The following is a 55,000-nucleotide window of genomic DNA, read 5'->3' as shown; positions in this document are numbered from 1 at the left end:
TTTTGTTTTTGTTGCCAAAAACGAATTGACTGTGCGTTATTATTTTCACTTTTAAAAAAAGTGAAATCAAAACAGCTCAAGGCTGAATCTTTTAATAACATATGGTCACTCAGTTTCAATTGAGACTCTAATTTGTTTGCCTCGCTACCTAAGTAGCTTGGCTGTTAGAACTCAATCTGTACGAGTGCCCACACAGATGATTGCTTTATATTGTTAAAGAACGTTTTGATTCGCTTTAGCGTCTCAAGGGATGCGAATAATACACCCTTTATTTTTCGAGTCAACACTTAGTTTTAAACTTTCTTTCGACAATTTAAAACCGAAGTTTTATTTAACTCTCTGATTTGTTCGTGCCTCGCTATGCGTTGGCGTTTCCCGTCTCAGTGGGGTCGCATTATAGGGAGCGGCGGATTTTACGCAAGCGTTTTTTGTATAAAATAGTAATTAAAATTAAGCCCCAAGCAAGCACACATGATAAGCACAAGTTACCCACAAAAACCTGTTGATAACTCTTGTTTTTACATAGCTAAACCATACTAAAGCTTTTAATTAAAACCCTAAAAATACAAAAAGCACCCTATATAGGTGCTTCTCAAAAGTAATAGTTATTAGAATCTAGGGTCTGTTTATCTTTCAAGGTTAAATTTGCAGCAGCCTGTTTGGTATTCAGGCAAGGCATAGCCTATGTAGTGTGGTTACTCCCCATAAATAGGCGATAACGTAGCATTAATGCCAAACAGGCGCTGCCCAAAGGGTTCTTCCTAGAGGCTATTTACTCTTTGTTACTCGGTTTTTACTTATTCTTACATGGATGTAAGCCAGTAGGGTAACGCAGGAGCAGTTACCGAGCCCACTAGGTTACAAATCTCGCGCCGCGATTAAACACCCCCTAGTTTGAACAAATTTTAATCCGCAAAGAGCAACAGACCCTAGTATAAAATACTATATAACTTGCGACGATACTTTGCTGCGAGCGCATCACCATCGGGTAAAGAGGCAATAATGGCTAAAAAGCTTGGTTTCGCTTCATTGAAATTCAGATCTTTTTGAAGCACTGTAAATAGTATATCCAATGCTTCTTCTTTTCTGCCTGCTTCATTGAGTAAAATACTGAGCTCTTCTTTTAATTCTAGGTCATTAGGGTACTTTTCTACTTGTTGTTGCTTTTCTTTAATCTCTGGTGAGTCTTTTGCTTCAAGCGCAGCTTCGCATTTTGCTTTTATATTATTAAAGTAAGCATCTTGCTCTTGTGCGTCTATTGTATTTATAAGCGCTTGGGCTTCATCTACCTTGTGAATTTGAATACATATGTCTGCAAGCACTAATTTGATGCGTGCATTACCACTGTCTATTTCATAAGCTTGCTTTGCATAATTAAATGCAGCATTTAAATCTGACTTTAATAACGCTTGTTTTGCTTGCTCTAACAGTAAGTCTTGTTGCGCAGGTAAATGCTTTGCTAGGGCTTCGCGTATTTGTGCCTCACTTTGAACACCTGCAAGTAAATCTACTGGTGCAGAGTCTTTTAATAATACAAGCGTAGGCAGTGTTTGCAGACCAACTTGTTGCGCAAGTTGAGATGCGAGTGCTTGCTCTGCATCGCAATCTAGGTTTGCTACTACTATATAGCTTGCATATTCTGCCGCTACTTTATCTAAAATTGCAGCCTGTCCGATGCAGTCAGGACTTTGAGGAGAGAAAAAGTTAAGCAACACCAATTTTTGTTGTGATGTTTCACCGAGTACTTGTTGAAGGTTTTGCGCATTAATACTAACTATGTTGCTCATTGAATTGATTGCCATATTCATCTATTTAGGTTTTTATATGGTGGTGAACATAATAATTACAAGTCATATACCTAAATCATCCGGTATACATATTCAACAATGAGGGAAAACATGAAATTAACTTATCTAAGTGCAATACTTTTATTAGCAAGCCCATTAGTACAAGCAAATGGACTCGATTTGAATTTAAGCAAAACCATGCCAGCTATAGAAAAGTTTTACCTCGATTTACACCAATCGCCAGAGCTTTCTTATCACGAACAAAAAACGGGTAATAAAATAGCGGATAAATTAACTCAGCTGGGTTTTAAAGTAACAAGTAATGTAGGTGGCTTTGGTGTTGTCGGCATTTACAAAAACGGAAACGGTCCAACCGTGATGATCCGTACTGACACCGATGGCTTACCTATTATAGAGCAGACAGGAAAGTCCTATGCCTCAAAAGTTAAAGTAATAGACGAGCATGGTGCTAAAGTAGGTGTAATGCACGGTTGTGGCCACGATATTCACATGAGCTCTTTTATTGGTACTGCTGAGCAATTAATAGTACACAAAGATCAATGGAAAGGCACTTTGATGATGGTTGCACAGCCTGCCGAAGAAGTTGGTGGGGGTGCTAAAGCCATGTTAGGCGAAGGACTATTTAGTAAATATGAAAAACCTGATCATATAATTGCTTTGCATGTAAGTGCTAGCGTCCCCGCTGGTAAGGTATCAATGAAAAATGAATACACTATGGCAAGTGTAGATTCTGTCGATATTACAATAAAAGGTAAAGGTGGTCATGGTGCTTATCCGCATACAACTATAGACCCTGTGATTATAGCTGCACGCACAGTACTTGCTCTGCAAACAATCACAAGCCGAGAACTTTCACCGCTAGAGCCTTCGGTTATTACGGTTGGGTCTATTCATGGTGGCTCAAAACATAATGTGATTTCGGATGAAGTAAAACTACAACTCACTCTCAGAAGCTATAACCCAAATGTTAGAAGTGCTCAAATAGCAGCAATAAAACGAATCACGGCAGGTATTGCACAAAGTGCTGGCCTAAATGAATCAAACTACCCTGTAGTATATGTACATGAAGATGAATCTATTCCATCTACTTATAATAACCCTGCACAAACAGACATTGTTAGAAACTCTATTGCCAGCGCAATTGGTGATACCAATGTGCTTGAAACACAAGCTGTAATGGCGGGTGAAGACTTTGGCCTATACGGACGCACCGATGAAAACATCCCTATTACCTTATTTTGGCTAGGTGGCGTAAACCAAGCACAATATGCAGATTCGATAAAAACAGGTGAAGTACTCCCTTCCCTACACTCTAGTAAATTTGCACCAGATTATAAAGTTGCTATCCCTACCGGAATAAAAGCAATGAGTAATGCTGCTGTTGCTTTATTTAATAAGTAACCTGAATTCTGGATAATAAATCTATCTCAAGCAGAGTTCAGGTTAAGTGATATCGTTTAATAAAATGGCTCTGTAGCTAACTAGCAACAGAGCTTTTTTTATAACTCGACTTTTTAAAGGTCGCTTTTCCACCTCGTTTAGCAAAACGTTTTTTAGGTGAGCTTTTTGGTAACCTTGCAAATGCATTGCTATCGCAGTTTGCTGCTAATTGTACAAACCCATTTAAGTCGGCAAGTAACGGCTGTAAAAATTGCTGATAACTCATTACTTGCTGCGCAATATCACCTAAGCTCGATTCCCACTTTGCGGTTAAATCAGGACTCGCTAAACCTTGTGGTAATACGCTAATAAGGGCAAGTCCCGTTTCGGTCGCTCTAATTGACTTACCTTCACGTTTTAAAAAACGCCGCTTGAATAGCAACTCGATTATTCCCGCACGTGTTGCCTCCGTACCTAAACCATCAGTGTCTTTTAATACTTTTTTAATTTGTGGATCTTTAACGTAACGACTAATGCCGGTCATCGCAGCCAATAATGTAGCATCAGTAAAATAAGCTGGGGGTGATGTATGCTTTTCGACTACTTCGCCTTGCTCACAAAAAAGAGACATACCTTCTGTTAAAGGAGGTAACGTAGCTTCATCTTTTAATTCAGACTTACCCATTAATACCTTAAAGCCTAAGCTTACATCTTGTTTTGCATTTGCTTTAAATAATCCGCCAGCGATTGTTATCTCTGCTTTAGTTTCGTTATATATATAGTCGGGATAAAACTGAATTAGATAATGGCGGCTTATTAATTGATATACCTTCGCTTCGTCACCGCTCAAACTCGCTGACTTTAACTGCTTAGCCGTAGGGACAATGGCATGATGGGCAGCCACTTTTGAACCGTTAAAACATTTACTACGCTTTTTTACATCAGCCCCATTTACCAATTCGGTGCTTTGCCCACCATTAGCACTTATAGCTTTAAAAATAGCAGATGCATCTTGATGGTGATCTTTAGGTAAATAACGATTATCCGAGCGTGGGTAGGTAATTAATTTATGTCGCTCATAAAGTATTTGGCAAATATCCAACACTTTTTGAGCCGGCATTCCAAATGCTTTAGCCGCATCTATTTGCAGTGCAGATAAATTATAAGGTAATGGAGCACTTTGTTTTTTTTGTTTTTGCTCAAGCGCTGTAAGCTCAGCATTTTGTTTGGTAATACGCGAAGCAACATTTTCTGCGAGTGCTTTGTTAAGTATTCGCCCTTCTTCATCTTGATGTGGCTCACATGCTTTACTAGGAACCCACTTAGCTATGAATGGCTGGTTATCTGGAGTAAGTAAATGCGCCAGTACATCGTAAAAAGGCTTAGATACAAAGTGTGCTATTTCGTTATCTCTATTAACAACAAGCCCTAAAATAGGGGTTTGTACCCGTCCTACCGAAAGTACATTACCAAATCCTGCTTTTTGACCCGCTAATGTATATGCACGCGTTAAATTCATACCAAATAGCCAATCAGCACGAGAGCGTGCTAAAGCAGATACACTTAACGGAATAAAGTCTCGATTAGAGCGCATATTACTCAATGATTTTTTTACTGCCGATAAGTTTAAATCACTAATGAGTAAACGTTGTGTACTCTGCTTTTTAGCCTGACTTATTTTAGCTTCTTCAATTACTTGATCGACTAATAGCTGGCCTTCACGGTCTGGATCGCCAGCGTGAATAAGTTGCGAAGCTTGTTTAATTAATTTTTTTAAAACAGTGAGCTGTTTACGTGTTTTGGTTTTAGCTTTTAGCTTCCATTGCTCAGGTATTATAGGCAAGTGTTCAAACTGCCACTTTTTAAAACGCTCATCATAGTCATCAGGTTCTGCTTGTTCTAGCAAATGCCCAATACACCACGATACACAATCGCCATTAGCGACTTCTATATAACCATCGTGTTTTTTATGTGGTTTTGGTAACGCATCAGCAATAGCGCGTCCAAGTGAAGGTTTTTCTGCAATGTAGAGTTTCATAGCTTGCTCACCACTGTTCATATAAACAGTAGTTTAGCACAACTATTTTAAAGGAGGGGCTTTTTTATAACCATTACTGGTTACAACTTTATTATTTTTGATCACTAAATAAATCAGCGGAAGATAGCACACCACTACAGTGCCTATATTAATTAAAGGTAAAAGCGTTTTATAGATCAGCGTACTATAAGATAAATCCCAAAGGTGGCGATCAACAACACGAAAAAGTTGTAAAATTGGTGCCATAATAACAACTAACTGACCTACCACACATTGCCATAAATAAACTTTATCTTTTAAACCTAGATATGCAATAAGTGCCATCCAAGCAATGTCATTAAACGCCCAAACAAGATACCTATATATATAAATATCTTTATCAAACTCTTTTAAAGAATCGAATATAAGTGCACCAAATAAAAAAAATGCTCCTGTTATACATACAAACCGTAATGCCAAAAAATCTTTACGTAAATAGAAAATAAAAATAGCCGGGATTAAAAATAAAACCCAGCTAAGTTCAAGAAAAAAGATTACTTTATCAACCCATAAAGGCATGGTTATTCTTTAGTCTTATCATCGTCTCCACCAGTTCCGTTGCCCGGCATATAACAATATTTATTTATTATTTTCATAAGTACTCCATTACAATTGTTAAGGAGTTTTACTTTAAGCTAAAAAATAAGCTTTGCCAAGCAGTACTACCTTACGTCGATAGGAGCTGACTCTTTTGCTTTACCTTGTAATATAGATATTTCTACTCGGCGATTCCTGCGGCGATCTTCATCTGTGTCATTCGGTACAAGTGGTCGTGTTTCAGCTCGACCAACCACCATCATTCGGGTTTTATCAAATCCTTGGACTTTTTGCAGTTCACTTGCAACGGCTACAGCACGCTTTGATGATAGGTCCCAATTATTAATATATAACTCATTCGATACCTGAAAATCATCTGTATGGCCAGATACTGTTATTTCACCGGGTACATCTTTTAACAGCACACCGATATCTTGAATTATAGGTTTAAACTTAGGTTGTAAAAATGCACTACCTGAAGGAAATGAACCATTCTCTCTAATGCGAATAATTATTTGCTGCCCTAAAGACTCAAGCTCAATTGCGCCATCGATTATTTGCTTTTCAAGCTGCTGCGCTATCTTTTTAACAAGCTCGTTAGTTTGCTCCTGATCGGCTGCTGAAGTTGCTTGCTCAGAAGATTCTTCTTGTGAGGTACTACGAGATTCACCACCGCGTTTATCCCCGCGCTGTTCTTGCCTGCCGCCTGCTGAACTTTCATCGCCAGCCTGAAACTCTAACATTTGTTGAGTCATTTCGACTGTTTGCTGCTGAATGGTTTCTATTGGGGTTGGCTCTGGTTTGCCTGGGGTAAACTCCATGGCAATAACAGAGGTACCTTTAGGGATGTCTTTTACTTCAATTTTATTCTGCACACCAAAAGCAAACTTCATAGAGCCCGCAATTTGTTTAAACTTAAGTACATCCATTTCTGAAAACGCGAGCAAGAGTACAAAAAAGCACATTAACAGTGACATTAAATCGGCAAACGTTCCCATCCATGCAGGTAGACCTGGTGGTGGGCATTTACACTCTTGATCAGACATAGTTACTCCTCGGTATCTACTTTGCGTTTAGATTCAGCTAAGTAATTTTTCAAAATACCTTCGATTACTTTTGGATTCTGACCATCTTGTATACCTAAAATAGCATCCAAAATTAAACGCTGATTCATAGCTTCCTCGTCTTTACGCAGTTCGAGTTTTACCTGAATAGGAATTGCCACAACATTGGCTAAAAACGCGCCATATAAAGTTGTTAATAGTGCTACTGCCATTGCCGGACCAATTGCCTTTGGGTCATCCATGTTAGACAACATTGCAACCAAACCAATTAGAGTACCAATCATACCCATTGCAGGCCCTATATCAGCTAACGACTTAAATAAACCCGCGCCCAATTCATGGCGAGTCGTGGTTAGAGAAATATCTTTTTGAAGTGTAGCGCGAACTACATCTGCGTCGTGGCCATCAACGAGCATATCGACGCCTTTGCGCATAAAGGGGTTTGGAATTTCAGCTTCTTCGAGTGCTAAAAAACCGCCTTTACGAGCTGAATCCGCAAGTTCTACTGCTTTTTCGATAAGTATTTCTGGCGTTTCGATTTTAAACATAAACGCTTTGGCAACAACTTTACCTATCCCCAAAAATTGCGACATGGTGAAGTTTGATAAAACAATAAAGAGTGAACCACCAAATACAATAACCACAGACGGGGTATTGTAAAACATAGCCATTTCACCGCTACTACTCATAAACATAGACATGACAATTAAGCCAATTGCGCCTAGGATCCCGATTATGGTTGCTAAATCCACATTTCCTCCAGAAGTTTCATGCTTAATGGCCTTATCATAAACTTTTATTATTAACTGCTTATCGGCAACATATTGAATTGCTTAAGCCATTTTTATAAATAAACATAAAAAGCAGCCTTTAGCACTATCTTAGATCAAGTTATAAGGGCTACCTAATTATCAATTGATTTATTAAACCAACAGACCGCTATTAAGGCTTTATTAATGCACTTGAAATATAATTTAACGTTATAAAGGTAAAAAACCAATATCATCCTTTGACCTAGTTTAGCATTCCCCCTAAAATTGACCCCTAAATTTATTATGTAAGCTGAAATAAAGATGGCGACTAAAAAACCTGAAAACTTAAGTTTCGAACAAGCACTAGAAGAATTATCTACAATCGTTAGTGACATGGAACAAGGTGACTTATCGCTTGAGCAATCGTTAAAGCAATTTGAGCGTGGAATTGCATTAGCAAGTGCTTCATCAGGGAAATTACAGCAAGCAGAACAAAAAGTATCAATTTTGATGGGGAATGGCGAAAAGTCAGTACTTACAAATTTTGATAATGATATGGAATAGCTGTGAGCATAAAAAATCATATTGAACGTGCTCAAAAAGATGTAGTAGCGACCTTACAACAGCATTTTAACCAGCCTCTCGATACAGAAGAAACGGTAAAGAACGCCACCCAGTATGGATTATTTAATGGCGGTAAAAGATTACGTCCATTTTTAGTTTATGCCACAGGTAAAATGCTCGGCGCAAACCATCAAGACTTAAACGTACTTGCTGCTGCAATTGAGTGTATTCATAGCTATTCGTTAGTCCATGATGACTTACCAGCAATGGACGACGACGACTTACGCCGCGGACGCCCTACTTGTCATATAGAGTTTGGCGAGGCAAATGCAATTTTAGCCGGTGATGCTCTTCAAACTCTTGCTTTTGAGCTTATTGCGAATCACAAATTTGAATGCTCATCGCAAACACAAGTAAAAATGATTGCTACACTTGCCCACGCATCAGGCCTTCAGGGTATGGTTGGCGGACAAGGCCTTGATATAGCAGCAACTGATAAAGTGATTACCGTACAAGAGCTTGAGCGAATACATAAGCTAAAAACCGGGGCTCTAATTAATTGCGCAATTACACTTGGTGCACTGTGCAGTGAAAAGGCTGATCAACAAACCTTAGAAAATTTAAGTGTTTTTGGGTATGCTATAGGGCTAGCATTTCAAGTACACGACGACATTTTAGATGTTGAAGGCGATACAGTTATTTTAGGAAAGCCACAAGGCTCCGATATTGCCGCGAATAAAGCGACATATCCGGCGTTATTAGGTATGCTAGGCGCTAAAGAAAAGGCGCAAAATTTAATACAACAAGCCCATGAAGCGTTAGCAAATATAGATGCTGACACAACACTTCTTGCGTCGCTAGCAAATTACCTAATTGAGCGTGACCACTAATTTTTGCTCATACGTATTGCAATTAGCACTGACATTATTACTCAACATTAATTATTCGTAAAAGCTTTGAATTAATTAATGTTAGCGAAGGATATATATAAAACCATGACACTTGATAGTAGCAAGTATCCATTACTTAATTTGGTTGACGAGCCAGCCCAATTGCGTGACTTAGCGCAAGACAAACTCCCTGCATTTAGCAATGAGCTGCGCGATTATTTACTCAACTCAGTATCGCAAAGTAGCGGTCATCTAGCGTCTGGTTTAGGGACGGTTGAACTAACCGTTGCGCTGCATTATGTTTATAACACTCCAGACGATCGCCTAGTTTGGGATGTGGGTCATCAAGCTTATCCGCATAAAATTCTTACTGGTCGTCGCGAGCAAATGCACACTATTCGCCAAAAAGACGGTTTGCACCCTTTTCCTTTTCGCGATGAAAGCCAATACGATACGTTTAGCGTAGGCCATTCAAGCACCTCTATTTCGGCTGCTTTAGGTATGTCTATTGCTGCACAAAAAGAAGGTAAAGGTCGAAAGTCTGTAGCCATTATTGGTGACGGAGCTATAACCGCAGGCATGGCATTTGAAGCGATGAATCATTTAGGTGATGTAAAATCAGACATGCTTATTATTTTAAATGATAACGAAATGTCGATTTCTGAAAATGTTGGCGCATTAACAAATCACTTTGCTCGAATTTTATCAGGTAGCTTTTATACTAACATTCGTGAAGGTAGTAAAAAGTTACTCTCAGGGGTGCCTCCGGTAAAGCAACTTGCCAGTAAAATGGAAGAGCACATTAAAGGCATGATGATCCCAGGTACCTTCTTTGAAGAATTAGGCCTAAATTACATTGGTCCCATTGATGGTCACGATGTAAACATGCTTGTAGATACATTACGTAATATGCGTAATTTAAAAGGCCCACAGCTTTTACATATAAAAACCCAAAAAGGTAAGGGCTACAAACCGGCTGAAGCCGATCCTATTGGCTACCATGGTGTACCAAAATTCGATCCGAGCACAACTAGCCTACCTAAATCTAAACCTAGTGCTGCTACTTTTTCAAAAGTATTCGGCGATTGGTTATGTGATATGGCCGAACAAGACAGCAAGTTAATGGCTATCACGCCTGCAATGCGCGAAGGTTCAGGCATGGTACGTTTTTCTAAAGAGCATCCAGATCAATACTTTGATGTAGCTATTGCTGAGCAGCATGCCGTTACTTTAGCTGCTGGTTTTGCATGTGAAGGTTTAAAACCTGTTGTTGCTATTTACTCGAGCTTTTTACAACGTGCGTATGACCAATTAATACATGATGTTGCACTGCAAAACTTACCTGTATTATTTGCCATTGACCGCGCTGGTATTGTGGGAGCCGATGGTGAAACTCACCAAGGTGCGTACGATTTAAGCTTTATGCGCTGCATTCCAAATATGGTAATTATGGCACCAAGCGATACCAACGAGTGCCGTCAAATGCTATACACCGGTTATAAAGCAAACTGCCCTGTTGCAGTTCGTTATCCTCGAGGTAGTGCAGGTACTGCAGACATTGAAAGCACTATGCAACTGCTTGAAATAGGCAAGGCAGATACAATTAAGAAAGGCAGTAAAATTGCCATTTTATCGTTCGGTACATTACTTGAAAATGCACAGCTTGCTGCAGATGAATTAGATGCAACGCTTGTTAATATGCGTTTTATTAAACCACTTGATACCGCACTTTTAAATGAGCTTGCAACTAGCCACGATGTAATTGTTACGCTTGAAGATAATGCGATTGCTGGCGGTGCCGGCTCTGCAGTTAACGAATTCTTAGCAACGCAAAAAGCTGATATTAATATCCTTAACTTAGGTATTCCTGATGAGTTTATTAAACACGGCACCCAAGATGAAATGCACGATGAAATGGGGTTAGGCGAGCAAGGAATATTAACCGCTATTAAAGCGTTTATTAATTAACTTCCTATACATCTAAAGTTGAGCATATTAAAAAAGGAGCCTAGGCTCCTTTTTTAATATCAAATATTGCTTATCAGCGCATCCACACTTTAATATCAGCTAGGCCATTGCTTTGTAAAATACCTAATTGTTGATCAACGTTAGAATTTTGTTCAAACTCAAATGCATCAAGCTGATCATCAAACGTAATATTTGCAACACCATCACCACCGCGCTTTTTAACTTGGTGTAGTGAAATATCAGCTAGGTTAATAGATGTTTCCCAGCTAATTACCTGCCCACCCAAAAGTGGTAATGGATAAAATGACCAACCAATTGATGCCGTGATATTAGTTGTTTTTCCATTTGGTAATTGGAATAAATTAGCCGCTATTACTTTACAAAGATCTGAAGCATAGCTGTCTATTTTATTGCATTTAAAATCACGTAATAATAGTAAAAACTCATCACCACTCCAACGTGCCACATAGTCAGAGCCCTGCGTACGCGAATTTAATAATGCAGCCATTTGCTGTAAGCAGCTATCACCTGCAATTGGGCCATAGGCATCATTGATACGGCTGAAATTATCAAAGTTAATAATTACCAGCACCAGTGACTTGCCTTGTGCCTGCAGCGATTGTGAATTACGTTGAAAGTGTTCAATATCTTTAGGGAGTTGATCAAACAAAAAGCGACGGCTACGCAGCCCTGTTAACTCATCTGAGTGACTAACTAATTTAAGCTGTGAATTAACTTGGCCTAATTTATCATTAGCTTGACGAAGCTCTAAGGTACGCTCGGTGATCAAGCCCTCTAATGCTTCTTGTTTTCTACGCTCTTGCGCTCTAAACACCCAAAAAATAAGGTAGAAAAGCAAAATAAAGCCACTGGTAATTAAAAGCCTAAAGTAAATAGTTTCGTCAAAGCGCTCAGGCACTACAAAACCGTATTCTACTTCTTGCGCTTTAGTCCAGTCTTCACCTTGGCGCTTCGCTTCTAATTGAAACAAAAACGAGCCTGGAGGCAAGTTAGTATAAATAGCTTCACGTCGCGTATTAGCATAGCGCCAGTCACTATCTAAGCCACTTAGTTTATATCTAAATTCAATACTGTTTGGTGCATAATAATCAATAGCTGTGTAAGTTAGCGTTATATCACGCTCGTCTGTTTCTAATGATGGTTTTTTACCAAGCGCAGCGGTGGTTAAATGACGAAGTGGTGTTGTTATTGTTTCTATTGTTGGCTTTAATGCAAGCACACCAAATAGCTCTACATTTTTAGGTATTTCAACAACACCTTGTAAGCTTGGGTACCAAATAGAATTGCCGGTGTCTGCTACCGCATCATGCCCAAGTCCACTACAACATTGATTCGCTTTACCATCGAGTTGACGGTCAAAAGATGAAATCACTTCTTCAACTTTTAAGCTTTTTATCTCTGTTTTAAATTGCTCTACAGGCATTCTGTAAACACCTTTCATGGTGCTTACCCAAACATGTTTTAACTTTTCATCATATTCTAGGCTAAATATAGACCCATACGGTAAACCATTAGCTGCATCGAGTTGACGCCACTGCCCTTGCGTACTTCTGTAAAAAAGCCCATCGTTAAGAGAGCCGATCAAAATACCCACGCCATCTATATGTAGCACGCTAGTTACGTATGCACTTTCAAGTGTTGTTTGGTCACCAATTTTTTCAATGCCACGGTCTGTAAAGTAATATGCGCCTTTACTAGTACCAATCACACCAAAGTTTGTTTTATCCAATACGTAGGTAATAAACTTACTACCTAAAAAAGCATTATATGCAAAAGGTGTTAAACCAGCATAATTTAATCGATATAAACCGCGTCCGGTACCAATCCAAAAACCGCCTTTACTAGAGCGACTTATTGCAAATACCGGGTTATCGCGAAGCGCTCGACCAGGGACGGTATAGAGTGTCTTGTTTTCAAAAACAAATAAGCCGCGCCCCGTGGCTATATATAATCGTTCACCATCGAATTGTAGATCGTGTACTGACGCGTATCCATATTTACTACTTGGAACTAAATTAATAAAACTTTTATCTAAATCGAAATAACCAATGCCGCTTTTGTTAGCAACCCACAGTTTTCCATCTGGAGCTTGGCTAATAGCCATAACAGACTCGGTCATATCTGAAACTGCTGAATGCCTTTCTACCCGCCCTTCATGGGCAAGCCATAAGCCTTCACTAAAACTTGCTAACCAAACGTTATTTTTATCATCTCTAAAAATATCAGCAAACCATATGCTTTGATCAAGTTGGCTTGGCTCTACCCATTGCCACTCACCGGTTTTATCTCTAAATAATAAACGTCCATAAGTCGAAACCCATAAGCCACCATCGGTATCACTCATAAACTTATAAACGGCTGAGTTATTTGCATTAGGTAAAGGAAAAGGTCTTAGTTCGTCATCTAAATCTAAAAAGTATGCACCTAGCTCAGAGGCTATATACAAATTACCGTTTAAGAATGATAAATCGTGCACTATGGTTTGCGCTAAGCGCTCTGGTAACGATATTTTAGCGGTAAGCTCTAAACGTAGTTTAGAGAAATCTGATGAGTTTTTAGTAAGGCGTAATAAATGACGATCATTAACCAGCCAAATACCTTCAGGAGAGAGTGCCATTTGGCTAACAGAGCCAACAATTTGGGTAATTACGGTAGCATTAACAATAGGTAGGGGGCCATTTACTTGAGTGCGTAAATCAACTTGCCCTCTATCTACATAGTATAAACCATTAGCCGCAATCCATATGCTGCCTTTAGAGTCCTCAAGAATATCTCTTACTGGACCTTTAATATTAAACTCTTGTGCTGCAAATGTGGCAGGATTAATAACTACCAAGCCACTTTTAGTACCTACCCACAATAAGCCACTAGAATCGACTAAAAGTTTATTAATACCATTACTAGGCAAGAACGGGCTATTTTGCGTGTTGTAGTTTGTAAATGTTGTGCCATCAAAACGGCTTAAGCCAAACTGAGTACCAAGCCACATATAGCCTTGCTGGTCTTGTACTACGCTTTTAAGTGATTGCGAAGGTAGACCATCTTTTATATTCCATTGCTTAACTACGTAATCACTAATTGAAGCCCAACTTGGTGTCGCGCACAACATCAGTACACAAACCAGTAAAAATCGCATCATATTGCTGCCACCTAGTTAAACAAATCAAATATAAAAAATTAAAAGGGTAGTAAACCCACTTTTATTAGCGCCTGTAAGCATATAAGCGAAAAAACGCCCGCAAGTATATCATCGGCCATAATACCTAAACCACCATGTACTCGTTTGTCTAGCATACGGATTGGGCCAGGTTTTGCTATATCAAAAAAGCGAAATAACAAAAAACCAACGAGTAATGTTTGCCAGCTAAGTGCTGCACCAATCATTGTAATGTAATAGCCTGCCACTTCATCCCATACAATAGCAGGATGGTCGTGCACGCCTAAATCATCAGCCGTTTTACCACAGACCCATATACCAAATATACTGATCACTACGGCAAACACAATTTGCAACCATAGCGGATAATACATAGTCATAAAAATGAATGGCAGTGCAGCAAAAGTGCCAAATGTGCCAGGCGCTTTAGGGGCTAACCCAGTACCAAAACCCAAACCAAAAAACTGATGTGGGCGCTTTAAATTAAACTTTCGGTTTTTGTTCAAACCAGCTCCTTTGCAAAATGCTCAAAACCTTGCTGCTTAAAATCAAACTTTTCACCGTTGTGTAATAGTTCAATTTGACCATCGCCACTTTTAATTTGGCCTATGCATGTTGCATCTACACCATATTGACGCAGTTTTATATCTAGCATACTTTTATTGCTATCAGGTACAGTAAAAATTAATTCGTAATCATCACCGTAACTGAGAATAAATGGCAGCTGCTGATTAAAATCAAGGCTTGCTTGCATTGCATCTGAAGTCGGAATACTTTCAATATTCACAACTGCATTTACTTGCGACATATCAAGTATATGACTTAAATCAGCGATTAAACCGTCCGATACATCAATAGCCGATGATGCAAGGCCTCGCAATACCTGTCCTGCAGCAACACGCGGTGTTGGAAAGTCAAAGCGCTTATTTAAGTACTTTAAATGCTCTGGCTCAATACTTATACCTTGTTTGCGAGACTCAATTGCAAGTCCAGCGTCACCTAGCGGACCTGTAACATAAACCCAATCACCCACTTTCGCACCACTACGGCGAAGTGCAGTACCTTCTGGTACAGTCCCTTTTGCACAAATAGTGATAGTTAATGGGCCCTGAGTAGTATCGCCACCTATAATTTGCACATTAAAGTATTCTGCAATTTCATGCATGCCTTCAGTAAACTCTTCAATCCACTGTGGGTCAATACTTGGCAAGGTTAACGCAACTGAAACCCATGTTGGCTCAGCGCCCATTGCCGCTAAGTCACTTAAATTAACAGCAAGCGCTCTGTGACCTAATGCACGAGGGGAAATATCATCAAAAAAGTGTACGCCAGCAACAAGAGTATCTGTTGTAACGGCAAGTTGGCAGTTTTGTGGAACGGTTACTAAAGCGCAATCATCCCCTATACCTAGGTTTACATCACGACGGGTGATCCCGCGACCTTTAAAGTAGCGGTTAATTAATTCAAATTCCTTCATACACAAAAAAGCCGGCCTATGCCGGCTCCCCTCTTTAACGGTTTACTTACTTGCGTAAATGCTTAACAGCTTTATCAAGTACACCGTTTACAAATTTATGGCTGTCTTCAGCGCCAAATATTTTGGCCAGCTCAATACCTTCGTTGATAGCAACTTTATAAGGTACATCTTCACGGAACTTAAGCTCATAGCTGCTTAAACGTAAAATTGCGCGCTCAACCATATCTAAGTCATTAAACGGACGTGTTAAATGTGGTGATACAGCTTCGTCTAGTTGCTTATAATTTACAGCAACACCCGTCGCTAAATCTTTAAAGTATTCAACATCAATTTTAGTAACGTCTGTTTCGATCAACATTTGTTGTTCGATATCGGCAATTAAATTGCCACTTATTTGCCAAGAATAAACGGCTTGGAGTGCTAAGATACGTGCTTTACGTCTTGCTGCTGGTTTCACAAAAATTCCTTAAACTTAAATTTTATCTAACACATTAACCATTTCAAGCGCGCCTAAAGCAGCTTCGCCGCCTTTATTGCCCATTTTGGTGCCAGCACGCTCAATTGCTTGTTCAATGCTTTCTGTGGTTAATACGCCAAATGCAACCGGGATATCATACTCAAGTGATACTTGCGCAAGACCTTTGTTTGATTCGCCAGCAACTAGGTCAAAGTGTGGTGTACCACCTCTGATCACTACGCCTAATGCGATGATTGCATCATACTCTTTTTTTGCCGCAACGCGTTTAGCCGCTAAAGGTAATTCTACCGCGCCTGGTACATAAATAACGGTAATGTCGTCATCAGATACACCACCAGTGCGTTTTAGCTCATCAACAGCACCTGCAAGGAGGCTGCTACCGATAAAGTCATTAAAACGAGAAATGACAATGGCAAACTTTTTGCCAGGAGCGTACTTACTACCTTCAATAATTTTCATTTGATAACCCTAAAAATAAGTTCAAGCGGTTGCGATTGCGCAAAAATTGCTGCGCATCATACCATAAAAATAAAATAATAGCCTAGTTTAAGCGTGACGCTTATTGTGGCTCAACATAATCAACAACTTCTAAATGAAAGCCCGAAAGTGCATGGTACTTTTTAGGGCGACTCATTAATCGCATTTGTTTAATTCCAAGATCTGCAAGTATTTGCGAGCCTACGCCAACAGTACGAGATGTACCTTTGAATTTACGAGGCGTAACGCTTTCGCCAGCATCAGCTGCTGCGAATGCTTTTACAGTTGCCTCTAATTCTTCAGTGCTTTCTTGCTTACCTAAAATAACTAAAGCACCTTCATTTTTAGCGATATAAGCCATTGCTTCTGAAAGGCCCCAACTACGGTCAGCACTTCTGTCTGAAAGTAGGATATCGTTAAAAGTACTTTGCAAATGTACACGTACATTTGTCGGTTCTTGCTCTTTTATATCGCCTTTAAGCAATACGTAATGTAATTGGCCGTCAATTGTGTCTTTGTAAGTAACTAAATCAAATTCACCGTGAATAGTTGGTAACTTACATTTTGCAACTTGCTCAATTGTTGTTTCATTTAAGTTACGGTATTCGATTAAATCAGCAATAGTACCAATTTTAATATCATGCTCTTTCGCAAAAACTTCTAAATCAGGGCGACGCGCCATGGTGCCATCGGCATTAAGTATTTCAACAATAACAGATGATGCTTCAAGCCCAGCTAAACGCGCTAAATCACAGCCAGCTTCAGTATGTCCTGCGCGAGTTAATACGCCGCCAGGTTGTGCCATAATTGGAAAAATATGACCAGGCTGCACGATATCACTTGGTACTGCGCCTTTAGCTATAGCCGCTTGCACTGTACGCGCTCTATCTGCTGCTGAAATACCTGTAGTAACACCCTTTGATGCTTCTATCGACATTGTAAAGTTAGTCGAAAATGCAGCACCATTATTTTTAACCATTAACGGTAAATCAAGTTGCTCACAACGCTCTTGCGTCATAGTTAAACAAATTAAACCACGGCCATGAGTCGCCATAAAATTAATAGCTTGTGCACTAATATGCTCTGCGGCAATAATTAAATCGCCTTCATTCTCTCTATCTTCATCATCCATTAAAATAACCATTTTACCGGCTTTAATATCGTCGATGATTTCTTGTGCGCTGTGTAAATTCATAAATTTGCTCGTGTAAGTTATCAGTTTCGTTATTTAATAAAACCCGCTTTAGCGAGTAAGCTCATCGAAATATCAGAGCCCGTTGGTTGCTCTGCACCTTTTATAAGGCGCTCTAAATAACGTGCAATTTGATCGACTTCTAAATTAACTTGAGTGCCTACTTTAAAGTGAGCAATTGTGGTTTGCTCACTCGTATGTGGAACAATTGTTAATTTGAATTTATTACCTTCTACAGCGTTTACTGTCAGGCTTATACCATCAATACATACCGAACCTTTGTACGGGATGTATTTCATTAAATTCTCTTCGGTTGTAAGCCAATATTCTGTTGCTCGAGCGTTTGCTGTAATGCTTGTAATAGTTGCTATGCCATCAACATGGCCAGATACTAAATGACCGCCTAAACGCGAAACAGGTTGCATGGCTTTTTCAAGATTCACCGTTTGCCCTAAAGCATAGTGAGCAAAACCGGTTAAACCAATCGTCTCGTTAGATAAATCAGCACTAAAACCGTCAATATGTTTATCAACTACGGTTAAGCAAACGCCATTGGTTGCAATGCTGTCGCCTAGCTTTACGTCTTCCATATCAAGGTCAGCACTTTGGATACGAATGGCTAAGTCGCCTTGTTTTTTTTGTAATAAAGCAATTTTGCCTGTGGCTTCTATTATCCCAGTAAACATAGCGCTACTCTTTTTATTAAGTGATTTTAATGAGTTTTTAACGCGGTGATACGTAAATCGTCACCAATGCGCGCACATTCATTAAATGTTAAATCAACGGTGTTTTGCATACTCGTCAATTCAGGAAAATTAACTAAACTTTTTGCATCATGGCCCATTAATTTAGGCGCCAAATAAAAAACAAACTCGTCAACTAAATCAAGCTCTGTCATTTTACCAGCAAGTGTTGCTCCGCTCTCAAGCCAAACATTATTAAACTGCAGTTGCCCAAGCTTTTCTAAAACAGCCTGTAAATCAACTTTGCCGTTACTTTCACTTACTTCAATATGCTTTACAAAATGCGGCCATTGCAGTGATTTATCAACCTTAGTCGTAAATATTATTACATCACTTTGGATTTTAAATAAAGCAAGGTTGGGCGTTAAACGATTCTGTGAATCAATTATAACACGCACGGGCTGGCGAAGCGGTAAATCGGTAGGTAGCGTGCAAGGCAACTCGCTTAGTCGCACATTAAGTTTAGCATCGTCTACTAACACGGTATCGGCACCGGTTAAAATAGCGCAGCTTTGCGCTCGGTATAATTGTACGTCTTGGCGAGCAGCGGGACTTGTGATCCACTTACTTTGCCCATTTTTAAGCGCTGTTTTACCATCTATGCTTGCTGCCATTTTACAGGTCACATAAGGTAAGCCTTGTTCCATTCGCTTAAAAAAGCCAACGTTAAGTGCGCGAGCTTGTGATTCAAGTAATCCATAAGCAACTTCAATACCGGCATCGCTCAGTATTTTAAGGCCTTTGCCTGCAACTTGTGGGTTTGTATCAACCATAGCGGCAATTACTTTTACAACGCCCGCCTTTTTTAAGCCTTCAGCACACGGTGGCGTACGCCCATAATGACTACACGGTTCAAGCGTTACATAAGCCGTTGCACCTTGTGCACTATTACCAGCTATTGCCAGTGCATTTACTTCAGCATGGCCTTGACCTGCTAATTGATGAAAACCCTCACCAATTATTTGATTATTTTTAACTAATACACAGCCAACATTAGGATTAGGCGTGGTAGTAAACCGGCCTTTTTTGGCAAGCTCTATGGCGCGTGCCATATACATTTCATCATGTTCGGTAAAAGTAGTTTGGCTTTGCATTTATTACTCCCCTAAGCGGGCAATTTCTTCGCCAAATTCGCGTATATCTTCAAACGAGCGATAAACAGAGGCAAACCTTACGTACGCTACTTTATCGAGCTTTTTGAGGGCTTCCATAATGTATTCACCCACCAAATGGCTTGAAATTTCTCGCTCACCCGTTGCGCGTAGTTGCGATTTTATTATATTCACTACTTCGTCTACTTGCTCGGTGCTCACTGGGCGTTTTTCGAGTGCGCGATTTAAGCCATTTAATAATTTATCTTCGTTAAATGGTTCGCGGCTGCCGTCTTGTTTAATAACACGAGGCATAACCAGTTCAGCGCCTTCAAATGTAGTAAAGCGCTCGTGGCAGTCGTTACACTCACGACGCCTGCGAACTTGATGGCCTCCGCCAACAAGGCGTGAGTCAATAACTTTAGTATCTTTTGCGGTACAAAATGGACAATGCATAGCTCGGTACTTCCGTTTTAAAACAAAAAAGACCGCTAAATAGCGGTCTTTTATCTTAGCAAAAAAATAGGGCCTGTTGACCTTTCAGGATTAAATTTGTTCTATCTAGGGGTGATTTAATCGCGGCTCGAGATTTGTAACCTAGTGGGCTAAGTAAAAATCGAGCAACAAAGAGTAAATCGCCCCTAGAACGAACCCGAGGGCAGTGCATGTTTGGCATTTATGCTGCGTTATCGCCTATTTGTGTGGAGTGCCACACTACATAGACTCTGCCTTGCTTAAAAGCCAAACATACTACTGCAAATTAAACCTCGAAAGATAAACAGGCCCCTAGCTTATGTGCTCTAAATTACTGCCGCTTATGCAATTAAGCGTATACAGGTAATTTTGCACAAATTGCTTTTACTTTTTCTTTAACTTGCGCCTGTACAGATTCATCAGTGATGTTATCTAGTACGTCACAAATCCAGCCAGCAAGCTCTTTTGATTCTTCTTCTTTAAAACCACGACGAGTAATTGCAGGAGAACCAATACGCAAACCAGATGTTACAAATGGTGAGCGTGGATCGTTCGGTACTGAGTTTTTATTAACTGTGATGTTAGCGTTACCAAGGGCTGCATCTGCATCTTTACCAGTGATATCTTTATCGATTAAATCAAGTAAAAATAAGTGGTTTTCAGTTTTGTCAGAAACGATTTTGTAGCCGCGCTCTTGCATTACAGCAACCATTGCTTTTGCGTTTTTAACAACTTGTGTTTGGTATACTTTAAACTCTGGTTGAAGTGCTTCTTTAAATGCCACTGCTTTTGCTGCAATAACATGACATAAAGGACCGCCTTGGCCACCAGGGAAAACAGCGCTGTTAAGCTTTTTGTAGATTGCTTCGTCGCCACATGCAGAAATAATCAAACCACCACGAGGGCCTGCAAGTGTTTTATGCGTAGTTGTAGTTACAACGTGTGCATGAGGAACAGGGCTTGGATAAACGCCTGCCGCAATTAAACCCGCAACGTGAGCCATATCAACAAACAGATAAGCACCGATTTTGTCAGCAATTTCACGGAATTTAGCCCAATCAACAATACCAGAGTACGCTGAGAAACCACCAATAATCATTTTTGGCTTGTGCTCAAGTGCTAGTGCTTCAACTTGTGCGTAATCAATTTCGCCCGTTGCTTCATCTAGTCCGTATTGGATTGCATTGTAAAGCTTACCAGAGAAGCTTACGTGAGAACCGTGAGTTAAGTGACCACCATGAGCTAAGCTCATACCTAATACAGTATCGCCAGCGTCTAATAATGCTAGAAAAACAGCAGCATTAGCTTGCGAACCAGCATGTGGCTGCACGTTAGCGTAGTCAGAACCAAATAATTCGTTAGCACGGTCAATTGCTAATTGCTCAACAACATCTACATGCTCACAACCGCCATAATAACGTTTGCCTGGGTAACCTTCTGCGTATTTGTTTGTAAGCTGTGAACCCTGCGCTTCTAGTACGCGTGGGCTACAGTAGTTTTCTGAAGCGATTAGTTCGATATGCTCTTCTTGGCGAGCAGTTTCTTTGGTTATCGCGTCAAATAACTCTGGATCAAAATCCGAAATATTCATGCTACGTTCTAACATTGGGGTCTCCTAGGGCAACGTGTATGGTGTTTTTTAGAGGCTTTATTGTACGCTTTAAACGACTCTTTGCCTACGCTCTTAAGTTGAGGATATTTAAACAGGGATTGAAACTATTTCACAGCTCTTTTAAGATGATATTTTTTTATAAAGCCATAATAATTTTAAATGAATTATATTTACTACATTTAATTAGTAAATATAACTAAGTGTATTCATCCGTATAAAGTTATAAAAAAAGCGGCTCAAGCCGCTTTTTCTTGTAATTTAACTTAGCCTAGTTTAGCGAGTATTTCGGTACGTAACGCGTCGTAATCGGCGTTCATATCGCTTGCTAGGCATGGTTTTGCTAGTGCATCAGCAAGTGGTTTTGGCATACCTAATTCAATATTTAGAATACCCTCTACGCTTTCTTTAAACTTAGCAGGATGAGCTGTCGCTAAAAAGATACCCGCTGCACCAGGTGCACGATTTTCAACAAGACCTTGGTAAGCAATAGCAGTATGAGGCTCCGCAACATAGCCAGTTTGTTGAATTTTTTTCATCACGGCTTGCGTGTCTTGCTCGTTTACGCTAGTTGAATAAAAATTATCGTAGCTAAACCAGTTATTATCTAACATTGTTTGTACACGCGGCCAATTGTTTGGCTTACTTACATCCATCGCATTTGAAAGCGACTCAAGCGTTGCTTTTGGCGTCCAGTTTTTATCAAGCATAAAGCGCGGCACAGTATCGTTTTGGTTTGTTGTTGCACTTAATTTGCCAACAGGTAAACCAATAACCGCACCAATCATTGCGGCGCACACATTACCAAAATTACCACTTGGCACTGATATATGCGCTGTTGCGCGCTTTTCTTTTGGTAGCTGTGCAATGGCTTCAAAGTAGTAACAAACCTGAGCAACTAAACGGCTAATATTAATTGAATTAGCTGAGTTAAGCCCAAGTGTTGATTTAACTTCTTCATCTAAAAAGGCATTTTTAACTAACTCTTGGCAATCATCAAAGCTGCCCTCAACTGCATAACAATGAATATTGTTACCTAGCGTAGTAAATAGCTTTTGCTGAGCAAGTGAGATTTTGCCTTTAGGGTATAAAATAACAACATCGATATTTGGTTTATTGTAAAAAGCATGCGCAACGGCTGCACCGGTATCGCCCGATGTTGCTGTTAAAATAGTTACTTTCTCGTCTTTATTAAACTGCGTTAAACACTCTGCCATAAAGCGACCACCAAAGTCTTTAAACGCAAGTGTAGGACCATGAAACAGCTCTAAACAGTATGTGTTATCTTCAACTTCCACCAGCTTAACTGGAAAGTTAAATGCATTTTTAACCATTTGTGCCACAGTATCGCTTGGTAACTCATCACCAATTAGGTGAGATAATATTTTGCCGCTGCGCGTAACAAAGTCCATATCAAGCAATGCATCAACATCGGACAGTGGCGGCAGTGATTCTGGGAAAAATACACCTTGGTTACGACCCAAACCTGTTTTTACGGCTTCAACGAACGACACTTTTTGTGAGCTATCTTTTAAATTATGTAATTGCATGACTAACTATCCTATAAAACTGTTAATTGACGCGTGCCGTCGTTATCTAATTTACAAATGTGGCAAAAGCCTTGCTCGTTAATGTAATTGGTTTCTAACCACTGCGCGCATTGCTGTGCAGCTTCAAGTGTTTTACACACAGTAAATAAGGTTGGTCCTGCGCCCGAAATACTGACTATTTCAGCGCCCAGTGCTGGCAAGCTTGCTTTGGCTTCACTAAAGCCTTTAATGAGCGGTGCGCGGTAAGGTTCTGCTATTTCATCTTTCATTATGCTTAGCGCATCGTCAAAACGATTAGTTAACAGTAAGCTACTAAATGCCGATAAACGCTGCGCAAACTCAACACTTGCATGCATGCTCAATTCTTTAGGTAAAACAGAACGCGCTTTTGCGGTATTTAGCGAAAAACCAGGAAATGCAGCTACGTAATACCAGTTTTCATCAACCGGAAGTGCAATCGATTTATCAGGAATTAAATCACCCGTTAGCTGCAAGCCACCTAAATAACATGGCGTAATGTTGTCGTAATGGCGACCACCGCTTACTACAGCTTCAAAGTCAGCCATAAGCTCAATAAGCTCAACCTGACTTAAATTAGTTTTTGCAAACTTATCAAGGGCAGCAAAGGTAGCCACTACCGAACACGCACTAGAGCCAAGCCCAGATCCAATTGGTAAGTTCTTTTTAAGCTCGAGCTTTACGCTTGGCATATTAGGCGCAACATGCGCTCTAAAATGCACTAAGCACTGATACGCTAAATTTTCATTAGCATCACTGGGTAACTTGTGAGCGTACTCGCCTGTGCAAATAAATTCGTCGCTTGGTGCTGCGCTTACAACGGCTACATCACCTAACAAACTGCCATCAATTGGCGCAAGCGCTGCGCCAAGTGCATCAAAACCCACTGCAAAATTACCAATAGACGCCGGAGCATATACTTCAATCATAACGAGCTCCTAGCGCGATAACGTTTTTAAAATATCAGCAAATACACCCGCGGCTGTTACTTCCGAGCCTGCGCCATAACCACGAATTACAAACGGACGTGGCTGGTAATATTGGCTTAAAATAGCCAGTGCGTTTTCGCCATCACGAATGACACTAAGCGCATGCTTTGCATCTACCGCTTCAATACCTACTTTACAGTGGCCTTCTTTAATTGTGCCTACATAGCGAAGTACCCTACCCTCGCTCGCAGCGCTTTTGATACGGTCGTTAAAATCAGCATCTAAACTTGGTAGTTTTGCCATAAACTCATCAACGCTATCACCTTGTGCAAAACCTGGTGGTAATACTGACTCAACTTCAATATCGCTTAGCTCTAATTTCATACCGGCTTCGCGAGCAATGATCAATAACTTACGTGCGACATCGGTACCCGATAAATCATCACGAGGATCTGGCTCAGTAAAGCCACTTTCTTTGGCTTTAATAGTTGCCTCAGAAAGTGATAAACCATCTTGAAGTGCGCCAAACATATACGAAAGTGAACCTGATAAAATACCGCTAAACTCTAATAACTCATCACCGGCACCAAATAACGACTGTAAGTTGTCGATTACTGGTAAGCCTGCACCAACGTTTGTTTCGTATAAAAATTTACGATTATTCTTTTGCGTTGCTGCAATTAAATCTTGGTAATACGTGTATGAGCTTGTTGTTGCTTTTTTATTGGCAGCAACCACATGAAAACCTGCATTTAAAAAGTCTACATACTGCGCAGCAAGTGCATCCGACGACGTACAATCAACAAGCACAGGGTTTACTAAATGATTTTGCTTAACAAACTGCTCTACCAGTTTTAAATCAAACGCCTGCTCAGATGAGGCCAATTTTTGCTGCCAATCACCAAAAGCAATACCTTCACTATCTAGGTGTAATTGACGAGAATTAGCAACACCATACAAGTTAAGTTTAATATTACGTTTTTCAAGCCACGCTTGCTGGCGCTCAAGCTGATTAATAAGCTCTTGCCCAACTAAGCCACAACCGAGTAAAAACACATCAATTGACGGCACATGCGTGAAAAAGTTTTCATGGCATATTTTTACGGCGTCGTTACAAAGTTCGCCATCAATTACTGCTGAAATAGCACTTTCTGTAGAATCCTGTGCAATTGCCACAATATTTACTTGCGCTTGTGCAAGCGATGCAAAAAACTTAGCCGCTAAGCCACGGTGCGCGCGCATGTTATCGCCCACTAAAGTAACAATGGCTAAATTGCGCTGCACTTGTACAGGCTCAATAAGCCCTGCTTGTAATTCAAGCTCAAATGCAGTTTGTAGCGCATCAAGTGCAAGTGCTAGGTCTGTTTCGTGTACACAAAAGCTAATGCTGAATTCGCATGATGACTGCGTGATTAATACAATTGATACGTTATCGTGAGCAAGCGCGTTAAATACCTTAGACGCCATACCTACTTTGCCTTTCATGCCTGGCCCTGAGACAGTTAGCATTGCAAGGTCTTGTAGGCTCGAAAGCGCTTTTACTGGCTCATCTGATGAATAATCGTTACCAATTAATGAGCCTTGTGCGTCTGGGTTATGCGTATTTTTAATTTCGCACGGCACGCCTGCTTTAGCACACGGTAAAATTGTTTTAGGGTGAAGTACTTTTGCACCAAAATAAGAAAGCTCCATCGCTTCTTTATAAGATAAAAAATCTACTTTAGTCGCTTTTTTAATATAACGAGGATCAGCACTGTATACACCATCAACGTCAGTCCAAATTTGGCAAATTTCAGCTTCTAAGCATGCTGCTGCAATGGCTGCTGAGTAATCTGAGCCATTACGGCCAAGCGTTGTAAGCTCACCTTTATCATTACTCGCTGTAAAACCAGGCATGATATAGATAGTTGCAGGGCTTTCTTTAAGCACAGCTTGAAAGCGAGCTTTACTTGTTACTAAATCAGCCTCTGCATCAATATAACCACCAGTTGAAGCGATACAGCTTGTTGCTTCTAAGTATCTTGCATCGTGCGAGTTCAATAAAGCCTGCATTAAAGAAACACTAACGCGCTCTCCAAAGCTAATCACAAATGCGCGAACTTTATCGGGGCAACATTGTATAAGTGATACGCCATCTAGTTTATTTTTAAGCTCGCCTAAGTTTGGCCAACTTGTAACTACTACACCACTTTTTTCAACGTCAGCTTTCAAACCTTCACAGCGGCTAACTAATGCTTGCCATTGCTGCGAAAAGTCAGAGCCTTGTTCTGCAGCACTTGCAAGTGCAACTAGCGAATCGGTCATTCCACCTGGAGCAGAAAGTACCAAAAGCATTTCATCTTTTAATTGTGCTTTAACTAGCTGAGCTACCTGTTGTAAGCATGCATAGTCGGCAAGCGAAGACCCACCAAATTTTAAAACTCGCATTGTTTATGTTCCTCATCCCATAAAACGAAAAAAGGCCTGTGTTCTAAGTGAACACAGGCCTTTAAATTTGTTGCACCGACCTATGCCACTATCCAGTAAGAATGATGGTTGTAATAATAATGGTCAGTACGCGATTAATTGTTTTCATATGTTAAGACTGCCTTAACAAAGGCTATGCTGTCAACCCTAAATTAAAAGATAAAACAGCCTTTTTTAACATGAAAAAACCTAATGAATGCCAAATTTATGCAATATTTCGTTTAAGTTAGATTTATTGATAGGTTTATCGATAAAGTCTATTGCGCCAAGTTGTGCGACTCGTTGCTTCATTTTCTCTTGTATATCGGCAGAAATAACTAAAACAAAGCACTCTATTTTTTCTATTTTTATAGTCTCGAGTACTTGTATACCATCAACTTCGGGCATGGTGAGATCTAAGCACAATAAATCAAAGCTTTGTGCTCGTAAAAGTTCTAGAGCGTGCGCTCCATTTGTAGCTTGTTGTATTTGAGCGTCTATACATTCATTTAAACACCGCACGACTTGTTTACGGGCAACTGCAGAATCGTCACAGACTAATATCGAAAATTTCATCATGTTTACTACTACACAACCATCAAAGTTATTAAAAGGTTATTAAACTAATGCCTTCCATTGCATTTTAGACACTTTAACACGCCTCCAAGCACTCAGCGCATTAATAATTTAATACAATGATAAATATAGAATAAATCCGTTTAAGATATAATTAACCAAAGCAAATACTAATTAAGCCTACAATACATAACAGATAACGAATTTATTAATTTATACCTTGGTTTAAATACTTTGATACTACACGCTCACTTTTGGATTTATCTTACTAAATTTTAACTTTTTTATTTATTTTTAGAGGTTTATTGACTAACTTTTAAATTACTATCGTAACGTTACAAAAATAATAAAGGATGAACAAGTCACTCATGTTACAAAAAAGTCTTTCTAAGAAGCTACTGACTAGCGTTTTATCCGTCTATTTTTTGCTTACCTTTGTAGTGACCTGTGGACAAGTGCTTGCTGAATACGTCAATACTAAAGACTATATTCGCGATGAACTTAGTACCTTACAAAAAACCTTTAGTCGCAGCTTAACACGTGCAATTTGGGAGCTTAATACCAAGCAAACAATTACAACAGCAGAAGGTTTACTCGCCATCCCCATGATTGAAGGGATTATTGTTCGAGACGACAGCGGCGAAATTATTTCACAGCTAGGGCGATCTCTTGATATACACAAGCTATATAACCAACAGTTAGTACAAGAAGAGGTTATTTTAGAAGACGCAAAATCGGGTTTATTTGGTTATACCTTTCCACTTATTTTTGAATTTTCAGGTCGTGCTACTCAAGTTGGTGACGTTACCTTATTCTCAAGTCGAGAAGTTGTTTTTAGCCGCATTATGGTATCAATCTACTTTTTGATTGGTAATGCGATGATTAAAACCACCTTTTTGATCATCTTATTTTTAATGGCATTTAGAAAACTTCTTACAGACCCTTTAGCAGAACTCACTGAGCAACTAGAAAATTTAGAACTAGACGAGCTAGAAGGTCAACATATAGAGATAGAAACAGAAGAACATAATGAACTAAAAGTGATGGAGCAGTCATTTAACAAACTAATAGATAAAGTGGTTCAGTATAGAAAAGAGCTTGAACACACCCAAAAAGAACTCATTATAAGTAACGAAAAGCTTGATCAACACAACATACAACTTGAACAAGACGTAGCCCGTAAAACATCCAACTTAAGCCAAGCAATGATGGATTTACAGCAGCAAAAATACGAACTCGAAAAGCAAAAAATTGTCCTCACCGAAGAAGTAGACTTACGCCGCAGCACAGAGCAAGAGTTAATTACAAAGCAAACTGAATCTCAGCGCTATATAGAAGAGTTAAGCCTTGCACAGGAACGTTTACTAGGCACAGAAAAAATGGCTGCGCTAGGCGGACTTGTGGCAGGTATTACACACGATATAAATACCCCTATTGGGATAGGTGTAACGGCAATATCATTTTTACAAGAACGCTTAAATAAACTCGAAAATGCTTATACCGAAAAAACACTTTCGCCAAAAGCACTAGAAGAGTTCATTAACGAGGCAAAGCAAAGCACAAGCTTACTAACCACTAACTTAGATAGAGCTTCGGAGCTTATAGCTAGCTTTAAACAAATAGCGGTCGATCAAGCCAGTGAAGCAGTAAGAACCATTAACTTTAAAGATTACACTAACGAAGTAATACGCTCACTGCACCCAAAACTAAAAAAGACATCCCATACTATAAAATTAGAATGTCCTGATGATTTAGTTTTAAATCTACCTGCAGGGGCTATAAGCCAAATTTTTACTAACCTAATTATGAACTCACTTATTCATGGCTTTGAAGGTAAAAGCAACGGTGTAATGGATATTAAAATAAGCGCTGATGACACTAACTTAACTATTGATTACAAAGATGACGGTAACGGTGTTACCAACGAGCAATTAAAAAAATTATTTGACCCATTTTTTACTACCAAACGCGATGAAGGCGGTAGCGGATTAGGCACCCATATAATGCTTAATTTGGTCAAGCAAACCCTTAGTGGCTCTATTGATGCAACGAGTGAACCGGGCAAAGGTCTGCGTTACTATATTCAATTTCCGAAGAACATGGCTAAGCCACTGCCTATTTTTGATAAATATGAATAAATAAAAGTATATGCATTAAATTATTAGGGCGTGTTGTTCTTTGGTGGTTGAATTTACAGCAATATGTTTGGTTTTTAGGCAAGACAGAGCCTATGTAGTGTGGTTATTCCCCATAAATAGGCGACAACGCAGCATAAATACCAAACATGCGCTGCCCTCTGGGTTCTTTCTAGGGACGATTAACTCTTTGTTGCTCGGTTTTTACTTAGCCCACTAGGTTACAAATCTCGCGCCGCGATTTAATCGCCCCTAGATTGAACAAATTTCAATCCATAAAGTTCAACACGCCCTAGTAACAAATCAGTCATTTCGAGATGCTGTTTTTATTGCTATGATTGTACAAATTTTTCAAATGGATCAATTCCCCTATGTGGTTTAGTAACCTTATTTGTTACCGCTTTAAGCAAGACGTTTCATATACTCAAGAAGACTTTGATAAAGCATTAGAGCAAGATTTATTTCGCCCATGTACTGGTCAAGAGCTTGCAACATTTGGTTGGACAAAAGCGTTTGGAAAACATGGCGATACGCTATCGCATTTTTCTCAAAAAAGTATTCTAGTTTGCGCTAAACGCGAAGAAAAAGTGCTCCCTGCTTCTGTTATTAATGAACTAGTTGCTGAGAAAATTGATCTGATAGAAGCTGAAGAAAACCGCCCAGTTAAAAAGAAAGAAAAAGACGAATTAAAAGAAAACATTCTTCATACTCTTCTACCTCAAGCATTTAAAAAGTCGAGCTTACAATTTGCCTTTATCGACCAAGAAAACGGTTGGGTTGTTGTAAATAGTGGCAGCTTTAATAAAGCAGAAGAGCTACTAGCACTACTTCGTAAATCGTTAGGAACGCTTCCGGTTGTACCTGCGTTTGCTAACTACGACCTAGATGTATTTTTAACTGATTGGTTAACTAACTTTAGTACACCAGAAGGTTTTGCTATTGGCTCAGATGCTGAACTTGAAGAAGCAGACGACAGCGGCGCACAAGTAAAGCTTAAAGGTCATGATCTATCGTGTGATGAAGTTAAATCGCATTTAGAAAGTGGTAAACGCGTAACTAAACTTGCACTTGATTGGCAAGAGCGTCTTAAGTTTATGCTGCAAAACGATGGCTCTATCAAACGTTTAAGCTACTCTGAAACTCTAAAAGAAGAAAACGCAGATATTCCTAAAGAAGATATGGCTTTAAAACTTGATGCTGACTTTATTTTAGCTTCTGAAGAAATAAAGCAATTACTTGAAGAACTAACTGCAGGTTTAGGTGACGTTGAAGATTTAGAAAAAGCGTAAATACCATAGTGCCTACCTGCATAAATATTTAAGCAATTTAATGAATTAAATAGCATATGTAAGCAGGTTGGTATAACAGATAAAAATCCGATAGCAGTTTACTGCTATCGGATTTTTTTATGAAATTTAGAAGCACTTATTTATATCTTAACCGCTAACAGTATTTAGCTAACGATCGACGTATTAAAACCTAAAGTAATCATCTTTTAAGTAGGATATTACAGCATGGTTCAAAGGTTCATCGAGGTAAGTTATGTAGAGTGATATGAGATTATCTATATACGCTTCAAGCTGGACTGCACAAAAGCTGAAGTTTTTGATTTTAATTAAAACCATTAACTTACTTTGTGCAGATAACTTATTTTAGCTTTTAGCGTCTTCAACTTTAGGTTGGCGATATATTTTTATAATGTGGTATAAATTTACAAGCGACAATAAGCCGTTGGTAAAAATAACAGGCACTGCGCCAATGGCAACACCGTATGCAGTAAATACAATACAACCAAACATGTTGTACCAACGCAGTTTTACTACATCTGTCATTGTTAACGATGCAACCAATAAAGCTGATGCAATATAACCTAAATATTCCCAACTCAATTGTTCTCTCCTAGCCTTTAGGTTAGCATTACATGTACTGCTATCTTATGGCACTTGTAAGTATTGCAAAGTTACAACAAAATAAAAAAGCTAACCTGCTTAAAAAACCTGAAAAAGTTTGCCGGAAAATACCAGCAAATTCTTAAATCATTACACGGGAAATGAAGGTAAAATAATACTCTTAGCAAAGCTAATAATATTAGTAGCAAGTTAGCGTAAATTCTTAGTGTCTTAATGCTATCGTCATTAAGATGTAATAAATAGGACAAATGTCCGAAGAGCACATTGATGTTTCAATACCATTTTTCTAGTTACCTTGTTGATCAGCTTTTAACCTTTGCCGGTAGTAGCTATCAACAATCAAAAAAAGAAGTTCTGATCCATCAAGATCAGCCTTTAAGCAAGCTTGTGCTTGTACGCAGTGGCACTGTGTCGTTTAGTTACGACGTAGGTAATGGACGACGCCTGCTGTTAGGACAATTGGATTGTAACAACACCCTTATTGGTGAAATAGAAGCGCTAAATAATAATCCGTGTATTTATACGGTAACGTGCTTTAGCGATGTAACTTATAACCTTATTGAATTAAGGCATTGGCGTGCTCTACTGCTTGAAAAACCAGAACTAAGCTTATACACAGCACAAACTATTGCGGCTAAGTTTCAGGAAAACCAAAAAATCAATTTAGATAAGTTATTACTACCACTTAGCTATAACATAGCTAAAGATTGCTTACTAAGGGCCGAGAACAACAACCCTACGCTACTTAGAGCCTACCCAACTGTAAATGCTGAAGCCGAACGTTTTGCTACCACTGAGCGAGCTTACAGACGTGTTGTTACAGAACTCGTAGAAAAAGGCTTGGTACTTAGAAGTAACGATGGCTTGCAAGCAGTCGATATACCAAAACTAAGTGAATACGTAGATAGCTTTGCTCAGCTTTAAAATAAAAAAAGGCCTTAACGGCCTTTTTTTATTTATGCAAATTACTAATTACTTCTCTAGCAAAATGTCATGAATTTTCGCAAGATCAGATTTACCAGCAATAATTTCATCCGGTGTTAAACCCGATAATTCATGCGGGAACACTAACCACTCTTCAGATTCATGAATATAATAATCTGGAACAGTGTCCACTTTTGAGTTTTTTGGCTTGTAGTACGGGCATGCAATACGAATATCACGTGGCAAGTTTAAGCGCATAAGCTCTGAAAGCTTTTCTTTTAATGCAACAATACTACGACCTGAGTCAAATACATCATCAACAATTAATAATGAATCACCTGCATTTGCGTTCTCTACAATGTAATGTAAGCCGTGTACTTTAATTTCTTTCGACTGTTTACCAATACCGTAATAAGACGATGTACGTACTGCAATGTGGTCAGTCTCAATGCCTTTGTAATCGTAATATTCTTGAACAGCAATACCGATCGGTGCACCACCTCGCCAAATACCAATAATAAAATCAGGACGAAAGCCATCTTGGTATACTTGTGCCGCTACGCGGAACGAATCTTCAAGCAGCTGTTGAGCTGTGATGTAGCACTTATCTGACATAATTAGAAACCCCAGTGGTGGATATAAGATTTGAGCGCAGCTTAGAGTTAAGCAAAAATTAAACTCAAACAGGTATTGGCGACTGATTTTACCGTAAATGAAATAAAATTGCTTGCCTGTAAATTAAAAAATAGGCACCCAAGGGTGCCTATTTTTAGCGTAAAAAGCGTAATTTAGTAAATATTATGCTTTTTCTTGTAAAGTACGAGCAACTGTACGCATACCTTGAGTTGTTGCACCCGCTGCCCATTGACTTGTACTGCCCATGTTAAATGCAGCCGCTAAATCGATGTGTACCCAGCCTTTGCCATCGTTTGGCACAAAGCGCGATAAAAAGCCTGCAGCATTCGATGCACCGCCATAACCGCCACCTTTTTGCGCACGGCTATTCGCCGTATCAGCATAAGGAGATGGGCAGTTTTGTTGATGCCATTTTTCAAGAGGAAGTGGCCAAGCAGCTTCCATTTCTTGAGATGCAAAACTCTCAACTTCACGTACAAGTTCTTTATCAAGTGCAAATAATGCATTGTACTCTTGACCAACAGCAACAAGCGCTGCGCCAGTTAGTGTTGCTGCATCAATAATAAGTGGAGCGCCAGTCTCACCTGCGGCCATTAGGCCATCTGCAAGTACTAAGCGACCTTCAGCATCGGTGTTTACAATTTCAACTGTCGTGCCATTTTTATAAGTAAGAATATCACCTAATTTGTATGCATGACCCGAAATTAAGTTCTCAGCACAACATAAAAACAGTTTAATACGTTTTTCAATACCACGGTTAATAGCCAATGCTAAACCTGCAGTTACTGTTGCAGCGCCGCCCATGTCGCACTTCATACCAAGCATACCTTCGCTTGATTTAATTGAGTAACCACCTGAGTCAAACGTAATACCTTTACCTACAAGCGCTGCACTTACTGGTGCATTTTCGTCGCCTGTTGGGTTGTAATCAAGCTCAAGCAATACTGGCGGGCGAACACTACCGCGACCAACAGCATGAATACCAATCCACTGTTGCTCTAGTAACGCATCACCTTTAATAATTTGGTAACTTACATGCTCAGGCGCTAATGATTGAATAAACTCAGCTGCTTTTTCAGCAAGGCTTTCTGGGTAAATGTCATCGGCAGTCCCGTTAACCATTTCACGTGCCCAAATTGCTGACGTTTTTAAGTGAGCAAGTTCTTTAATATCTGATTGTGCGTTATCAACAAACTCAACACCATTTAACGATTTTGGTGTTACAAAGCCTTGATAAAAAGCCCACTGGCTTTCTGTACACCAAGCATCGCCTGCTAATTCAACGTTTTTAATACCTTGGATTGCAATAGTACGACCAGCTTTTTGAACATTTTTCAATGTTTCTTGCTCAGACAAATGAACAGTTGCACCGCGCTCATTAAAAGACAATGACGCATTATCGCCCCAATGACTCGCTGCTGCTTGTTCGCTTAGTTGAACAACAAATTTTTCACTCATGTTAGAATACCCTTGCACTTAAATGTGCCACCGAGTTTACTATAGAGCGCTTAAGTTCCCAACAGCTTGAGATAAATAACATAAACCACACTGCTGTGCAGTATTTACGCTTTGGAAGTTATCATGAAGTACACGCCAACTCTGCAACCTGCCACCTTATTAAAACGCTACAAACGCTTTTTAGCTGATTTACAATTAAGTGATGGCAGTGAATTTACCACCCACTGTGCTAATACGGGTAAAATGACGGGATGCGCAGAGCCGGGTTTTGCTGCTTTTTATTCAACAAGCGATAACGCAAAACGAAAATACCCGCATTCATTAGAGCTTACGCAAAATAACTTATCGCAGCTTATTTGTGTAAATACAGCAGTGGCTAATAAAGTAGTAGAAGAAGCAATAAACAATAATGTAATAAGCGAGCTACTCGACTACAGTCAATTGCAAAGCGAAGTAAAGTACGGCAGCGAAAACAGCAGAATCGACTTTTTGCTCACTGACGAAAATAAGCCTGATTGCTACGTAGAAGTTAAATCAGTCACATTATTAAGCGAAGATGCACCACAAAGCGGGCAAGGCTACTTTCCTGATGCGCAAACACTGCGCGGACAAAAACATATTCGCGAACTAATAGAAATGATCGAACAAGGCCACCGAGCAGTATTACTGTTCGCTGTTTTGCATGAAGGAATAAATACAGTAAGTGCAGCTGCGCATATTGATAAAAAATACGCCACGCTATTAAGCCAAGCAATAATAGCCGGCGTTGAAGTATTAGCATACAAGGCCACAATTTCTGCTAATGAAGTTTTACTTCATAAAAAAATAGTATTTGCACAATAGTGTATTAAACCAAGGGATTGAACTAAGCGTAATTTGCAAAATAAGCAAAGTACTCAAATTAAAAAAAGTTATACAAAGTGAATTATAAAAATTAACTTGTTTTTAAAGCTTTTGCCCACATAACAAGGCAAGTTTTAGAAAGCGAATATGTGAATTAATTAAAAGTGTAAATAGACTATTAATACACTTTTTACTCAGTAAGCATGGTTGAAGCTAATTCGATTAATTAAAAATAAATTTGCCTAGGATATAAGATTCTGTTATTTATACCGCCGGCTAATGCTGAGGCATTAAATTAAGGATTTAGGAGAGAGTTATGCCAGACCAAAAGAAACATGGTTTATTGGCTCAAGCCGGTTTAGAACCATACCAAGAAAAACCAGGCGAAGAGTACATGAATGATGCACAACGTGCTCATTTTAGAGCGATTTTAGAAACTTGGCGTAATGATTTACGTAACGAAGTTGATCGTACTAAATCACACATGCAAGACGAAGCTGCTAACTTTCCTGACCCAGTTGACCGCGCTGCACAAGAAGAAGAGTTCTCTTTAGAACTTCGTACTCGTGACCGCGAACGTAAATTAATCAAAAAAATTGAAAAAACAATTAATTTGATTAAAGAAGATGATTTTGGATTTTGTGAGTCTTGTGGCATCGAAATTGGCATACGTCGCTTAGAAGCACGTCCTACTGCCGATTTATGCGTAGACTGCAAAACACTTGCAGAAATCAAAGAAAAGCAATCTGGACGCGGCTAATTAATACTTATTAATTAGTTATGTCTCCTACAGCCGTTACTGCGCCTATGCGTAAATATCGCGGTCGTTTTGCACCGTCTCCTTCTGGGCCATTACATTTTGGCTCACTTGTAGCGGCTGTGGGTAGTTATCTAGATGCAAAAGCTAACCAAGGAGATTGGTTAGTTCGTATAGAAGACATTGACACTACGCGCGTGGTTAAAAACGCCGACTCCGATATTCTTAATACCTTACATGCCTACGCCCTTCACTGGGACGAACCTGTTGTATATCAAACGCAGCGTCTGCCTTTATACCAAGATATTACCCACTCACTTTTAAAACAAAACCTTGTTTATGGTTGCACCTGTACTCGCAAACAAATAAAAGCCATTGGCGGTATTTATCAGGGGCATTGCCAAACACTTAATCATAATACTCAATCCGGTGCGCTTCGCTTAGTTCAGCAACATCCAACGACTCAATTTAATGACTTAATTCAAGGTGATATAACGGTAAATAGCGCCCTTTCCCATGAAGATTACTTAATTAAACGCAGCGATGACTTATTTGCATATCAACTTGTTGTGGTCGTCGATGATATTGCTCAAGGGATTAATCGAATTGTAAGAGGTGCTGATTTAATTGAGCCAACCGCTCGGCAAATTAGTTTATTTAAACAACTCGATAGCCCTGTGCCTGAATTTGCTCATTTACCTTTAGCGGTTGCCAAGCCTGGTTTCAAATTGTCTAAACAAAATTATGCTCCTGCCATTAGCAAACAAAATCCAAAGCCTGCTTTAATTAGTGCATTTGAATTTTTAGGATTGCCTGTTATAGCTGATTTAATCGATTTAAATATTGAACAATTAATCGCTTGGGGAATTAAAAACTTTAGCTTAAAACAGGTACCACAAGTATCCGAAATACAAATTTCTCAGCATCCACGTAGTCAGAAAGTCCAATTTACACATTTAAGTAAATAAAATAGCTAAAAACGGCTTAATTTCAACACATCAACTTAATTTTTAAACCCTGCTGGTATATGATAGCCGCCTAAATATATGCTAATTACGTCAAACAGCTTGTACTGGGCTATAACCGCCCCATTTGCTGTAACTTTTGATTGCGATGCAGAGTCAATCACACCTTCTAGGAGACAGACTATTATTTCCAAGCTTTTTCAATTTTGCCGACAAATAATCGGCCCGAATACCAGTGCCGAAAGCGCTTCTGTAAGCAGTGAACCTATTGTTGTCACTCGTGGTGAGCATGGTATTTCTCGCAAACAATTTAGCCCAAATGCAATCAAAGTATTATACCGCTTAAAAGACGGTGGCTACGATGCCTACCTTGTTGGTGGTTGTATTCGCGATATATTGTTAGGCCAACAGCCAAAAGATTTTGACGTAGTTACTAATGCCACGCCAGATCAAGTAAAAAAACTATTTAGAAACTGTCGCCTTATTGGTCGTCGCTTTCGTTTAGCACATATTGTATTTGGCCGTGAAATTATTGAAGTGGCGACTATGCGTGGCCACCACGAAGCGCAAGAAGACAAAAATCAAATAAGCCAATCAAGCGATGAAGGCCAATTACTACGTGACAACGTATTTGGCAGTATTGAAGAAGATGCAGAACGCCGCGACTTTTCAATCAATGCACTTTATTACTCAATCAAAGATTTTAGTATTCACGATTACGCCAACGGCTTAGCGGCAATTAAAGCTAAACAAATTGAGCTAATCGGCGACCCTGAAACGCGTTACCGCGAAGACCCTGTTCGTATGTTACGTGCAGTTCGCTTTGCTACTAAACTTGATATGAGCATTGCGCCTAAAAGTGAAAAGCCAATTAGTGAGCTTGCAAGTTTGCTTGATAACATTCCGCCAGCACGTTTATTTGAAGAAATTCTTAAGCTGTTTTTAAATGGCAAGGCCGAAGCCAACTTTTTAATGCTGCGTAAATACGGCTTATTCCGCTCACTGTTTCCTGAGCTTGATAAAATCTTAGATAAAAACCCAAGTGGCTTAGAACACACGCTTATTCAGCAAATGTTTCAAAATACCGACAAACGTATTAATGCCGATAAAAAAGTAACACCAGCGTTTATTTTTGCCGCACTACTTTGGTTCCCGCTGCTTGAGCGTACTAAAAAGATTCAAAGCCAAGAGCAACTTGCAGAATACGATGCTTTCGCACAAGCAATGAATAAAGTACTAAGCGATAACTCACAACACATTGCGGTTCCTAAACGCTTTACTTTAGGTGCTCGCGATATTTGGCATATTCAGCACCGTTTGGATAAACGCGCAGGCCAACGTGCTTACAGACTAACGCAGCAACCTCGCTTTAAAGCCGCCTACGACTTTTTACTCTTACGCGTAGATGCAGGCGAAACACAGCATACTGAGCTTGCCCAGTGGTGGACACAATACTTAAGCCAAGATATAAACGGCCAAAAAGAGATGGTTAAAAACTTAGGCCATCAAGGTGGTCCTAAGCCGCGAAAGCGCCGTCGACCTACTAAAAAGCCAGCTGAGTAATAACATGCACTGTGTTTATTTGGGTTTAGGTGCCAACCTAAACTCACCAAAAGAGCAGCTTGATAACGCGGTAATCGCGCTTAAAAAGCTGCCTAATTGTGAATTTATAAACGTATCGCATTACTATGCAAGTAAGCCTATGGGCCCACAAGATCAACCAGACTATATCAATGCAGTAGCGTGCATTAAAACGACCCTTGAGCCAGAGCAATTACTTGATTTAACGCAACGAATTGAACTTGAGCATGGTCGAGTAAGAAAGGCTGAGCGTTGGGGTCCACGCACACTTGATATAGATACTCTATTATTTGATGATCAAATTATAAATACGGTGCGCTTAACTGTGCCTCATTATGGTTTGAATAATCGCGAGTTTGTGGTTTATCCACTATTAGAGCTTGCACCTGAACTTATTTTACCTAGCGGCATTGCATTAAAAACCATTGCAAATAATTTACCGCTCAACGACTTACAACAATTACCTCTGTAATTAACCTAGGCTTTTGCCTGCGAGGATATTATGTCTAAAATAACCGTTTCTACTTTAAATAAAATGAAAGCAGAAAATAACAAAATTACTGCATTAACAGCCTACGACGCTAGTTTTGCAAAGTTATTTCATGATAACGGCGTTGAAGTTATTTTAGTGGGCGACTCTTTGGGCATGGTACTACAAGGCGGCGATGACACCCTTGGCGTAACCAATCAAGATATTGCATATCATACCCGCTGTGTACGCGCTGGTAGCCGCGAATTATTTGTAATTGCTGACTTACCTTTTATGACCTACTCAAGCGTAAGTGATACTTGTAAAAATGCAGCTGAGCTTATGCGCGCTGGCGCAAACATGATTAAGCTTGAAGGCGGAGAATGGCTTTACGAGAGCATTAAAACGCTTACTCAACAAGGTATTCCAGTTTGCGGGCATTTAGGCCTTACACCACAGTCAGTACATGTATTTGGTGGCTTTAAAATACAAGGTCGCGAAGAAGACAAAGCACAAAAAATGATTGATGACGCAAAAGCACTAGAAGCTGCTGGCGCACAATTATTAGTACTTGAATGTATTCCAAGTGCACTGGCAAAACGCATTACAGACGCCCTAAGCATCCCAACAATTGGTATTGGTGCGGGCAGTTTAACTGACGGCCAAATACTGGTAATGCATGACCTTGTTGGTATTTCAGCAGGTTACATTCCTAAATTTTCTAAAAACTTTTTGCTCGAAACAGGCAATATGCCTGCAGCCGTTCAAAAGTATTGTACAGACGTTAAAAATGGCGCGTTTCCAAGCGCTGAACACGAGTTTAAATAATGCAGTCAATTACTGAAATCAGATCGTTACGTAGTCAAATTAAAGCATGGCGCCAAGCGGGTCTTAGCGTGGCACTTGTGCCAACAATGGGCAACTTGCACCGTGGGCATTTTTCGCTAGTAGAAAAAGCAAAAAACTTAGCCGATAAAGTCGTTGTGAGTATTTTTGTTAACCCAATGCAATTTGGTGCTAACGAAGATTTAGATAACTATCCTCGTACACTAAACGAAGATAAACAAGGCCTTGCAGAACTAGGCACTGATATTGTATTTACCCCAAGTGTAGAAACAATTTATCCAAATGGACTTGGCGCACAGAGCTTTGTAGATGTGCCTGATATTTCATTAGGTTACTGTGGTGGCTCACGTCCTGGTCACTTTAGAGGTGTTGCCACGGTAGTTACAAAATTATTTAACCTTGTACAACCCGATTACGCCTGCTTTGGTGAAAAAGATTTTCAGCAACTGCAAGTAATTAAAACCATGGCACGCGACCTATCAATTCCGGTTGAAGTTATTGGTGTACCTACAATGCGAGAAGTTTCTGGCCTTGCTATGAGCTCACGTAATGGTTACTTATCTGATGAGCAAAAAGCGACTGCAACCGTATTATTTAAAGCACTTAATACATGCGCTGAGCAACTTAAAAGCGGCGAAAAAGACTTCGTAAAACTTGAAAGCTTAGCTAAACAGAGCTTAGAGCAAGCTGGCCTAAAGCCAGACTATTTTGAGATTGCTCAACGAGATACATTAAAAACTGCTACAATCGAAGATACTCAATTTGTTATTTTAGCCGCAGCCTATTTTGGTGGTGTTAGATTGATCGACAATATTCAAGTCGAAATTTAATATTATTGCGACTCCATTTTAAGGATAAGAAGCATGCACACTTTAATAAAAACAAGCGTAGTCGCCCTTACTTTTGCACTATTAGTAGGTTGCCAAAACCAAGTTGAAAACCCTGAAATGAATCAGTGTGCTCAGCAAAATTACCAATGCGAAAGTACATGTGAACAGCAAACAACTGCTGAGGGCTTAAAGCAGCAAGTATGCTCTGGAAAATGTGTTGAGAGCTACAACCAATGTAAAGCACAAGCCGAAAAATTAGGTAATATTTAATTCCTTAAAGTTTTTAGTTTTAGGCACAAAAAAACCGCTCAATGAGCGGTTTTTTATTGCCTATGGTTTATCATACCAATTTTATTAAAAACATGACCATTCTAGCGTATTAAATAACTCACTAACTACGTTAAAAATTATTTATATAGAACAACTATGTATCATAATTTTAGCCTTGTTATTGCGCTATTTTCTTATCGCTATAATAACTCACTAATTTAATGCAATTGGTATTAGTTCAAACCAAGCTTTTTAAGTTCTGTTTTTACTAGCTTTGCAGAAAGTGGTACATAACCATCTTTTTCTACAATTTGCTGACCATCTTTTGAAAGTACCATTCTTAAAAATTGTTCTTCCATAGGTGATAGTGGCTTATTCGGGTGTTTATTCACATAAACATATAAAAAGCGCGATAGCGGGTATTTACCTTGCGCAACGTTATCAAGTGTTGCATCAACAAAGTTATCGCCTTTTTTAGCAAGCGGTACTGTACGTACGCCCGATGTTTTATAGCCGATACCAGAGTAACCAATTGCATTTAATGAAGATGAAATTGACTGTACTACTGATGCAGAACCCGGTTGCTCATTTACATTATTACGGAAATCACCTTTACACAGTGCTTTCTTTTTAAAGTAGCCATACGTACCTGATACTGAGTTGCGTCCGTAAAGTTGCACATCTTTAGCTGCCCAATCACCTGTTAGGCCGACATCGCTCCAACGATTAACTTGCTCTGGTGCGCCACATTTACGAGTAGATGAAAAAATAGCATCTACTTGGTCAATACGAAGACCTTCAATTGGGTTATCTTTATGTACAAATACAGCAAGTGCATCAATAGCTACGCGAACTTCTGTTGGCTTGTAACCGTAACGTTTTTCGAACGCTTCGATTTCTTTAGATTTCATTTTACGGCTCATTGGACCTAGGTTAGCTGTACCTTCGGTAAGTGCCGGTGGTGCAGTAGAAGAACCTGCCGCTTGAATTTGAATATTTACATTTGGGTAAATACGTTTGTACTCTTCAGCCCAGAACGTCATCATGTTGGCTAAAGTGTCAGAACCTACTGATGAGAAGTTACCTGAAACACCACTAATTTTTTGATACTCAGGAATATCTTGATCTAAAGCAACTGCTTGTGCAGATACGAAAGTTGTAACAGCCACACCCATTGCGGCAACTAAGTTTTTAAATTTCATGTAGGGTTCTCCGGTTTGTTCGTCCCATTTTCTAACTGCTGCCCACTCTAAAGTGAGTACATGACAGTTACATTACTCTTAAATGACACTTTTATGACTTTGCTTTTCAGCCTAATTACTTAGCTAGCGAAACTATCTTATCTATTGAAAATTCGAAAGAAAAACACGAACCTTTGTTAACTTCACTGCTAATATTTAATTTACTATCGTGGCGCGTTAGTACATGTTTTGTAATCGCGAGCCCTAAGCCTGAGCCACCTGTTGTTCTGCTGCGGGCTTTATCAACACGATAAAAACGCTCAGTTAAACGGTTAATATGCTCTGGCGCAATACCATCACCATTATCGGTAACACTAAAACACGCTTTATTGTTTTTGCGCTGCCAACATACTTCCACTTTGCCACCGGGTTTAGTGTAATGAATGGCGTTAAATACTAAATTAGAAAACGCACTACGCAGTTCATCCTCAGAGCCTTTAATATCGAGGGTTTTATCAATATTAAAAATAAGCTCATGGCCTTTGTCTTGATTAATTGAGTTTGCCTCAGTGTGAATATAACCAAGTAATTGCGGTACGTTTATGGCTTTATCATTGTCTTGGCGACGAGCACCTTCAATACGCGAAAGCGATAGTAATTGGCTGACTAAGCTATCCATGCGCTTGCATTGTTCAAGCATAGTATTTTGCGCTTTGTTCCACATTGCTGGCGGCGGCATCATGTCGCCATCCATCATCTCAAGATACCCAGTAACCACTGTAAGCGGTGTACGTAGTTCGTGTGACACATTGGCTACAAAGTCTTTACGCATCTGTTCTAGCTGTTTTAAGCGCGTTACATCACGCACAACAACCATAAGTTGCGTGCTTGCATAAGGCATTACCCTAAATTCTAGTACTTGCTCAATGCTATGGCCGTTATCCAGCTCAAGCGCGTCGTCAAATTCACCTTTGTGCATGTATTTAGCAAACTTAGGTTCGCGAATTAAATTATCAAGACGCTGACCATGATCGGTTGGCCACTGCAAACCAAGCACTTTAAGGGCTAATTGATTACACCACACAATACTTAAATCGTTTTGTAATACCACTACCGCATCAGGTACTGCTTCAGCTCCATCGCGAAAGCGACGAATTAAATCAGCAAGCTCATTACGTTTTTTACGATTACGGTGCTGTAGATGATAAATACCTTCAAACACTTGCTCCCATGCACCCTCGCCCTCAGGTGGATTAAAGCTACGTTGATTAAGTAGCCAATCGCTCAAACGATAAAGTTGATGGTAGTGCCAAATAAGGAGGGAAAAAGATCCTAAAAATAAAAGCAAAAATGGCGCGCCAACTAGCACACCAATTAATAGTAAGGGTAAAAAATAGATAAACAGGCGCTTTACTAACGCCTGCTTATTAACAACTCGATACATACACTCACTTTACCTTAGAGTAGTAATACATGCGTATTTCATACATTAGCTAAGCTTTAAGCTGATCACAGCTTACTTGAAAAACGATATCCCGCACCACGTACAGTTTGCACCAAACGGTCATGTCCAAGTGGGCCAATTGCTTTGCGCAGACGACGAATGTGCACATCAACCGTGCGATCTTCTACGTAAACATTAGTTCCCCATACATGATCAAGCAGTTGTTCACGGCTATAAACACGCTCTGGGTGAGTCATAAAAAAGTGCAGTAATCTAAATTCGGTTGGCCCCATATCAAGCTCATTACCTTCTGAGGTAACACGATGCGAAATAGGGTCTAGACGCAGGCCATGTACTTCAATAGCTTCTTCTAATGAGGTTGGCGATACACGGCGAATAACCGCTTTAATACGTGCCATAAGCTCTTTAGGAGAAAACGGCTTAGTTACGTAATCGTCAGCACCTACTTCAAGGCCACGTACTTTGTCTTCTTCTTCGCCGCGGGCTGTAAGCATAATAATTGGGATTTGGCGGGTGTGTTCGTTTTGCTTAAACTTTTTAGCAATTTGAATACCGCTTCCACCTGGTAACATCCAATCAAGTAAAACCATATCTGGGTAAGGTTCAACCATAGCTGCAATAGCAGAGTCGTAATCTTCTGCTTCAATTGCTTGAAATCCATTTTGCTCTAAAACAAAAATCAACATCTCCCTGATAGGAGCTTCGTCATCTACGACTAGTACTTTACGTGACATTCCAATTTATCTCTTACGCTATCGAATTAGTTTTCATTATTATGACTAAGTATGACATTTTTATGAAAGTGTAACGTGTAAATTAAAATGGTGGTAAAAAAAACACAAATTAGTGACAAAAAACCTCATTAACGTCATATTTTTAAAACCTTTTTAATATTTAACGTAATAATAAGAGATTTACGATAAATTTATAAATAGCTAATTTTTGAAATTATCTGCTTTTTGTCGCTAGTTAAATCATTAAATAATACAAAATTAGCTGGGATCATTGTTTTACTAACCAAGACATTTTTACAGATCGATCGTTTAAAAGTAGCTTTAAAGCTATTTTAAAATTAACAAACCCGCCTGTGTAACAATCAATACGTTTAAAAATAGATCTAAATTTTACTAAGCCCAAAATAAAGGATCAGATTTTTACCAAGCCGATCCACTCTCAGATCAGAGTTGTACCTAGTCAAAGCCATAAGTTGTTGATTGTTTATACAAATAAATAACGATCAAATTATCTCAGAGCCTAAAATAGCGAAAAAGTGTATTTGGCTTAGTAAAGTAATGATCCGAAAAGGCTGTGTTAGTAAATGCGTGATCCCAAAGTACGGCATTGATAGTACAGCGATCTGATCAATAGAAGCCGTAACCTGCAATATAAAAAGGGCTGACATTAAAAAAGCCAGCAACAAAGTTACTGGCTTAGGGCCTGTTGACCTTTCAGGATTAAAATTTGTTCAATCTAGGGGCGATTTAATCGCGGCGTGAGGTTTGTAACCTAGCGGGCTAAGTAAAAACCGAGCAACAAAGAGTAAATTGCCCCTAGGCAGAACCCTTCGGGCAGCGCATGTTTGGCATTTATTCCACGTTATCGCCTATTTATGGGGAATAACCACACTTCATAGGCTCTGCCTTGCCTAAATACCAAACATACTGCTGCAAATTTAACCTCGAAAGATAAACAGGCCCTAATAATGATCAATTATAAATTGATCTATTATCTAATTTTAGGGTCTAGTTCGCCGCTTAAGTATTTAAGGTGCATCTCATCAAGTGAAATTGGCTTAATTTTACTAGCCTGACCAGAAGTACCAAACGAGTTATAGCGCGCAACACAAATCTCTGTCATTGCTTTTGTAGCTTCAGCTAGGTATTTACGTGGATCAAAGTTAGATGGGTTAAGCGCCATATGACGGCGAATTGCACCGGTAGATGCCAAACGTAAATCGGTATCAATATTTACCTTACGAACACCAAATTTAATGCCTTCAACAATCTGTTCAACTGGCACACCATAAGTTTCTGGAATTTCGCCACCGTACTGATTAATAATTTCTAACCACTCTTGAGGAACTGAAGATGAACCATGCATCACTAAATGCGTGTTAGGAATACGTGCATGAATCGCTTTAATGCGGTCAATCGCTAAAATGTCATCTGTTGGTGGGCGAGTAAATTTATAAGCTCCGTGCGAAGTACCACAGGCAATTGCAAGTGCATCAACATGTGTTTTATTTACAAAGTCAGCCGCTTCTTCAGGGTCTGTTAGCATTTGCTCAGTGGTTAGTAACCCTTCTGCGCCAACACCATCTTCTTCGCCAGCTTCACCTGTTTCAAGTGAACCAAGTACACCTAGCTCGCCTTCAACCGATACGCCACAAGCATGCGCCATAGCAACAGTTTCGCGCGTTACTTCTACATTGTATTCGTAGCTTGAAGGAGTTTTGCCGTCGCTCATTAACGAGCCATCCATCATTACTGATGAAAAACCAAGCTGAATTGAACGCTGACATACACCTGGCGATGTGCCGTGATCTTGGTGCATAACAACGGGAATATGTGGCCATTCTTCAACGGCTGCTAAAATCATATGACGAATAAATGGAGCACCAGCATAAGCACGTGCGCCAGCTGATCCCTGAACGATTACTGGGCTGTTTGTTTTGTCAGCCGCTTCCATTATTGCGCGCATTTGCTCTTGATTGTTAACGTTAAAAGCAGGTACGCCGTAACCATGCTCTGCTGCATGATCTAAAAGTTGTCGCATACTGATTAAAGCCATTGGGTATTCTCCAATTTATCGACAGTAGTTCCCTACCATCTAGTTTGAACGGATGTGTTAGTTTGGCGTTATAACAACGCCACGAAAAACCACTGCTTTGCAGTAATATTCCGTCTAAATTAACTATTAAATTAGGGTGAGAGGTATTTAATAATTAATTGTCGGTGAGAGCTATTACCCCCTCACCTTACGCCACTAAAATTACTTAGCGCGCGACTCTAGCATTTCAACTGCTGGAAGTTTTTTGCCTTCTAAAAACTCTAAGAACGCACCACCACCAGTAGAAATATAAGAAACTTTATCGGCAATGCCGTATTTATCAATTGCGGCTAAGGTATCACCACCACCAGCAATTGAAAACGCATTTGAGTTAGCAATTGCTTGTGCAATAGCACGTGTGCCATTACCAAATTGGTCAAACTCGAACACGCCAACAGGGCCATTCCATACAACAGTGCCCGCATTTGCAATAATTTTTGCAAGCTTGCTCGCTGTATCAGGACCAATATCAAAAATCATATCGTCGCTTGTTACTTCGCTTACATCTTTAAGCGTAGCTACAGCAGATTCGGAAAACTCATTACCAACAACTACGTCAGTCGGTACCGGAATTTCACCATTATTAGCAATCGCTGCTGCACATAAGCGGTTAGCTTCATCCATTAAATCTGGTTCGTAAAGCGATTTACCAACTGGGCTACCTGATGCAGCAATAAAGGTATTTGCAATACCGCCACCGGTAACTAATTGGTCAACAATTTTAGAAAGTGAATCTAAAACGGTTAGCTTAGTTGAAACTTTAGAACCACCAACAATCGCCACTAATGGACGAGCTGGGTTATCAAGTGCTTTGCCTAACGCTTCTAGTTCAGCTGATAACAATGGACCTGCACATGCCACATCAGCAAATAAGCCAACGCCATGCGTAGATGCTTGCGCACGGTGAGCCGTACCAAATGCATCCATTACATATACATCACACAGTGCTGCAAGTTGCTTAGATAACGCTTCGTCGTTTTTCTTCTCGCCTTTGTTAAAGCGCACATTTTCAAAAACAACAACTTCGTTATCAGCAATATCAACACCGTTTAGGTAATCTTTTTCTAAACGTACAGTTTGCTCAAGGGCATCGTTTAAGTAATCAGCGACAGGTGCTAGCGAAAACGCTTCATCATATTCCCCTTCCGTAGGACGGCCAAGATGTGACATAACCATTACTTTAGCACCCATCTCAAGCGCTAATTTAATAGTAGGTAGTGCTGCACGAATACGCGCATCTGACGTCACTTTACCTGCTTTAACTGGTACATTTAAATCTTCACGAATTAATACGCGTTTGCCGTTTAAATCTAAATCTGCCATTTTTATGACCGACATGAACATCTCCTTAGTTAACGATACTGAACCTGAAAAATACGTTTAAAATTATTATATTAATAAATTACTTATTCACTGCCATCATAGCACGCGCTGTGTCGAGCATACGATTAGCAAAACCCCATTCGTTATCACACCATACTAATAACTTTATCAGTCGTTTGTGACTAACACGTGTTTGTGTGCCATCAATAATACAAGAATGTGGGTCGTGATTAAAATCAACCGACACAAGCGGCTCTTCGGTATAACTTAAAATACCTTCTAAGCGGTCTTTTGCTTGTGCTTTAAGTGCGTTATTTACTGCGTTTAAATCTACATCGGTATTAACCGTTACACTTAAATCCATTGCCGTGACATTTATAGTCGGTACACGTACGGCGATAGCTTCAAAACGGCCTTTAAATTTAGGTAAAATACGGTCTATACCACGGGCGAGCTTTGTATCAACTGGAATAATTGATTGGCTTGCAGCGCGAGTACGGCGTAAATCATGATGATAACCATCAATCACTTGTTGATCGTTCATCGACGCATGAATCGTTGTAATAGCGCCCGACTCAATACCAAATGCATCATCTAATACTTTAATAACCGGCACAACACAGTTAGTTGTACACGAGCCGTTAGACACAATTGTGTGCTCGTTTTTAAGCTCATCGTCGTTAATGCCATACACAATCGTAGCATCAACATCGTTATCGGCCGGATGCGAAAACAACACCTTTTTAGCGCCTGCGGTAATATGTAACTGCGCATGTTCACGCGAGTGATAAACACCAGTACATTCAAGTACAACGTCTACATCGAGCGTTTGCCAAGGTAATTCAATTGGGTTTTCTTCACAAAAAAGTGCAATGGTATCGCCTGCAACACTAATGGTGTCTTCACCAAGTTTTACAGGAAAAGAAAAACGACCGTGGGATGTGTCGTATTTTAATAAATGAGCAATAGCTTCAGGATCAGCAAGTTCGTTAATCGCAACAATTTTTATATCGTCGCTCAAACCAGACTCGTATAACGCGCGGACAATATTTCGACCAATACGACCAAAACCATTAATTGCAAGTTTGATTGCCATGAAATATAAAATCCACTCTTTTAGCGTGCAGATAAAGGCAATACGCCTTTTAGATGTCTGTATTGTAATCGACCTTGCATCTGATTATAAGAGGGAAGCATTAGAAACTTTAAATTAAGGTTAAAGAGCTTAGGCATTGCAAGCTCTTCGAGGGTTCTGACTTTTAAAATTAAGTTTTTTATACTAAATTTTTCAATGCGTTAATTATATCTTCTGGCTCAGAACGAGTACGATAATCAACATCAACATAACGCCAAGTCACTTTACCTTGTTTATCTAAAACAAAGGTGGCAGGGATCGGTAAAACACTACTATTGCCATTGTTAACCGACTCTAAATCTAAGCCTCGGTCTACTCGCATATGCTCGAGTAAAAATGTGGGTACTTGCCATGCTACTCCGTAGCTTGCTGCTACATCCGCATTTTGATCACTCAGCACTAAAAAATCCATTTTACTTATTTCATCATCACTAAGTGAGCCATCGGGTACTTGTGGGCTAATAGCCACCAATTGTGCACCTAATGCGTGAATTTCAGGTAAACGTGCTTGAAGCGCTTTGAGCTGTAAATTGCAGTACGGACACCAACTTCCACGATAAAAAGTAACAACCACAGGCCCTTTAGCAAGTAACTCGGTTAACTGCACCGATTGACCATGTTGATTTGGTAACTCAAAACTTGGTGCGCTTTGGTTTAAATCAAGTGCATTAGCACCTTGTTGAAACGCTTTTGCTTGTGCAATCGTTTCATCAACACCTTTCATAAAATCAGGATTACCTTTACGCCCTGCTGCTATTTTTGCCTCAGTTTGTGCTTTTAACGTGTTATTTTCATCGCTCATAATATGGCTACCTTCAAATTAATCAAAAACTTAAAGCCAGCTTACATTATGAAAATGTATTTGGAATGAAAATTTTGGGGCGTGTTGACCTTTCAGGGTTAAATTTGTTCTATCTAGGGGCTATTTAATCGCGGCGCGAGATTTGAAACCTAGTGGGCTAAGTAAAAACTGAGCAACAAAGAGTGAGTTGTCCCTAGGACGAACCCAAAGGGCAGCGCATGTTTGGTATTTATGCTGTGTTATCGCCTACTTATGTGGAATAACTACACACCATAGGCTCTGCCTTGCTTTAATACCAAACATACCGCTGCAAATTCAACATCGAAAGAAAAACACGCCCTAACTTAATCATTTACTTCTAAATCAAACACCACGTTTATTGATGATTTAAAGCTTACCGTTTGTTGTAAATAATTTTTGCGAGCTTTAGGAAATGAATCGCTCATTGGATTTACTCTATCTATTTTTTTAACCGCTGCACCAAAGCCACTGTAAACGCTTTTTTGAGTTGAGCTAATAGTGCGTACTTCACCCACTTTTGTACCAAAGGAGTTAGCAAGCATATTTGCTTTTTCTTTTGCGTTATTAAGTGCTTGTTGTGTAGCTTGTGCTTGTAACAGCTCAGCTTTTGAAGATAAAAACTCAGTATTTTGAATCGCATTTACTTTTAAACTCAATAAAAAATCACTTAAATCATTCACTCTTTCAATATTTTTTAGTGTTACTTCAAAGGTCCTTATAGCTGCGTATTCTGCGGGGGCCTGATGCCCTGTTTCAATGTAATCCATACCCGTTTTTTCAACTTTAACACTTGAAGCAACTACATCATCGGCAGTTATTTCAAATTGATTTAGTCCGTCAATTAGTAAATTAACTTTATTATCAAGATCGTTCTTAGCTGCTAAAGGTTCGTTTTTAATACTTATAATTTGAAATAGTATTTTAGCGATATCAGGATTGGCAAGCACCTCTGCAGTACCTTGAACTGCAATTTGACGATTTGTAGCTAAGCTTGAATTAGCAAAAGTGATAAGAGGAAATAAGGTTAGAAAAATAGTGGTAATGAGTTTCATGTTCGTTCCTTGAAGCGATTAGTTAGATAATGATTACGTAACTGTACCCATAATTATACATACAACAATAAAAGTAAACTGTATATTACTAAACCTCGGTGTTAACCGATAAGGCATTTTATCGTTGAGTTTCGCTGTCCTCTATCCAACCTACGTCAACTCGCCTACTTTTAGCTTTTTGCCACGGCTTATTTGATGGCACTGGGCTAGCAGTAACTCAGCGGTTGCTTGTGCGTCAGTGAGGGCATGATGGCAATGATAGCTTGGTAACTCATAACGTGTGCGGCATGCATTAAGGGTTAAATCATCTTGTTTTATTTCAGTTGAATGATGGAGTAAGCGCTTTTGCTCAATATGCAGTGTGTCGAGTATCAGTTTAGGCCGTATTGTTATATTGGCATTTTTAAGCGCTATTTTTAAAAAACCCCAGTCGAGCATGGCATTATGAAACACTAAAATACAGTCGCTAAAATGGCAGCTTAGTTGCGTTAATATACTGCACAAGCTCTGTCCTTTTGTTATAGCATCGTCGCTAATTCCATGAAAAACAGGACTTTGCTCAAGGCTTTTTACGTCTTTATTTATAAGGTGCTGTGACTCACTCATTTTTATACATTGATTATCTATTATCACCCACGCTACCGATACAATTTCGTGCTGTTTTGCATCAAGGCCAGTGAGCTCTAAATCAATCACCAAATAACGTTGTTGTAAGGCATTTTTACCTAGTAATTTACGGCGCTTTAAATACCGAGTGAGCAGCTTTTTTACCATGTTAGTAATCCATCATTATAAACTGCCGCGAGCAAACTTAAACGCGGCGGCTTGCTGCGCTTGTTTAACAAGGTAAAACGCTTCTTTTAGTTGATGGCGCTCTAGTGAGTTTAATTTATTAGGGTTAATGCAATTACTCGGTAAGCCCTCTTCGTTTATTTGTGTACTCAAACGAAGCTGCGTTAAGAACCGCCAGCAGTCTTTTAGGTTGTATATATCTTCTTTGCTGATCAGTTTATGTTTTAGTAGTGCATCCAACCGCTCTTGTGTGTTGCCGCGCCTAATACCCGCTTTTAAAGCGTATAACCGCACTATGTCATTTATAATTACGACACCACGTTTTTTTAAATCTATGTATTTATTATTTTGATCTGTTTTTTCGGTTTTAAATTTATTAAATAAACCAATTGGCACGCTGTTGCTGCTTATGTCGGTTGCCATTGCGGCATAGAATAAGTCGTTACGCGATATACGAATTAATTGCTCGCAAAAAGCGGTATATAAAGCATTTGAACCTTCAATAAATCGCAGGTCAAAAAATATCTTACAGTTAAGCATTGCATTCGGTGTGGGGCTTTTTATCCATTTAAAAAAGCGCTCGCTCCAATCGTTTACGCTCATTCGGCACTCATCACTGCTTGCCATAATATTACCTGGGCAACGCCTAATGCCGCACTCAACTAAATTCTCACATACAAACTCCCCCATACTTTTAAAGTAAGCGTGTTGCTCGGTGGTTAAGTCGTTAGGGAGTAACAAGCCGTTGTCTTGATCTGAATGCAGGGTTTGTTCTTCGCGTGCTTGCGAGCCAAAGCAAATAAAACTAAAGCTGGTTGGCGCTGCGCCATGCTCTTCTTGAAATAAGTGAATCAGGCGCGATGTAAGCGCATCGGTTAAACCACTGAGTAATTTACCAATTAGCGATATGTCGTCAATGTTGTACGAAAAACCACGCAAAAGTTCGGGAATTTCTTTAGCGTAGCGTTTTAAATCAGTAACAGTATGCGCTTTATATATGCGCCCAATAAGCTGTACGGGGTCGCTTTTTTGTTGGCGTAGTAAATCGGTGCTGGTTATCATCCCTATTGGGTTATGATTTTCGTCAAGCACGGGTAAATGATGAATATTGTATTTAAGCATTAAGTGCAGCGCCGAAAACACCCTGTTATTTTCAAATATAAACTTAGGTTTGGCTGTCATAATACTGCTTACTGCGTCTTGTGGATCTACTTCGTCGGCAAGTACTCGATTACGTAAGTCGCGGTCAGTCACAACTCCCACTAAGTGTGCGTGCTGCGTTATCATTATTGACGATACGCCATGCTCTTTCATTTTTTTAGCACTTTGCCTAATACTTGCATCGGGCGTAAGCGTAATGGCGGTGCGGGTCATCAGCTCTGATATTTTACGTTCAGACCAACTATCGTTTTTACTTTTATAATGCGATGACAACAACCGGTTAGCATGAGCGCGTACAAAGTATTGCTCAAACGATTTATATTCTCTGCGTAAAAAATCAAAGTGCGTTTGAGAGAGCATATACACTATGCCCTCTTTTTGTACTTCCAACCTATTTTGAATTGCCTCACCGGTTAACAGCGACGGAAAACCAAAGTAGTCACCTTGCGCTAAGCGTGTAACAACATCGCCCTTACCATCAACTAGGTCATACAAACCAGAGCGAATTAAAAACAGTTTAGGGTTTTCACTTTGTAACCACTGAGTCTGGTTTTCGCGGGTGAGGTAAATAATATCAAGATGATTTACAAAATATTCGTATGCGCTGCTATCAAGCATAGTAAAAGGTGCTTGCAAACAAACGTATTGGGCTATTTCTTGTTGTTCTACACTCATTGTATTCGCTCTTTAAATGGTGATGTACCAATCTAATGTACTTATTTATTAAACAAATAAAAAGCCCGACTAAAGTCGGGCTTTTGGTGCTTTATGTTTTCTAAACTATATCTATAAATTGTAGCCTAGTGGTCGTGTGCTTCTGCAGACCCTTTAGGGTTACGAATGCTTTCAACCATTTCTTGAATTTCAACCGGTGTTGGTTTAGTAAACTTAAGAACAATTGCAGCAACTGCAAAGTTAATAATCATACCAATTAAGCCAATACCTTCAGGCGAAATACCTAAGAACCAGTTTTCAGGGCTGTTTAGCTCTGGGCTAACAAACTTGAAGAAAATGATATATGCAGCGGTAAAGCCAATACCCGTTACCATGCCTGCAATTGCGCCTTCGCGGTTCATTGTTTTAGAGAATATACCCATAATAATTGCGGGGAAGAAACTCGCTGCCGCCAAGCCGAATGCAAATGCCACTACCGATGCCACAAACCCAGGCGGGTTAATACCAAAGTACGCGGAGATAACAATAGCGACCATGGCTGCCAACCTCGCTGCAAGTAACTCTTGCTTGTCGGTAATATCGGGCTTGAGGGTTCGCTTGAGTAAATCGTGCGAAACCGAGGTCGAAATAACCAGTAGTAAACCTGCTGTTGTAGAAAGTGCCGCGGCAATACCACCAGCAGCTACAAGTGCAATTACCCATGCTGGTAAGTTAGCAATCTCTGGATTAGCTAATACCATAATGTCGCGGTCTACGTTTACTTCGTTAGCACTGTTCGGATCGGTGATTTTACCCGCCGTGTAGAACATTTTGCCATCGCCGTTTTTATCATCAAATGTAATTAAACCTGTGCGTTCCCAGTTTTTAATCCATCCTGGTGCTTCTGCGTAAGCTGTACCGCTACCGTCTTTACCATTAATAGTATCAACCATGTTTACGCGAGCAAAGGCTGCAACCGCAGGTGCTGTTGTGTAAACAATCGCGATGAACACTAACGTCCATGCCGCAGAAATACGCGTGTCTTTTACGCGAGGTACAGTGAAAAAGCGAACAATTACATGTGGTAAACCAGCAGTACCTACCATTAACGCGCCAGTAATAGCGAACACGTCAATCATGCTCTTAGAGCCTTCGGTATATTGCGCAAAACCAAGTTCAGCGCTTAAGCCGTCTAGTTTATCAAGTACGTACACGCCATCGCTGCCAATTAATGTGGCACCAAAACCGGTTTGTGGGAAAAAGTGACCCGTCATCATCATCGAGATAAAAATGGCTGGTACAAGGTAGGCAAATACAAGTACACAATACTGCGCTACTTGTGTGTAGGTAATGCCTTTCATGCCGCCAAGTACCGCATAAAAGAATACAATCACCATACCAATGTAAACACCGGTTTCAATTTCTACTTCTAAAAAGCGTGAAAATACGACGCCTACACCACGCATTTGCCCTGCAATGTAAGTAAAACAAATGAATATGGCACATACAATGGCTACTAAACGCGCAGTGCGTGAATAGTAACGGTCGCCAATAAAATCAGGAACAGTAAACTTGCCGAATTTACGTAAGTAAGGCGCTAAACACATGGCTAATAATACATAACCACCTGTCCACCCCATTAAGTAAACGCTGCCATCGTAACCTGCAAACGAAATAATACCCG

General features: G+C 39.7%; 48 protein-coding genes. 15 read left to right on the top strand and 33 right to left on the bottom strand.

Annotated features, from left to right (window positions below; all coding sequences use genetic code 11):
• Positions 1-929: 929 nt before the first annotated feature.
• Positions 930-1,787, bottom strand: coding sequence for a tetratricopeptide repeat protein (locus tag L659_RS0104835; protein WP_024589769.1), 858 nt, complete (start codon positions 1,785-1,787; stop codon positions 930-932).
• Between the two features lie 111 nt (positions 1,788-1,898).
• Here L659_RS0104835 and L659_RS0104830 point away from each other — a divergent pair, with 111 nt between their 5' ends.
• Entirely contained in the window at positions 1,899-3,209 is a 1,311-nt protein-coding gene (locus L659_RS0104830; protein WP_024589768.1) for a M20 metallopeptidase family protein, read from the top strand.
• Between the two features lie 76 nt (positions 3,210-3,285).
• Here the strand turns inward: L659_RS0104830 and L659_RS0104825 are convergent, their stop codons facing one another.
• The 4 genes from L659_RS0104825 to pomA form a co-directional block, all read right to left on the bottom strand.
• A complete protein-coding gene (locus L659_RS0104825; protein ID WP_024589767.1) occupies positions 3,286-5,226 on the bottom strand; it encodes a DNA topoisomerase III in 1,941 nt (646 codons plus the stop codon).
• Between the two features lie 42 nt (positions 5,227-5,268).
• Complete coding sequence (locus L659_RS0104820; RefSeq protein WP_024589766.1) at positions 5,269-5,784, bottom strand: hypothetical protein; 516 nt, start codon at positions 5,782-5,784, stop codon at positions 5,269-5,271.
• A gap of 143 nt (positions 5,785-5,927) precedes the next feature.
• Positions 5,928-6,848 carry a flagellar motor protein MotB gene (locus tag L659_RS0104815; RefSeq protein WP_007587113.1) on the bottom strand — a complete coding sequence of 307 codons (921 nt, stop codon included), beginning with the start codon at positions 6,846-6,848 and terminating at the stop codon, positions 5,928-5,930.
• A 2-nt stretch (positions 6,849-6,850) separates the two neighbouring features.
• Entirely contained in the window at positions 6,851-7,618 is a 768-nt protein-coding gene (pomA, locus tag L659_RS0104810) for a flagellar motor protein PomA (RefSeq protein ID WP_007587114.1), read from the bottom strand.
• 321 nt (positions 7,619-7,939) lie between these two features.
• Between pomA and L659_RS0104805 the strand changes: the two genes are divergently transcribed.
• From L659_RS0104805 to dxs, 3 genes are all read left to right on the top strand, one after another.
• Positions 7,940-8,182: an exodeoxyribonuclease VII small subunit gene (locus L659_RS0104805; protein WP_002961738.1), complete on the top strand. Its 243-nt coding sequence runs from the start codon at positions 7,940-7,942 to the stop codon at positions 8,180-8,182.
• A 2-nt stretch (positions 8,183-8,184) separates the two neighbouring features.
• Positions 8,185-9,072: a (2E,6E)-farnesyl diphosphate synthase gene (ispA, locus tag L659_RS0104800; protein ID WP_007587115.1), complete on the top strand. Its 888-nt coding sequence runs from the start codon at positions 8,185-8,187 to the stop codon at positions 9,070-9,072.
• A 105-nt stretch (positions 9,073-9,177) separates the two neighbouring features.
• On the top strand, positions 9,178-11,040 hold the full coding sequence (gene dxs, locus L659_RS0104795; RefSeq protein WP_007587116.1) for a 1-deoxy-D-xylulose-5-phosphate synthase: 1,863 nt from the start codon (positions 9,178-9,180) through the stop codon (positions 11,038-11,040).
• 73 nt (positions 11,041-11,113) lie between these two features.
• On the opposite strand, the gene L659_RS0104790 is transcribed toward dxs, so the two are convergent.
• The 14 genes from L659_RS0104790 to L659_RS0104725 form a co-directional block, all read right to left on the bottom strand.
• Positions 11,114-14,200, bottom strand: coding sequence for a ligand-binding sensor domain-containing diguanylate cyclase (locus L659_RS0104790; protein ID WP_024589765.1), 3,087 nt, complete (start codon positions 14,198-14,200; stop codon positions 11,114-11,116).
• Between the two features lie 38 nt (positions 14,201-14,238).
• Complete coding sequence (locus tag L659_RS0104785) at positions 14,239-14,724, bottom strand: phosphatidylglycerophosphatase A family protein (RefSeq protein WP_024589764.1); 486 nt, start codon at positions 14,722-14,724, stop codon at positions 14,239-14,241.
• Entirely contained in the window at positions 14,721-15,695 is a 975-nt protein-coding gene (thiL, locus tag L659_RS0104780) for a thiamine-phosphate kinase (protein WP_024589763.1), read from the bottom strand. The genes L659_RS0104785 and thiL overlap by 4 nt, the downstream gene beginning before the upstream one ends.
• Before the next feature lie 46 nt (positions 15,696-15,741).
• Positions 15,742-16,152 (bottom strand): transcription antitermination factor NusB, encoded by a 411-nt coding sequence (gene nusB, locus L659_RS0104775; protein WP_007587129.1) that lies wholly within the window; start codon positions 16,150-16,152, stop codon positions 15,742-15,744.
• 15 nt (positions 16,153-16,167) lie between these two features.
• A complete protein-coding gene (gene ribH / locus L659_RS0104770; RefSeq protein ID WP_007587130.1) occupies positions 16,168-16,632 on the bottom strand; it encodes a 6,7-dimethyl-8-ribityllumazine synthase in 465 nt (154 codons plus the stop codon).
• A gap of 100 nt (positions 16,633-16,732) precedes the next feature.
• A complete protein-coding gene (gene ribBA, locus L659_RS0104765; protein WP_010554580.1) occupies positions 16,733-17,845 on the bottom strand; it encodes a bifunctional 3,4-dihydroxy-2-butanone-4-phosphate synthase/GTP cyclohydrolase II in 1,113 nt (370 codons plus the stop codon).
• Between the two features lie 29 nt (positions 17,846-17,874).
• Complete coding sequence (locus tag L659_RS0104760) at positions 17,875-18,528, bottom strand: riboflavin synthase (RefSeq protein ID WP_007587137.1); 654 nt, start codon at positions 18,526-18,528, stop codon at positions 17,875-17,877.
• Between the two features lie 26 nt (positions 18,529-18,554).
• The gene (gene ribD / locus L659_RS0104755) at positions 18,555-19,679 is read right to left on the bottom strand and encodes a bifunctional diaminohydroxyphosphoribosylaminopyrimidine deaminase/5-amino-6-(5-phosphoribosylamino)uracil reductase RibD (RefSeq protein ID WP_024589762.1); all 1,125 of its coding nucleotides are present in this window, start codon (positions 19,677-19,679) and stop codon (positions 18,555-18,557) included.
• A 3-nt stretch (positions 19,680-19,682) separates the two neighbouring features.
• Positions 19,683-20,132 carry a transcriptional regulator NrdR gene (nrdR, locus tag L659_RS0104750; RefSeq protein WP_024589761.1) on the bottom strand — a complete coding sequence of 150 codons (450 nt, stop codon included), beginning with the start codon at positions 20,130-20,132 and terminating at the stop codon, positions 19,683-19,685.
• 367 nt (positions 20,133-20,499) lie between these two features.
• Entirely contained in the window at positions 20,500-21,756 is a 1,257-nt protein-coding gene (gene glyA / locus L659_RS0104745) for a serine hydroxymethyltransferase (protein ID WP_024589760.1), read from the bottom strand.
• A gap of 269 nt (positions 21,757-22,025) precedes the next feature.
• Positions 22,026-23,309 carry a threonine synthase gene (thrC, locus tag L659_RS0104740; RefSeq protein WP_024589759.1) on the bottom strand — a complete coding sequence of 428 codons (1,284 nt, stop codon included), beginning with the start codon at positions 23,307-23,309 and terminating at the stop codon, positions 22,026-22,028.
• Positions 23,310-23,320: 11 nt separating this feature from the next.
• Positions 23,321-24,256, bottom strand: coding sequence for a homoserine kinase (gene thrB, locus L659_RS0104735; protein ID WP_024589758.1), 936 nt, complete (start codon positions 24,254-24,256; stop codon positions 23,321-23,323).
• A 9-nt stretch (positions 24,257-24,265) separates the two neighbouring features.
• On the bottom strand, positions 24,266-26,683 hold the full coding sequence (thrA, locus tag L659_RS0104730; RefSeq protein WP_024589757.1) for a bifunctional aspartate kinase/homoserine dehydrogenase I: 2,418 nt from the start codon (positions 26,681-26,683) through the stop codon (positions 24,266-24,268).
• Positions 26,684-26,911: 228 nt separating this feature from the next.
• Entirely contained in the window at positions 26,912-27,280 is a 369-nt protein-coding gene (locus L659_RS0104725; RefSeq protein ID WP_024589756.1) for a response regulator, read from the bottom strand.
• 365 nt (positions 27,281-27,645) lie between these two features.
• Here L659_RS0104725 and L659_RS0104720 point away from each other — a divergent pair, with 365 nt between their 5' ends.
• Together L659_RS0104720 and rdgC are read left to right on the top strand one after the other, a co-directional pair.
• Positions 27,646-29,415: a sensor histidine kinase gene (locus tag L659_RS0104720; RefSeq protein ID WP_010554589.1), complete on the top strand. Its 1,770-nt coding sequence runs from the start codon at positions 27,646-27,648 to the stop codon at positions 29,413-29,415.
• Positions 29,416-29,783: 368 nt separating this feature from the next.
• On the top strand, positions 29,784-30,701 hold the full coding sequence (gene rdgC / locus L659_RS0104715; protein WP_024589755.1) for a recombination-associated protein RdgC: 918 nt from the start codon (positions 29,784-29,786) through the stop codon (positions 30,699-30,701).
• 363 nt (positions 30,702-31,064) lie between these two features.
• Here rdgC and L659_RS0104705 read toward each other — a convergent pair whose 3' ends face one another.
• Positions 31,065-31,301: a YgjV family protein gene (locus L659_RS0104705; protein WP_002962663.1), complete on the bottom strand. Its 237-nt coding sequence runs from the start codon at positions 31,299-31,301 to the stop codon at positions 31,065-31,067.
• A gap of 288 nt (positions 31,302-31,589) precedes the next feature.
• Between L659_RS0104705 and L659_RS0104695 the strand changes: the two genes are divergently transcribed.
• Positions 31,590-32,246: a Crp/Fnr family transcriptional regulator gene (locus L659_RS0104695; protein ID WP_002962665.1), complete on the top strand. Its 657-nt coding sequence runs from the start codon at positions 31,590-31,592 to the stop codon at positions 32,244-32,246.
• Between the two features lie 48 nt (positions 32,247-32,294).
• On the opposite strand, the gene L659_RS0104690 is transcribed toward L659_RS0104695, so the two are convergent.
• Together L659_RS0104690 and pepB are read right to left on the bottom strand one after the other, a co-directional pair.
• Positions 32,295-32,861 carry a phosphoribosyltransferase gene (locus L659_RS0104690; RefSeq protein ID WP_007377478.1) on the bottom strand — a complete coding sequence of 189 codons (567 nt, stop codon included), beginning with the start codon at positions 32,859-32,861 and terminating at the stop codon, positions 32,295-32,297.
• Between the two features lie 183 nt (positions 32,862-33,044).
• Positions 33,045-34,340 carry an aminopeptidase PepB gene (pepB, locus tag L659_RS0104685; RefSeq protein ID WP_024589754.1) on the bottom strand — a complete coding sequence of 432 codons (1,296 nt, stop codon included), beginning with the start codon at positions 34,338-34,340 and terminating at the stop codon, positions 33,045-33,047.
• Positions 34,341-34,463: 123 nt separating this feature from the next.
• On the opposite strand from pepB, the gene sfsA reads away from it, so the two are divergent.
• The 8 genes from sfsA to L659_RS0104645 all read left to right on the top strand — a co-directional run bounded on the left by sfsA (position 34,464) and on the right by L659_RS0104645 (position 40,901).
• Positions 34,464-35,183 (top strand): DNA/RNA nuclease SfsA, encoded by a 720-nt coding sequence (gene sfsA, locus L659_RS0104680; RefSeq protein WP_024589753.1) that lies wholly within the window; start codon positions 34,464-34,466, stop codon positions 35,181-35,183.
• A gap of 316 nt (positions 35,184-35,499) precedes the next feature.
• The gene (dksA, locus tag L659_RS0104675) at positions 35,500-35,943 is read left to right on the top strand and encodes an RNA polymerase-binding protein DksA (RefSeq protein ID WP_002962671.1); all 444 of its coding nucleotides are present in this window, start codon (positions 35,500-35,502) and stop codon (positions 35,941-35,943) included.
• Positions 35,944-35,963: 20 nt separating this feature from the next.
• Positions 35,964-36,908 (top strand): tRNA glutamyl-Q(34) synthetase GluQRS, encoded by a 945-nt coding sequence (gene gluQRS / locus L659_RS0104670; RefSeq protein WP_024589752.1) that lies wholly within the window; start codon positions 35,964-35,966, stop codon positions 36,906-36,908.
• 78 nt (positions 36,909-36,986) lie between these two features.
• Entirely contained in the window at positions 36,987-38,468 is a 1,482-nt protein-coding gene (gene pcnB, locus L659_RS0104665; RefSeq protein ID WP_007587164.1) for a polynucleotide adenylyltransferase PcnB, read from the top strand.
• Between the two features lie 4 nt (positions 38,469-38,472).
• Entirely contained in the window at positions 38,473-38,958 is a 486-nt protein-coding gene (folK, locus tag L659_RS0104660; protein WP_007587165.1) for a 2-amino-4-hydroxy-6-hydroxymethyldihydropteridine diphosphokinase, read from the top strand.
• Between the two features lie 30 nt (positions 38,959-38,988).
• A complete protein-coding gene (gene panB / locus L659_RS0104655; protein ID WP_007587166.1) occupies positions 38,989-39,783 on the top strand; it encodes a 3-methyl-2-oxobutanoate hydroxymethyltransferase in 795 nt (264 codons plus the stop codon).
• Complete coding sequence (gene panC, locus L659_RS0104650; RefSeq protein ID WP_007587167.1) at positions 39,783-40,631, top strand: pantoate--beta-alanine ligase; 849 nt, start codon at positions 39,783-39,785, stop codon at positions 40,629-40,631. The genes panB and panC overlap by 1 nt, the downstream gene beginning before the upstream one ends.
• 33 nt (positions 40,632-40,664) lie before the next feature.
• Positions 40,665-40,901: a hypothetical protein gene (locus L659_RS0104645; protein ID WP_007587168.1), complete on the top strand. Its 237-nt coding sequence runs from the start codon at positions 40,665-40,667 to the stop codon at positions 40,899-40,901.
• 233 nt (positions 40,902-41,134) lie between these two features.
• Here the strand turns inward: L659_RS0104645 and L659_RS0104640 are convergent, their stop codons facing one another.
• The 11 genes from L659_RS0104640 to L659_RS0104585 all read right to left on the bottom strand — a co-directional run.
• Positions 41,135-42,103, bottom strand: coding sequence for a PstS family phosphate ABC transporter substrate-binding protein (locus tag L659_RS0104640; RefSeq protein WP_010554592.1), 969 nt, complete (start codon positions 42,101-42,103; stop codon positions 41,135-41,137).
• Positions 42,104-42,218: 115 nt separating this feature from the next.
• Positions 42,219-43,526 (bottom strand): phosphate regulon sensor histidine kinase PhoR, encoded by a 1,308-nt coding sequence (phoR, locus tag L659_RS0104635; protein WP_007587170.1) that lies wholly within the window; start codon positions 43,524-43,526, stop codon positions 42,219-42,221.
• A gap of 65 nt (positions 43,527-43,591) precedes the next feature.
• Positions 43,592-44,281, bottom strand: coding sequence for a phosphate regulon transcriptional regulator PhoB (phoB, locus tag L659_RS0104630; RefSeq protein WP_024589751.1), 690 nt, complete (start codon positions 44,279-44,281; stop codon positions 43,592-43,594).
• 991 nt (positions 44,282-45,272) lie between these two features.
• The gene (fba, locus tag L659_RS0104620) at positions 45,273-46,337 is read right to left on the bottom strand and encodes a class II fructose-bisphosphate aldolase (protein ID WP_007587174.1); all 1,065 of its coding nucleotides are present in this window, start codon (positions 46,335-46,337) and stop codon (positions 45,273-45,275) included.
• A 201-nt stretch (positions 46,338-46,538) separates the two neighbouring features.
• On the bottom strand, positions 46,539-47,714 hold the full coding sequence (locus tag L659_RS0104615) for a phosphoglycerate kinase (protein ID WP_007587175.1): 1,176 nt from the start codon (positions 47,712-47,714) through the stop codon (positions 46,539-46,541).
• Positions 47,715-47,778: 64 nt separating this feature from the next.
• A complete protein-coding gene (gene epd / locus L659_RS0104610) occupies positions 47,779-48,795 on the bottom strand; it encodes an erythrose-4-phosphate dehydrogenase (protein WP_007587176.1) in 1,017 nt (338 codons plus the stop codon).
• Between the two features lie 178 nt (positions 48,796-48,973).
• Positions 48,974-49,636, bottom strand: a complete 663-nt coding sequence (locus tag L659_RS0104605; protein WP_024589750.1) for a peroxiredoxin-like family protein — start codon at positions 49,634-49,636, stop codon at positions 48,974-48,976.
• Positions 49,637-49,980: 344 nt separating this feature from the next.
• Positions 49,981-50,709 carry an SIMPL domain-containing protein gene (locus tag L659_RS0104600; protein ID WP_024589749.1) on the bottom strand — a complete coding sequence of 243 codons (729 nt, stop codon included), beginning with the start codon at positions 50,707-50,709 and terminating at the stop codon, positions 49,981-49,983.
• A 150-nt stretch (positions 50,710-50,859) separates the two neighbouring features.
• Complete coding sequence (locus tag L659_RS0104595) at positions 50,860-51,483, bottom strand: 3'-5' exonuclease (protein ID WP_024589748.1); 624 nt, start codon at positions 51,481-51,483, stop codon at positions 50,860-50,862.
• A gap of 15 nt (positions 51,484-51,498) precedes the next feature.
• The gene (locus L659_RS0104590) at positions 51,499-53,337 is read right to left on the bottom strand and encodes a DUF294 nucleotidyltransferase-like domain-containing protein (protein WP_024589747.1); all 1,839 of its coding nucleotides are present in this window, start codon (positions 53,335-53,337) and stop codon (positions 51,499-51,501) included.
• Positions 53,338-53,462: 125 nt separating this feature from the next.
• On the bottom strand, positions 53,463-55,000 hold a 1,538-nt coding region (locus L659_RS0104585; protein WP_024589746.1), incomplete at its 5' end, for a sodium:solute symporter family protein.

The sequence above is a fragment of the Pseudoalteromonas sp. S8-8 genome (genome assembly GCF_000497875.1).
In the GTDB taxonomy this organism is placed as follows: Bacteria; Pseudomonadota; Gammaproteobacteria; order Enterobacterales; family Alteromonadaceae; genus Pseudoalteromonas; species Pseudoalteromonas arctica.
This window is presented reverse-complemented; position numbering and strand designations above follow the sequence as displayed.

Coding starts and splice junctions, on each gene's coding strand:
- L659_RS0104805 (WP_002961738.1), top strand. CDS start 7,940: ATGGCGACTAAAAAACCTGAAAACTTAAGTTTCGAACAAGCACTAGAA.
- thrA (WP_024589757.1), bottom strand. CDS start 26,683: ATGCGAGTTTTAAAATTTGGTGGGTCTTCGCTTGCCGACTATGCATGC.
- L659_RS0104830 (WP_024589768.1), top strand. CDS start 1,899: ATGAAATTAACTTATCTAAGTGCAATACTTTTATTAGCAAGCCCATTA.
- rdgC (WP_024589755.1), top strand. CDS start 29,784: ATGTGGTTTAGTAACCTTATTTGTTACCGCTTTAAGCAAGACGTTTCA.
- dxs (WP_007587116.1), top strand. CDS start 9,178: ATGACACTTGATAGTAGCAAGTATCCATTACTTAATTTGGTTGACGAG.
- L659_RS0104835 (WP_024589769.1), bottom strand. CDS start 1,787: ATGAGCAACATAGTTAGTATTAATGCGCAAAACCTTCAACAAGTACTC.
- L659_RS0104590 (WP_024589747.1), bottom strand. CDS start 53,337: ATGAGTGTAGAACAACAAGAAATAGCCCAATACGTTTGTTTGCAAGCA.
- L659_RS0104820 (WP_024589766.1), bottom strand. CDS start 5,784: ATGCCTTTATGGGTTGATAAAGTAATCTTTTTTCTTGAACTTAGCTGG.
- L659_RS0104600 (WP_024589749.1), bottom strand. CDS start 50,709: ATGAAACTCATTACCACTATTTTTCTAACCTTATTTCCTCTTATCACT.
- ribH (WP_007587130.1), bottom strand. CDS start 16,632: ATGAAAATTATTGAAGGTAGTAAGTACGCTCCTGGCAAAAAGTTTGCC.
- ribD (WP_024589762.1), bottom strand. CDS start 19,679: ATGCAAAGCCAAACTACTTTTACCGAACATGATGAAATGTATATGGCA.
- L659_RS0104615 (WP_007587175.1), bottom strand. CDS start 47,714: ATGTCGGTCATAAAAATGGCAGATTTAGATTTAAACGGCAAACGCGTA.
- pepB (WP_024589754.1), bottom strand. CDS start 34,340: ATGAGTGAAAAATTTGTTGTTCAACTAAGCGAACAAGCAGCAGCGAGT.
- L659_RS0104790 (WP_024589765.1), bottom strand. CDS start 14,200: ATGATGCGATTTTTACTGGTTTGTGTACTGATGTTGTGCGCGACACCA.
- pcnB (WP_007587164.1), top strand. CDS start 36,987: ATGCTAATTACGTCAAACAGCTTGTACTGGGCTATAACCGCCCCATTT.
- sfsA (WP_024589753.1), top strand. CDS start 34,464: ATGAAGTACACGCCAACTCTGCAACCTGCCACCTTATTAAAACGCTAC.
- thrB (WP_024589758.1), bottom strand. CDS start 24,256: ATGATTGAAGTATATGCTCCGGCGTCTATTGGTAATTTTGCAGTGGGT.
- L659_RS0104695 (WP_002962665.1), top strand. CDS start 31,590: ATGTTTCAATACCATTTTTCTAGTTACCTTGTTGATCAGCTTTTAACC.
- nrdR (WP_024589761.1), bottom strand. CDS start 20,132: ATGCATTGTCCATTTTGTACCGCAAAAGATACTAAAGTTATTGACTCA.
- L659_RS0104725 (WP_024589756.1), bottom strand. CDS start 27,280: ATGATGAAATTTTCGATATTAGTCTGTGACGATTCTGCAGTTGCCCGT.
- panB (WP_007587166.1), top strand. CDS start 38,989: ATGTCTAAAATAACCGTTTCTACTTTAAATAAAATGAAAGCAGAAAAT.
- epd (WP_007587176.1), bottom strand. CDS start 48,795: ATGGCAATCAAACTTGCAATTAATGGTTTTGGTCGTATTGGTCGAAAT.
- ribBA (WP_010554580.1), bottom strand. CDS start 17,845: ATGAATTTACACAGCGCACAAGAAATCATCGACGATATTAAAGCCGGT.
- phoR (WP_007587170.1), bottom strand. CDS start 43,526: ATGTATCGAGTTGTTAATAAGCAGGCGTTAGTAAAGCGCCTGTTTATC.
- L659_RS0104760 (WP_007587137.1), bottom strand. CDS start 18,528: ATGTTTACTGGGATAATAGAAGCCACAGGCAAAATTGCTTTATTACAA.
- L659_RS0104645 (WP_007587168.1), top strand. CDS start 40,665: ATGCACACTTTAATAAAAACAAGCGTAGTCGCCCTTACTTTTGCACTA.
- thiL (WP_024589763.1), bottom strand. CDS start 15,695: ATGAAGGAATTTGAATTAATTAACCGCTACTTTAAAGGTCGCGGGATC.
- panC (WP_007587167.1), top strand. CDS start 39,783: ATGCAGTCAATTACTGAAATCAGATCGTTACGTAGTCAAATTAAAGCA.
- fba (WP_007587174.1), bottom strand. CDS start 46,337: ATGGCTTTAATCAGTATGCGACAACTTTTAGATCATGCAGCAGAGCAT.
- glyA (WP_024589760.1), bottom strand. CDS start 21,756: ATGTTAGAACGTAGCATGAATATTTCGGATTTTGATCCAGAGTTATTT.
- gluQRS (WP_024589752.1), top strand. CDS start 35,964: ATGTCTCCTACAGCCGTTACTGCGCCTATGCGTAAATATCGCGGTCGT.
- folK (WP_007587165.1), top strand. CDS start 38,473: ATGCACTGTGTTTATTTGGGTTTAGGTGCCAACCTAAACTCACCAAAA.
- L659_RS0104815 (WP_007587113.1), bottom strand. CDS start 6,848: ATGTCTGATCAAGAGTGTAAATGCCCACCACCAGGTCTACCTGCATGG.
- L659_RS0104720 (WP_010554589.1), top strand. CDS start 27,646: ATGTTACAAAAAAGTCTTTCTAAGAAGCTACTGACTAGCGTTTTATCC.
- phoB (WP_024589751.1), bottom strand. CDS start 44,281: ATGTCACGTAAAGTACTAGTCGTAGATGACGAAGCTCCTATCAGGGAG.
- L659_RS0104640 (WP_010554592.1), bottom strand. CDS start 42,103: ATGAAATTTAAAAACTTAGTTGCCGCAATGGGTGTGGCTGTTACAACT.
- thrC (WP_024589759.1), bottom strand. CDS start 23,309: ATGCAATTACATAATTTAAAAGATAGCTCACAAAAAGTGTCGTTCGTT.
- L659_RS0104595 (WP_024589748.1), bottom strand. CDS start 51,483: ATGGTAAAAAAGCTGCTCACTCGGTATTTAAAGCGCCGTAAATTACTA.
- L659_RS0104605 (WP_024589750.1), bottom strand. CDS start 49,636: ATGAGCGATGAAAATAACACGTTAAAAGCACAAACTGAGGCAAAAATA.
- dksA (WP_002962671.1), top strand. CDS start 35,500: ATGCCAGACCAAAAGAAACATGGTTTATTGGCTCAAGCCGGTTTAGAA.
- L659_RS0104825 (WP_024589767.1), bottom strand. CDS start 5,226: ATGAAACTCTACATTGCAGAAAAACCTTCACTTGGACGCGCTATTGCT.
- L659_RS0104690 (WP_007377478.1), bottom strand. CDS start 32,861: ATGTCAGATAAGTGCTACATCACAGCTCAACAGCTGCTTGAAGATTCG.